Annotated in this window: 51 protein-coding genes (2 of these 51 running past the window's edge); 30 read left to right on the forward strand and 21 right to left on the reverse strand. The window is 37.9% G+C overall.

Features of this window, described 5'->3' with window-relative positions:
* Together ACE01N_RS06605 and ACE01N_RS06610 are read right to left on the reverse strand one after the other, a co-directional pair.
* A protein-coding gene (locus ACE01N_RS06605; RefSeq protein WP_380586052.1) for a DUF4270 family protein crosses the window boundary here: on the reverse strand, positions 1-92 show its beginning. Its footprint begins 1,366 nt before the window's first position; 92 of the gene's 1,458 nt are visible here — the first part of the coding sequence; the start codon lies at positions 90-92; its stop codon lies off the left edge, out of view.
* A 59-nt stretch (positions 93-151) separates the two neighbouring features.
* Entirely contained in the window at positions 152-958 is an 807-nt protein-coding gene (locus ACE01N_RS06610) for a glycogen/starch synthase (protein ID WP_380586054.1), read from the reverse strand.
* 234 nt (positions 959-1,192) lie between these two features.
* Here ACE01N_RS06610 and ACE01N_RS06615 point away from each other — a divergent pair, with 234 nt between their 5' ends.
* From ACE01N_RS06615 to ACE01N_RS06640, 6 genes are all read left to right on the forward strand, one after another.
* Positions 1,193-1,543: a hypothetical protein gene (locus ACE01N_RS06615; RefSeq protein ID WP_375728446.1), complete on the forward strand. Its 351-nt coding sequence runs from the start codon at positions 1,193-1,195 to the stop codon at positions 1,541-1,543.
* A 16-nt stretch (positions 1,544-1,559) separates the two neighbouring features.
* On the forward strand, positions 1,560-2,615 hold the full coding sequence (locus ACE01N_RS06620) for an AMP-binding protein (protein ID WP_380586057.1): 1,056 nt from the start codon (positions 1,560-1,562) through the stop codon (positions 2,613-2,615).
* An 81-nt stretch (positions 2,616-2,696) separates the two neighbouring features.
* Complete coding sequence (locus tag ACE01N_RS06625; RefSeq protein ID WP_380586059.1) at positions 2,697-4,037, forward strand: family 16 glycosylhydrolase; 1,341 nt, start codon at positions 2,697-2,699, stop codon at positions 4,035-4,037.
* A 13-nt stretch (positions 4,038-4,050) separates the two neighbouring features.
* On the forward strand, positions 4,051-4,659 hold the full coding sequence (locus ACE01N_RS06630; RefSeq protein ID WP_380586061.1) for an SIS domain-containing protein: 609 nt from the start codon (positions 4,051-4,053) through the stop codon (positions 4,657-4,659).
* A 1-nt stretch (position 4,660) separates the two neighbouring features.
* Positions 4,661-5,587 carry a PfkB family carbohydrate kinase gene (locus ACE01N_RS06635; RefSeq protein ID WP_380586063.1) on the forward strand — a complete coding sequence of 309 codons (927 nt, stop codon included), beginning with the start codon at positions 4,661-4,663 and terminating at the stop codon, positions 5,585-5,587.
* Positions 5,584-6,483 (forward strand): nucleotidyltransferase family protein, encoded by a 900-nt coding sequence (locus ACE01N_RS06640; protein WP_380586065.1) that lies wholly within the window; start codon positions 5,584-5,586, stop codon positions 6,481-6,483. The genes ACE01N_RS06635 and ACE01N_RS06640 overlap by 4 nt, the downstream gene beginning before the upstream one ends.
* 84 nt (positions 6,484-6,567) lie before the next feature.
* On the opposite strand, the gene hcp is transcribed toward ACE01N_RS06640, so the two are convergent.
* Together hcp and ACE01N_RS06650 are read right to left on the reverse strand one after the other, a co-directional pair.
* Positions 6,568-8,226: a hydroxylamine reductase gene (hcp, locus tag ACE01N_RS06645; protein WP_380586067.1), complete on the reverse strand. Its 1,659-nt coding sequence runs from the start codon at positions 8,224-8,226 to the stop codon at positions 6,568-6,570.
* Positions 8,227-8,278: 52 nt separating this feature from the next.
* Positions 8,279-9,190, reverse strand: coding sequence for an ATP-binding protein (locus tag ACE01N_RS06650; RefSeq protein ID WP_380586069.1), 912 nt, complete (start codon positions 9,188-9,190; stop codon positions 8,279-8,281).
* Between the two features lie 148 nt (positions 9,191-9,338).
* Here ACE01N_RS06650 and ACE01N_RS06655 point away from each other — a divergent pair, with 148 nt between their 5' ends.
* Positions 9,339-10,016: a Crp/Fnr family transcriptional regulator gene (locus ACE01N_RS06655; RefSeq protein ID WP_380586071.1), complete on the forward strand. Its 678-nt coding sequence runs from the start codon at positions 9,339-9,341 to the stop codon at positions 10,014-10,016.
* 4 nt (positions 10,017-10,020) lie between these two features.
* Here the strand turns inward: ACE01N_RS06655 and ablB are convergent, their stop codons facing one another.
* From ablB to xseB, 6 genes are all read right to left on the reverse strand, one after another.
* The gene (gene ablB / locus ACE01N_RS06660; RefSeq protein WP_380586073.1) at positions 10,021-10,884 is read right to left on the reverse strand and encodes a putative beta-lysine N-acetyltransferase; all 864 of its coding nucleotides are present in this window, start codon (positions 10,882-10,884) and stop codon (positions 10,021-10,023) included.
* Positions 10,850-12,166: a lysine 2,3-aminomutase gene (gene kamA / locus ACE01N_RS06665; RefSeq protein ID WP_380586075.1), complete on the reverse strand. Its 1,317-nt coding sequence runs from the start codon at positions 12,164-12,166 to the stop codon at positions 10,850-10,852. The genes ablB and kamA overlap by 35 nt, the downstream gene beginning before the upstream one ends.
* 31 nt (positions 12,167-12,197) lie before the next feature.
* Positions 12,198-12,572, reverse strand: a complete 375-nt coding sequence (locus tag ACE01N_RS06670; RefSeq protein WP_375728435.1) for a hypothetical protein — start codon at positions 12,570-12,572, stop codon at positions 12,198-12,200.
* A 193-nt stretch (positions 12,573-12,765) separates the two neighbouring features.
* A complete protein-coding gene (gene glgP / locus ACE01N_RS06675) occupies positions 12,766-15,336 on the reverse strand; it encodes an alpha-glucan family phosphorylase (RefSeq protein WP_380586078.1) in 2,571 nt (856 codons plus the stop codon).
* Positions 15,337-15,605: 269 nt separating this feature from the next.
* Entirely contained in the window at positions 15,606-17,039 is a 1,434-nt protein-coding gene (dnaA, locus tag ACE01N_RS06680) for a chromosomal replication initiator protein DnaA (protein WP_375728433.1), read from the reverse strand.
* 349 nt (positions 17,040-17,388) lie between these two features.
* On the reverse strand, positions 17,389-17,586 hold the full coding sequence (gene xseB, locus ACE01N_RS06685; protein WP_375728432.1) for an exodeoxyribonuclease VII small subunit: 198 nt from the start codon (positions 17,584-17,586) through the stop codon (positions 17,389-17,391).
* Positions 17,587-17,626: 40 nt separating this feature from the next.
* Between xseB and ACE01N_RS06690 the strand changes: the two genes are divergently transcribed.
* From ACE01N_RS06690 to ACE01N_RS06700, 3 genes are read left to right on the forward strand one after another with little or no spacing between them, the layout of a single operon-like run.
* The gene (locus ACE01N_RS06690; protein WP_380586081.1) at positions 17,627-18,121 is read left to right on the forward strand and encodes an SLOG cluster 4 domain-containing protein; all 495 of its coding nucleotides are present in this window, start codon (positions 17,627-17,629) and stop codon (positions 18,119-18,121) included.
* A 36-nt stretch (positions 18,122-18,157) separates the two neighbouring features.
* The gene (gene lipA, locus ACE01N_RS06695; RefSeq protein WP_380586083.1) at positions 18,158-19,015 is read left to right on the forward strand and encodes a lipoyl synthase; all 858 of its coding nucleotides are present in this window, start codon (positions 18,158-18,160) and stop codon (positions 19,013-19,015) included.
* A complete protein-coding gene (locus tag ACE01N_RS06700; RefSeq protein ID WP_380586085.1) occupies positions 19,012-20,130 on the forward strand; it encodes an Lnb N-terminal periplasmic domain-containing protein in 1,119 nt (372 codons plus the stop codon). The genes lipA and ACE01N_RS06700 overlap by 4 nt, the downstream gene beginning before the upstream one ends.
* Positions 20,131-20,158: 28 nt before the next feature.
* Here the strand turns inward: ACE01N_RS06700 and tnpA are convergent, their stop codons facing one another.
* The 5 genes from tnpA to ACE01N_RS06725 all read right to left on the reverse strand — a co-directional run bounded on the left by tnpA (position 20,159) and on the right by ACE01N_RS06725 (position 28,301).
* Entirely contained in the window at positions 20,159-20,602 is a 444-nt protein-coding gene (tnpA, locus tag ACE01N_RS06705) for an IS200/IS605 family transposase (RefSeq protein ID WP_380586088.1), read from the reverse strand.
* A gap of 126 nt (positions 20,603-20,728) precedes the next feature.
* Positions 20,729-22,252, reverse strand: coding sequence for a DUF5723 family protein (locus ACE01N_RS06710; RefSeq protein WP_380586090.1), 1,524 nt, complete (start codon positions 22,250-22,252; stop codon positions 20,729-20,731).
* Positions 22,249-23,982, reverse strand: a complete 1,734-nt coding sequence (locus ACE01N_RS06715) for a hypothetical protein (protein WP_380586093.1) — start codon at positions 23,980-23,982, stop codon at positions 22,249-22,251. The genes ACE01N_RS06710 and ACE01N_RS06715 overlap by 4 nt, the downstream gene beginning before the upstream one ends.
* A 21-nt stretch (positions 23,983-24,003) precedes the next feature.
* On the reverse strand, positions 24,004-26,520 hold the full coding sequence (locus ACE01N_RS06720) for an OmpA family protein (RefSeq protein WP_380586096.1): 2,517 nt from the start codon (positions 26,518-26,520) through the stop codon (positions 24,004-24,006).
* Positions 26,521-26,576: 56 nt separating this feature from the next.
* Entirely contained in the window at positions 26,577-28,301 is a 1,725-nt protein-coding gene (locus ACE01N_RS06725; RefSeq protein WP_380586099.1) for an alanine/glycine:cation symporter family protein, read from the reverse strand.
* A gap of 374 nt (positions 28,302-28,675) precedes the next feature.
* On the opposite strand from ACE01N_RS06725, the gene ACE01N_RS06730 reads away from it, so the two are divergent.
* The 5 genes from ACE01N_RS06730 to ACE01N_RS06750 all read left to right on the forward strand — a co-directional run bounded on the left by ACE01N_RS06730 (position 28,676) and on the right by ACE01N_RS06750 (position 31,799).
* Positions 28,676-28,900 carry a 4Fe-4S dicluster domain-containing protein gene (locus tag ACE01N_RS06730; protein WP_375728424.1) on the forward strand — a complete coding sequence of 75 codons (225 nt, stop codon included), beginning with the start codon at positions 28,676-28,678 and terminating at the stop codon, positions 28,898-28,900.
* A 13-nt stretch (positions 28,901-28,913) separates the two neighbouring features.
* A complete protein-coding gene (locus ACE01N_RS06735) occupies positions 28,914-29,996 on the forward strand; it encodes a 3-methyl-2-oxobutanoate dehydrogenase subunit VorB (protein WP_380586103.1) in 1,083 nt (360 codons plus the stop codon).
* A gap of 3 nt (positions 29,997-29,999) precedes the next feature.
* A complete protein-coding gene (locus ACE01N_RS06740) occupies positions 30,000-30,767 on the forward strand; it encodes a thiamine pyrophosphate-dependent enzyme (RefSeq protein WP_375728422.1) in 768 nt (255 codons plus the stop codon).
* 11 nt (positions 30,768-30,778) lie between these two features.
* Positions 30,779-31,324 carry a 2-oxoacid:acceptor oxidoreductase family protein gene (locus tag ACE01N_RS06745; protein ID WP_375728421.1) on the forward strand — a complete coding sequence of 182 codons (546 nt, stop codon included), beginning with the start codon at positions 30,779-30,781 and terminating at the stop codon, positions 31,322-31,324.
* A gap of 64 nt (positions 31,325-31,388) precedes the next feature.
* Positions 31,389-31,799, forward strand: coding sequence for an acyl-CoA thioesterase (locus ACE01N_RS06750; protein WP_380586108.1), 411 nt, complete (start codon positions 31,389-31,391; stop codon positions 31,797-31,799).
* On the opposite strand, the gene ACE01N_RS06755 is transcribed toward ACE01N_RS06750, so the two are convergent.
* Entirely contained in the window at positions 31,787-33,286 is a 1,500-nt protein-coding gene (locus ACE01N_RS06755; RefSeq protein ID WP_380586111.1) for a DUF4301 family protein, read from the reverse strand. The genes ACE01N_RS06750 and ACE01N_RS06755 overlap by 13 nt on opposite strands.
* 59 nt (positions 33,287-33,345) lie before the next feature.
* Between ACE01N_RS06755 and mnmL the strand changes: the two genes are divergently transcribed.
* A complete protein-coding gene (gene mnmL / locus ACE01N_RS06760; protein WP_380586114.1) occupies positions 33,346-34,335 on the forward strand; it encodes a tRNA modification radical SAM protein MnmL/YtqA in 990 nt (329 codons plus the stop codon).
* A 1-nt stretch (position 34,336) separates the two neighbouring features.
* On the opposite strand, the gene ACE01N_RS06765 is transcribed toward mnmL, so the two are convergent.
* Entirely contained in the window at positions 34,337-34,990 is a 654-nt protein-coding gene (locus ACE01N_RS06765; protein ID WP_380586117.1) for an HAD family hydrolase, read from the reverse strand.
* 57 nt (positions 34,991-35,047) lie between these two features.
* Here ACE01N_RS06765 and ACE01N_RS06770 point away from each other — a divergent pair, with 57 nt between their 5' ends.
* Complete coding sequence (locus ACE01N_RS06770) at positions 35,048-35,521, forward strand: Spy/CpxP family protein refolding chaperone (RefSeq protein WP_380586120.1); 474 nt, start codon at positions 35,048-35,050, stop codon at positions 35,519-35,521.
* Between the two features lie 52 nt (positions 35,522-35,573).
* Here ACE01N_RS06770 and ACE01N_RS06775 read toward each other — a convergent pair whose 3' ends face one another.
* From ACE01N_RS06775 to ACE01N_RS06785, 3 genes are all read right to left on the reverse strand, one after another.
* Complete coding sequence (locus ACE01N_RS06775) at positions 35,574-37,343, reverse strand: chloride channel protein (protein WP_380586122.1); 1,770 nt, start codon at positions 37,341-37,343, stop codon at positions 35,574-35,576.
* A gap of 112 nt (positions 37,344-37,455) precedes the next feature.
* Complete coding sequence (locus ACE01N_RS06780; RefSeq protein ID WP_380586125.1) at positions 37,456-38,130, reverse strand: tetratricopeptide repeat protein; 675 nt, start codon at positions 38,128-38,130, stop codon at positions 37,456-37,458.
* A 148-nt stretch (positions 38,131-38,278) separates the two neighbouring features.
* Positions 38,279-39,094 carry an aminotransferase class IV gene (locus ACE01N_RS06785; RefSeq protein ID WP_380586128.1) on the reverse strand — a complete coding sequence of 272 codons (816 nt, stop codon included), beginning with the start codon at positions 39,092-39,094 and terminating at the stop codon, positions 38,279-38,281.
* Between the two features lie 141 nt (positions 39,095-39,235).
* On the opposite strand from ACE01N_RS06785, the gene ACE01N_RS06790 reads away from it, so the two are divergent.
* Both ACE01N_RS06790 and ACE01N_RS06795 read left to right on the forward strand, forming a co-directional pair.
* Complete coding sequence (locus ACE01N_RS06790) at positions 39,236-39,802, forward strand: helix-turn-helix domain-containing protein (protein WP_380586131.1); 567 nt, start codon at positions 39,236-39,238, stop codon at positions 39,800-39,802.
* Positions 39,803-39,811: 9 nt separating this feature from the next.
* Positions 39,812-41,464 (forward strand): AMP-binding protein, encoded by a 1,653-nt coding sequence (locus tag ACE01N_RS06795; protein ID WP_380586133.1) that lies wholly within the window; start codon positions 39,812-39,814, stop codon positions 41,462-41,464.
* Between the two features lie 62 nt (positions 41,465-41,526).
* Here ACE01N_RS06795 and ACE01N_RS06800 read toward each other — a convergent pair whose 3' ends face one another.
* Complete coding sequence (locus tag ACE01N_RS06800) at positions 41,527-43,575, reverse strand: TonB-dependent receptor plug domain-containing protein (protein ID WP_380586136.1); 2,049 nt, start codon at positions 43,573-43,575, stop codon at positions 41,527-41,529.
* A gap of 250 nt (positions 43,576-43,825) precedes the next feature.
* Here ACE01N_RS06800 and ACE01N_RS06805 point away from each other — a divergent pair, with 250 nt between their 5' ends.
* The 11 genes from ACE01N_RS06805 to ACE01N_RS06855 all read left to right on the forward strand — a co-directional run.
* Positions 43,826-46,072: a LamG-like jellyroll fold domain-containing protein gene (locus tag ACE01N_RS06805; RefSeq protein ID WP_380586139.1), complete on the forward strand. Its 2,247-nt coding sequence runs from the start codon at positions 43,826-43,828 to the stop codon at positions 46,070-46,072.
* The gene (locus tag ACE01N_RS06810) at positions 46,069-47,097 is read left to right on the forward strand and encodes a hypothetical protein (RefSeq protein ID WP_380586142.1); all 1,029 of its coding nucleotides are present in this window, start codon (positions 46,069-46,071) and stop codon (positions 47,095-47,097) included. The genes ACE01N_RS06805 and ACE01N_RS06810 overlap by 4 nt, the downstream gene beginning before the upstream one ends.
* Before the next feature lie 174 nt (positions 47,098-47,271).
* Complete coding sequence (locus ACE01N_RS06815) at positions 47,272-47,793, forward strand: hypothetical protein (protein ID WP_380586145.1); 522 nt, start codon at positions 47,272-47,274, stop codon at positions 47,791-47,793.
* A gap of 34 nt (positions 47,794-47,827) precedes the next feature.
* Positions 47,828-48,667, forward strand: coding sequence for a hypothetical protein (locus ACE01N_RS06820; protein WP_380586148.1), 840 nt, complete (start codon positions 47,828-47,830; stop codon positions 48,665-48,667).
* Positions 48,668-48,672: 5 nt separating this feature from the next.
* Positions 48,673-49,173, forward strand: a complete 501-nt coding sequence (locus ACE01N_RS06825; protein WP_380586151.1) for a hypothetical protein — start codon at positions 48,673-48,675, stop codon at positions 49,171-49,173.
* A gap of 11 nt (positions 49,174-49,184) precedes the next feature.
* Positions 49,185-49,937 (forward strand): hypothetical protein, encoded by a 753-nt coding sequence (locus tag ACE01N_RS06830; RefSeq protein ID WP_380586154.1) that lies wholly within the window; start codon positions 49,185-49,187, stop codon positions 49,935-49,937.
* A complete protein-coding gene (locus ACE01N_RS06835) occupies positions 49,898-50,131 on the forward strand; it encodes a T9SS type A sorting domain-containing protein (protein ID WP_380586157.1) in 234 nt (77 codons plus the stop codon). The genes ACE01N_RS06830 and ACE01N_RS06835 overlap by 40 nt, the downstream gene beginning before the upstream one ends.
* Before the next feature lie 283 nt (positions 50,132-50,414).
* Positions 50,415-50,765, forward strand: a complete 351-nt coding sequence (locus ACE01N_RS06840; RefSeq protein WP_375728403.1) for a hypothetical protein — start codon at positions 50,415-50,417, stop codon at positions 50,763-50,765.
* 352 nt (positions 50,766-51,117) lie between these two features.
* A complete protein-coding gene (locus ACE01N_RS06845) occupies positions 51,118-51,813 on the forward strand; it encodes a hypothetical protein (RefSeq protein ID WP_380586160.1) in 696 nt (231 codons plus the stop codon).
* 135 nt (positions 51,814-51,948) lie between these two features.
* Entirely contained in the window at positions 51,949-55,929 is a 3,981-nt protein-coding gene (locus tag ACE01N_RS06850; protein WP_380586163.1) for a hybrid sensor histidine kinase/response regulator transcription factor, read from the forward strand.
* A 200-nt stretch (positions 55,930-56,129) separates the two neighbouring features.
* On the forward strand, positions 56,130-57,671 hold the 5' end (the start) of the coding sequence (locus ACE01N_RS06855; protein WP_380586166.1) for a malectin domain-containing carbohydrate-binding protein. The gene runs 1,812 nt beyond the window's last position; only the first 1,542 of its 3,354 coding nucleotides appear in the window; its start codon is at positions 56,130-56,132; the stop codon falls past the right edge of the window.

The raw sequence follows: 57,671 nt of genomic DNA on the forward strand, positions 1-57,671 counted from the left end.
CTTATGGAACCACCAATGATGTTTTGATCCTGAGTACAACCTGTAATAGTAGCAATAACAATTAATACTAACAGAATGGGTTTAAAATTCATATATATTTTTTCGGGAATAACGTTTATATACGGGTTTCTATACACTAAAAGGCGTTAATTTAACTTAAAATTTCATCGTAAAAACTATCGTAGGCCTGAACATAGGACTCAGGTGACTGATAACCAAGGAATTTCTTATTTTCAGTATCAATGAATTTTTTTACATTCTTATTTATGTTTTCACTTCCCTGAATTACAGCATCAGAATAATGAATTGCCAGTTTATTCAGGTTTTCATAGTCAGGTTTTTCAACCAGACTTAAATCCTCCGGAGTTATCCCGGGCATTAAAATCTTTTCTTTAAATAATTCTCTGAAAGTGTTCTCAAATGGATTATCATATATTGAATAAACCATTTTTGAATGCTGAAAAAACGGATCATCATGATAAGACTTCTTAATGTACAAAGGCACTAAAGCCGACATCCAGCCGTGACAATGAATGATATCCGGGGACCATCTTAGTTTTTTTACCGTTTCAAGTACTCCCCGCGCAAAAAATATGGCACGTTCGTCATTATCTTCGAATTCCTTCCCTTCATCATCAGAAACAATAGCTTTGCGCTGAAAAAAATCTTCATTATCAATAAAATACACCTGTAATCTGACAGCCTGAATAGAAGCTACCTTTATAATCAAAGGATGATCGGTATCATCTATTATCAGGTTCATCCCGGATAAACGAATTACTTCATGCAACTGATTTCGTCTTTCATTAATTAATCCATAGCGCGGCATAAATGTCCGGATCTCTTTTCCTGCTTCCTGAATACCTTGCGGTAAATTCCTACCAATTACTGATAATTCTGACTCTGGTACATAGGGAGTAATTTCCTGAAAAATAAATAGAACCTTTTTTGCTTCCATACTTTGTTGTTGAAAAGATCGCACAAAATTACTAAAAATATTCTATTAATTCAATTTAACATTAACATGCCACAGAATCAAATTGCTGATTCTAAAAGGGATTTGAATATAATTAACAATTAATGTAAAATGTTAAACTATGTTGCCATACTATTACTTAATTATTAATTCACATATTTTTGACAATTCCGATTAAGAATAACATTATATTTGGATTCTGCTAAAACAATTAGTATGGATATTTCCGGGAAATGGTTCTTTAAAGAAGAATTCGAAACAGGAGTCTGCAATGGAGAAGCGAAGCTCTTTCAGGAAGACAATAAGCTTTGGGGTGAAATTGAAATGACCGAAAACATTAAAGGTCAGTCTCCCCTGCACCTGATTCAAAAACTCGCCGGCATTGTGCTGGATAGGAAAATAGTTCTGAAAGGAACATCTTATAAGATTTTGAACGGAGGAGATTTCCGGACAGAATACTCACTGGATAACTGGGAAGGAAATATAAACAGTGAAGGGAAGATTATTGGTAGTAGTATTGATCAGGAAGGCACCTGCGGTATTTTTGTTATGGAAAGAAACAAATAACTAATTCTGTTTCGTTATGCCAAACCCTTTAAATCCGATAAAAGTAAACAACAACTGGTATGATCCGACATATTTTGCGGGATCTGCACCTACCGGCATTTTTAAATCGGACGCTTTCAGTACCGAAGTGTATAACTTCTTAAAGGAATGGTATAGTCAGAATGAAGTAATCTATGTTAATACATCCGGATCCACCGGATCACCATCAACCATTGAACTGCATAAATCAATAGTATTTGCTTCGGCTTTAAAAACCTGTTCAATTTTTAAACTTACAGGAAAAAGTACCGCACTCCTTTGTTTACCTGTCAATTATATTGCCGGAAAACTGATGTTAATCCGGGCCATTGCGAGTGGCATGAACCTTATAATTCAGGAACCAAACAGTAATCCTTTAGCAAGGCTGGATGAGAAGATTGATTTTGTAGCCATGACCCCAATGCAATTAAAAAAGTCTATTGCAACACCGGATAATTTAAAGAAAACCGAAGTTATACTTATCGGCGGTGCTCCTCTGGATAATTCCACCCACGATATGCTGAATGAGTTCGATACAAGAATTTACCAGTCATATGGAATGACGGAAACAGCAAGTCACATCGCATTAAGACCACTCAATCATACAGAAATTATTCATCCGTATGCGGCCATCCCGGGCGTTACTTTCAGCATCGACCACAGAAATTGTCTTTTAATCCATGCACCTCACATATCAGATTCCCCTATAGTGACAAACGACATTGTTGACCTTGTTGATGATAATCATTTTTACTGGAAAGGGCGATTTGATTTTGTAATAAACACTGGCGGGGTAAAAGTATTTCCAGAGGATATTGAATCAAAATTAAAAGATTTAATTCCTTTCCCATTCTATATCAGCAGAAAACCAGACAAAAATCTTGGCGAAAAACTGGTAATTATTATTGAAAAAGAAAATTCCGAAACCTACCAACAACTTAAGAAAAAGATTGAATCTACCCTTGATGTGTTTGAAAGACCACGTGAAATCATAAAAGTTGAAAAAATACGTTTCTCTGAAAGTGGGAAAGTAATCAGAGACCACTCACTTTAATTTAAAATTAATTCTACATTATCATTCCTTGCTGTTAATATTTTTAGTATTTTTGGCAAGAGTCTGTAAAAATTTATGAACATGGGCCTTTTTGGAAATAAATTTCCCGACACAGAGAAGATTGAGAAACAGGATGCGGAACACAAGCGTCTTTACCAGGAAGTGCTGGCAACAGCTAATTCAGAAGATTTGAAGGAATATCTTGAATTAAAAGATGAAGTATCTTCTCCCGAATTTGTAAACGAAAAACATCGTGTTACAGGTTTAAAATGGAAATCAACAAAAGAATATTCCAAACTTAAAGAATTTAACAAGTTAACTAAAAATAAAGATTTAAAGGCTTATTTTGAGCTCAAAGATTCAGATGAGTTGAAATCGTACCTGGAATTCAGAAAAACAGATGCCTACAGGGATATAACTGACAAGAAAAAAAGGAAAGCATCTGCTGATCTTGAGCGCTTCTTTAAATTCGAAAATTCAAAAGCTTATAAAAGTTTTAAAAAAATTGAAGGTTCAGGTACTTTAAATCAGTATCTGAAACTAAAAGAAGAGGTAGAATCAGACAAGTTTAAAGATTACAAGGCATTTTGTGAAGATGTACACCGTTGGAACCACACCGAACAGGCAAAAAAGGAACAACGTTTTCATAATCTGGATCAGGATGTAAACATTAAAAATTACGTCAAATTCCATAATTCCGATTTATTTGACCTCTTTAAATTTTATGATATTACGTTTGCAGAAGATTTTGCACCTGAAAAACTTGATACCCATAAATGGAAAACCCAATTTCATTTAGGATCAGAATTTGGACAAGGGAATTACAGCCTCGAAAATCATTTACAGGCCTATTCTAACGGAAGAAATATAGAGATTTCGCGTGATTATATGACCATAGACACACGTGCTGAAAATACGACCGCAAGAGTATGGGACAAAGAACGAGGTTTTATTCAGAGAGAAATGAATTATACCTCAGGCGTGATTTCGACCGGAAAAAGTTTTAAACAGAACGAGGGAATTTTTAAGATAAAACTTAAAACAGACAGCCACGCACCGGTATCACATTCGGTTCAACTTGTTTCACCCAAAGGCAATATCCAGATTAAGCTTTTACAAATTTCACAGAAAGGTAAACCTATGGTCGGTCTGAGTACGTATGACGGGAAACGCCATACAGTCAGAACGTCCAGAATAAAGGGATTAAATACCAATGCAGGTTTTCATATTTTTTCTGTTGAATGGCAAAAGGAAATGTTGATCTGGAAAGTAAACGATAAGGAAGTCTTCAGAACAGAAATAAAATTACCCAAAGAGGAAATGATTCTTGAACTGGCTTCCATGGTTTACAAGACTAAGAAAAAACCGGCTCCGGGTAAACTTATCGTAGATTGGATAAAAGTCTATAAAAAGACCGCTTAAGAATTGATTTATAATGACTGACCGTATTACTGAGCTTTTGAAATTTGAATCGGAAGCCGTTAAAAATATTCCATTACAGACATCGTTTGAAGAAGCTATCAACATTATTTTTGAACAGGTTCAGGTAAAAGGAGGAAAACTTGTGACCAGTGGAATGGGGAAAGCCGGACAAATTGCACATAATATGGCTACCACCTTCAGTTCTACAGGAACGCCAGCTGCATTTATGCACCCAAGTGAGGCACAACATGGTGATCTTGGACTTCTTCAAAAAAATGACGTTCTTCTTTTGATTTCCAACTCCGGAAAGACCCGAGAGATTGTTGAATTGATCGATCTGGCCAGATACCTTATTCCCACCATTCCTATAATTGTTATTACCGGACAAAAAGATAGTTTCCTGGCAAACGAAGCCAACGCAACTATCTGGACCGGCAATCCCGGCGAAATATGTCCGTTAGGACTCTCACCCACCACTTCCACTACTGTTATGAACGTAATCGGGAACATCCTGGTAGTTCTTATGATGGAGAAAATAAAATTCAGCAGCATGGACTATGCTAAACGTCACCATGGAGGCTACCTTGGGGATAAATCACGAACACAGGCAAAAGGTAAATAGTATGCGCAAAGTGATCGCCATCGGCGAAACCGTACTCGATATCATTTTTAAAAACGATCAACCGGTTGCCGCTAAACCAGGCGGCTCTTCTTTTAACGCCCTTATCTCGATTGCAAGAACAGGAATTCCTTCCACATTTATCAGTGAAACCGGACGTGATAAAGTAGGAGATTTAATCATACGGTTTTTAGAGCAGAACAACGTTGAAACAAAATACATTACCCGGTTTGAAAACGGAAAGTCAGCCCTTGCACTGGCTTTTTTGAATGACAAAAGTGACGCAGAATACGAATTTTATAAAAAATATCCGAAAGAACGACTCCAGTCTGAATTTCCGGATGTTCAGCCGGGCGACTTCATTCTGTTTGGTTCATACTTTGCATTAAATCCTGCATTAAGAATACAGGTAAAAAGTGTTCTCACGAAAGCAAAAGAACATAACGGCATTATATATTATGATCCAAACTTCAGAAGTGCGCATTTGCATCAGCTTGAAGCCATAAAGCCAATAATATTTGAAAACTTCTCTGATGCCACCATTATTCGTGGTTCGGATGAAGATTTCTATAACATTTTAAATTCCGAAAACACTGACGAAATCTATCGGCATGTTTGTAAAAACCAACAGCCACTCATTTATACCATGAGTTCAAAAGGCATAAAGGTTGTACTAAAAGACAAAACCTATAAATTTCCGGTTCAGAAACTAAAACCATTAAGTACAATTGGCGCAGGCGATAATTTCAATGCTGGTTTTGCCTATGCTATGTTTAAGTATAACATTACCCGTGATGCAATTAACGGGCTGGATCAGGTTATGTGGAAAAAAATAATTGACATAGCCGTTTCCTTTTCAAGCGAGGTATGTATGAGTTATGATAATTATGTCTCAGTGGAATTTGCGAATAAATTAAAAACTAAAATATGAAGCCAACACTTGTAATTTTAGCTGCCGGAATGGGTAGCAGATACGGAGGTTTAAAGCAGATTGACGGTTTTGGTCCTAATGGAGAAGCCATTATAGAATATTCAGTGTTTGATGCCATCAGAGCCGGATTCGGGAAAGTGGTTTTCGTGGTCCGCGAAAGCATTGAAGAAGCATTTAAAGCACACTTTGGAAGTAAATTCGAAGGAAAAATAGATGTGGAATATGTGTATCAGGAACTGGATAACATACCGGCAGGACTATCCGTTCCGGCAGAACGCACAAAACCCTGGGGAACAGGCCATGCTGTATTGGTTGCAAAAGACGCGGTTAAAACGCCGTTTGCGGTCATTAATGCTGATGATTTTTACGGACGCGACGCCTTTGAAACCGTAGCCACAGAATTATCGGCCACAACCAACGAAGCGAAAACATATTACCTGCTGGGTTATGAGGTTCAGAAAACATTATCTGACTTTGGTTCGGTATCGCGCGGTGTATGTAGCGTAGATAATAACGGAAATCTGGCAGATATAGTTGAGCGGACAAAGATCTATAAGGACGGTGGTAAAATTGTATATGACGAAAACGGAAGCATTCACGAACTTGCACCTGAACAACCAGTATCCATGAACTTTATGGCATTCACACCTTCCGCTTTTACATATTACGAAGCATATTTTAATGAATTCATCAAAACCAATGTGGATAATCCAAAGGCAGAATTCTATATGCCAACCGTACTGAATACACTAATCAGCAAAGGAGAAGCAGAAGTAAAAGTTTTAAGCACAACTGCTCAATGGTTCGGTGTAACCTATAAAGAGGACAAGGAAGATGCCGTGGCTAAATTAAATCAATTGATTGCCGATGGTGAATATCCTTCAAAACTCTGGTGAGAATCACTTATTAAAAAATAAGAGGCTGTCAAAAAACTGACAGCCTCTTTCATTTGTACATACCGGATTCCGTTCATCCAAAAATCAATCCTGCTCCACTGTTAAACCCATGCTCACCAGATCACTCTCCACATCCGATATTGTACCTAACCCAAAATTATCAATCAAAACTTTTGCAACTCCAGGTGAAACAAATGCTGGCAATGTTGGCCCCAAGTGTATCTTTTTAACACCAAGATAAAGTAAGGCCAACAGTACAATTACTGCTTTTTGCTCGTACCACGCAATATTATATGTTATCGGCAGTTCATTTATATCGTTCAATTCAAATACTTCTTTCAGTTTTAACGCAATCACCGCCAGTGAGTAGGAATCGTTACATTGTCCGGCATCAAGAACTCTTGGTATTCCACCAATATCTCCCAAACTCAGTTTATTATACCTGTATTTTGCACAACCTGCGGTCAATATAATATTGTCCTTTGGTAATTCATTGGCAAATTCAGTATAGTAATCCCTGCTCTTCATCCTTCCGTCGCAACCGGCCATAACCACAAACTGTTTTACAGCGCCCGACTTAACAGCATCCACCACTTTATCTGCTAAAGCAAAAACCTGGTTGTGCGCAAAACCGCCAACAATTGAACCCTGTTCAATTTCCAGAGGTGCTTCACAATATCTTGCATGTTCAATTATAGCAGAAAAATCCTTGGGTTGCCCGTCTTTACGCTCAGGTATATGAACACATCCGTCAAATCCTGCTGCTCCTGTTGTATAAACCCTGTTTTTATAGGAATCTTTGGGCGGAACCAAACAGTTTGTAGTCAACAATACCGGACCATTAAAGCTTTCAAATTCTTCTTTCTGCTTCCACCATGCGTTACCGTAGTTTCCAACCAGATGTTTATATTTTTTAAATGCAGGATAGTAATTAGCAGGCAACATTTCGCTATGTGTATATACATCAATGCCTGTTCCTTCAGTCTGCTTCAGCAACTCTTCCATATCTTTCAGGTCGTGTCCACTGATGAGAATACCCGGATTTTTTCTTACGCCTATATTTACTGTTGACAATTCCGGGTGTCCGTAACTTTCCGTATTGGCCTGATCCAAAAGCGCCATCACATCTACACCATGTTTACCGCATTCCAGAACCAATCCGGTTAGTTCATCTGCGGAAATATCTTTTTGTAACGTTGCAGCTAATGCCTTATGCATAAAGTTGAATACAGTATTATTTGTATACCCAAGATTGTAAGCATGTTCAGCATATGCAGCCATACCTTTCAACCCATACGTTAAAAGTTCCTTCAGAGAGCGGATATCTTCATTTTCCTCACTAAGAATACTCACCGCAAATCGCTTCAGTTCAAACTCCCGCTCGGTCTCTGCATACCATGTTACAGCATCGGGATATTGAAAATCAGGTACAAAAAATGATTTCACCGTATTCAGCAACTCTGCTTTTAATATCATGCCTTCGTGAATTTTATCTTCGATTTTGGCATTGTCAAAATTTGCGTTGGTAATCGTAATAAAGAGTGCTTCAAATACAAATTTATCAGCAGCATCACTTTTCTGTCCGGCTTCGTTCAGTGCATCAGCCAAGAATGAAACACCTTTTGCCACATAAATTAAAGTATCCTGACTTGCAGCTATTTCGTCAGTTTTACCACACACTCCTTTTACCGTGCAACCGGTTCCCTTTGCTGCCTCCTGGCATTGAAAACAAAACATACTCATTGTAAATCCTTATTTTTTTTAGTTTATTATTTATTCCTTTGAACACAAATTTTCATACCCATTCCTCTTTCAGCACTTTGCCCTGAACAGATACAGTAACTGCTTTTAACGGAATCTTCCGTGATGCCTGATCGACTGCAAACTGAGCCAGCCTGAGTAATCCTGAACAGCATGGTACTTCCATTATCACCACTGTTATTGTGTTTATATCAGACTCATCAATCAGACGCTTCATTTTATCCAGATAACTCTCTAATCCTGAATCCAGCTTAGGACAGGCGATACACAATTTTTTACCGGTTAAAAACCGCTGATGGAAATTTCCCATGGCAAATGCCACACAATCCGCGGCTACAACCACATCGGCACCATTGAAATAACCTGCAGCAGGATTAATAAGATGCATCTGAACCGGCCACTGCGACAAAGCGGTATAATCATCATTCTCAACAGCAGTGCCTACAGTCATTCCTGTTGGGGCAAAACTCATGCTTTTAGATCCGGGACAGCTACTGCCCGCATGCTGCATTTTAACAGGTGTTTGTTGAACGCCATGATTCACACCACACGAAGCACCACTGTTATGAACTTCAGAGATAATAGCATTCACATTTATATTAAGCGATACTGCATTGGATTTAAGATAGCCAACAGCCTCCTTCAAAAAACCTGTTTCACCATGATCCTTTAAATGTTTCATGTGAGCCACGACAGTATTATGTCCTTTTTCAACCATCAGTTGCATTACCTTAACTTCATCATAAGGTTCTGCTTCCCGTTTTTCAATGGTTAATGCTCCGGTAGGACAATGTCCAAGACAGGCCCCCAGTCCGTCACACAACAGGTCACTGATTAACCTGGCTTTTCCATCTATTATCTGTAACGCTCCTTCATGGCACCCCGGAACACAATCACCACATCCGGTACAAAGGCTTTCATCTATTTTTACTACGTCTCTTAGCATCTCATTTAATTTTACACTACAAAAATGGTATGATTTTATGATCCATACCGGTAACAATTGTTACAACCACATATTTTTAAAAAAAATTTATGTAAAAACATTATTGAACGAAGGCTGTTAAAAAGGTACATTTGATAAAATGTATTTTATGACAGATATTGCCGGTATATTAGTGAAATGCCCGATCTTTTTCGGATTATCAGAAGAGGTGATTAACAATGAACTGGAAAAAATTTCATTTAAGCTTAAAACCTATAATCCCAGAGATACAATAGCTTACAGCGATGAAGAATGCCGTTTTCTTTATATTGTTATTAAAGGAAAAGTTAAGGGTGAGATGATAGATTTTTCGGGAAAAGTTATCAGGATCGAAGAACTGGATCAGGGTAAACCTCTGGCACCGTCATTTATTTTCGGCAAAAACAACCGTTTCCCAGTTGATGTCGTTGCCATTCAGGAGTCTGAAATACTGGCAATCCCGAAAGACTCACTGCTGAAACTTTTTCAGCTTAACCAAACTATATTAAATAATTATCTTGGTTTGGTATCAAACCGGGCTCAGTTCTTAACATCACGTATCAGGTTCCTATCCTTTCAGACCATAAAAGGAAAAATTGCGCATTACCTGATTCAACAATCAAAAAAGAGTGGCAATAACACATTTGAGTTAACAGCATCACATAACGAGCTTTCGGAAATATTTGGAGTGGCAAGGCCATCGCTGACCCGTGCCATGCGCGAGATGGACAAGGACGGATTAATTATTGCGGACGGGAAAAAAATTTCTATATTAAATGAAGCTGGATTAATCCAACTTATCCAGTGATTCCCTACACCAAAAGTTTCTTATAATATACATTCATCGATTCAATATTCCCGCTTATATTGGTGTTATTCACTAATGTTCCTGAAAATGAATAGCCACTGTTTATAAACGTTTTATTCATTGCTGCAGATTTAATCCGGGCAATTGTGAATACTGTTTCAATACCTTCAGCTAACATTTCCTTCTCCATCAGATTTAGCAAATGATATGCCAGCCGTTTCCCGCGACTTTCTGGCAAAACAGCAAAATCAGTCATTTCCGCAGCCCCGGCTACCCTGTCAATTTCTGCAGAAGACAAGCCAATAAGACGGTCATGAAAGAATGCACCGAAAAACCGAACATGGCTCTTCATAACATCTTTTATATAATTGGGATCATGTATAGGAAACGGATACGTTTCGAATACCTTATTATATATATCAACAATTCGGTGAACATCACTTTCATTCAGTTCACGTAACGTCACTTCAGAGTCAACATTATACTTAAGGCTGTTTAACGGAGAATCCAGTACTTTACGAAAGTTTTTTAAATCTACAAAATCAGGGATGCTTCTATCCTTTGATAAATACTTCGCCATAAACCACACATCTTCAGCATTAAGATAATAACGCGGAATTACTGCTTCCTGGACATATCCGTCCCGGATAAACTTATTTCGTGCTGAAAAGGGGACCTTTACAAATATTTTAGAATAGTTGCTTTCAGCAGCAATTGTTCCTATCATATCTGTAATACTCTCGCGGTCATTAGCATGCAGCTTTATAAGGTAAAGGCGATCATTCAGTTTACCATGCTGAACCAAACTGCCATGGCCAATTTTTTCAATTTTATCAAATGTGCTCTTCTCTTCTTTTATAACGTTCATTTTCATTAGGAATTAGTGAAATAGAATCATTTTCATCAGACAGTAATTTCTGAATTCCAAGCATTTGTGACTCTGTAGCCTCATTAAGGTCCAGTTCAAGTGTACAGTTTTCACAATCACGGTTACAAAATTTAGGCTCATACGTATCCGGTTCTTTGTACGTGGTGATCACTCCCTCATAATTTCTGAGAATCACTTTATTGGTAGACCATGATATAATATAATTTGGAGTAAGCGGTATTTTACCCCCTCCACCCGGAGCATCAACAACATACGTTGGAACAGCAAATCCACTGGTATGGCCTATCAGACTTTCCATAATTTCTATCCCTTTACCAACGGGTGTTCTGAAATGTGTTAAGCCTTCTGATAAATCACATTGATAAAGATAATACGGGCGTACCCTGTTCATTACCAGTTTATGCATCAGACTTTTCATAATTTTAGGACAATCGTTAACATCGGCCAGTAAAACAGATTGATTTCCCAACGGGAATCCACCATCTGCGAGTTTTCTTACGGCTTCTTTTGAGGATCGTGAAATTTCTCTTGGATGATTAAAATGTGTATTAATCCAGAGCGGCTGGTGTTTTTTCAACATATTTACAAGGTCATCTGTAATTCTGTACGGCAGTACTACCGGCATTCTGGTTCCGATTCTTATGACTTCTACGTGATCAATGGAACGAAGTTCAGTCAGAATCCAGTCAAGATAATCATCGGGCAACATCAATGGATCACCACCGGAAAGCAGTACATCTCTTACTCCAGGTGTATTTTTTATGTAGTCAATACCCAACTTCAACTGAGCTCTGCTCGGAATAAAATCTGTATCCCCAACTTTACGTTTCCGTGTACAGAATCGGCAATACATTGAACAGATGTTGCTGATATGAAACAATACCCTGTCTGGATAGCGATGTGTAATTCCCGGAACAGGACTATCCTTGTCTTCACTTAACGGGTCCTTCAGATCACTTTTAGCAATTACAAGTTCCCTGTTATCAGCAAAGGACTGCTTAAAAACAGGATCGTTCTCATAATTATCAAAGTCAATTAAAGAAAAATAATAGGGTGTAATTGAAAGCGGGAATTTATCAAGTGTTTTGTCCAGTTTCCTGCGTTGTTCATCAGAGAATTTAATTCCGGAGAGTTTTTCAAACTTTTCAATGGTATTAATGGAATTTTTTAGCTGCCATTTCCAGTCCTGCCAGTTTTTTCCAGTAGTATCAGAACTAATTTTTTCTGCAATATCCCTTTGGACTTTGTTGTAGATTGTCATAAAAAAGTAAATAATTTATATGGTTAAAATTTCAGGCGTCAGTTACAAATTCAACGAGGATATTTTTAAGATTACATTCGTCAATTTTTTCTTTGGCACGGGTAGAAAGCCAGCGTGGTAAAACCAGATGCAGTTTTCCGTTTGAGCGTCTTGCATACATAGAATACAACCGCCATTTATCAATATCAAATTCATCGGTTAATTCGATTTCATAAATGCTCATACCATTCTTCCCGTTTCTCACAATGATATCGGGCATATAATTTTCCTCTTTGTTCTTCCATGCAAGTCTGGCAGGATTTGGAAGATCTCTGGTATGTTTCGCATGGATTTCAGCCCCTCTGTTCTGACGCGTCACCTCCTTCAGAACCACTTTTGTTATGGATTCTTTATCTAAGTTTGCCATTTTCATAATTTCACAATTTAAAATATTACCAGTAAAGTCAAATTTACAATAACAGGCTGAGGCATTCAAGAAATGTTAACAGATTAAAGGATTTCTAAAAAACATTAACATTTAAAAGGTTTATACCGATCATAACCATAAAAAAAGGCCCTCTGGAACAGAAGACCTTTTTCCTATAAAATATACGATTGTTTTAATTGACCCATTTAACCAAACCAAAATCCTGTCTGTGCGGTAGATTTTCATGTTTGGCATACATCCGGATGGCATAATTATACGATCCGGGATCAGAGAACGTAAGATTTAAATGATATGTAATTTCAGAACCATTTGTTTTTGAAACTTCCATCTGATTTAAAGCCTTCACGTACTGATTATGTGTCTCATCATCTTCTGCCATCTGCACCAGTTCTATCCCAATATCTTCAGCTTTTAAACCTTTAATATCTACTGAAACATTTAAATCGAACGATTCACCAATTTTAGGCTGCATGGAACTAAAATCAGGAACATCAACCGATTTGATCTCCACTGCGTCCCATTGTTCTATGACTTTATTTTTCCATTCTGCAAGTTCCCTGGCCAGTTTACTTTCGTCTGCCTTCAGGCTAAGTACGCGCTTGTGCTGCTTGGTATAAAACTTATGAATATAATCATCAAGCATACGTTTAGTGGTATAATGCGGAGCTATCTCACTGACTGATTTTTTAATATATTCAATCCAGTCCTGAGAAATTCCCTCTTTGTCTCTGTTATAATAAGCCGGGATAATGTCGTTTTCAAGCAGACTATAAATTGTTGCTGCATCCAGTTCATCCTGAAAAGCCTGGTTGTCATACGTACGTTTGTCTGTAACTGCCCAACCTGCCTGTTCGCGATAACCTTCGAGCCACCATCCATCTAATACGCTCAGATTAAGTGTTCCATTCATTTCAGCTTTTTGTCCACTCGTACCGGATGCTTCCAATGGTCTGGTTGGCGTATTAAGCCAGATATCCACACCTGACACCAATCTACGTGCGAGTGACATATCGTAATTCTCCAGGAATATGATTTTACCCAGAAACTCAGGTCTCCTTGAAATTTCAACAATATGCTTAATAAGTCCCTGTCCTCCACCATCGGCCGGATGCGCCTTTCCTGCGAAAAGAAATTGTACAGGCTTTTCCGGATTATTAAGAACTTTTGACAACCTGTCAAGATCATTGAAAAGCAGATGAGCACGCTTATAAGTTGCAAATCGACGCGCAAAACCAATCGTTAATACATTTGATTTCATACCGTCAATTAGCTGTACGATCCTTGATGGATCACCCTGTTTTTTCAACCAGTCTTCTTCGAACCGCTGTTTTATATAATCAACCAACTTTTCCTTCAATGCCAGTTTCACCTTCCAAATTTCATCATTCTGCAATGCATAAATCTTCTTCCAGTGAGCAGGATTTGATATATCACTCAGGAAATTTTCACCAAAATTCTTTTCATATAGTTTTCGCCATTCACGGGCTGTCCATGTTCCGTAATGTACACCATTGGTAACATAATCAATATGTAGTTCTTCTGGCATAAATCCCGGCCAAAGATTCTGGAACATTTCCTGACTCACTTTCCCATGCAACCAGCTTACACCATTCATCTCCTGTGATGTTTTAGCGGCAAAAATGCTCATAGAGAATTTGGAATTTTTATCATCAGGATTTGTTCTCCCCAGTGCCATAAAATCGTCCCATCCAAGTGTTAACTGTTCAGGTATATAACCCAGATAATGCTTCAGCATATCTTCATCAAAGCTGTCATGACCGGCTGGTACGGGAGTATGTGTCGTGAAAAGTGACGAAGCTCTTACAAGTTCAAGGGCAACTTCAAAATCCAGATTTTCAAAATTTACATAATGCGACAAACGCGAAGCATTTATAAATGCCGCGTGTCCTTCGTTACAATGGTACAATTCTTTGTTAATACCCAGAGTTTCCAGTGCTTTTATCCCACCAAAACCTAAAAGTATTTCCTGCTTCAGCCTGTTTTCCCAATCTCCTCCGTATAACTGATGTGTTACCGTTCTGTCAGCCGGATTATTTTCTTCAAGATCAGTATCAAGAAGATATAGTGATACCCTTCCCACATTAACCTTCCACATGGCTACATGCAGATCTCGCCCAGGAAATGGTATTGTAAATTTGATGATATTATTATTTTCATCCTTAACCTGCTCAACGGGTAACAGATTGAAATTCTGAGCTTCAAAAATAGCTTGCTGTTCACCGTTAATTGAAAGTGTTTGCGTAAAATATCCGTAATGGTAAAGAAGTCCGATCGCGGTCATATTAACATTACAGTCACTTGCCTCTTTCAGATAGTCTCCGGCGAGAATTCCCAAACCTCCTGAATATATTTTCAGAATATCAGCCAATCCATACTCCATACTGAAATACGCGATGGAAGGAGAATCTGCTGCAGGTTTTTCAGCCATGTAAGCCTTGAACTTATCATAAGCTTTGTGATACTTCTTCATAAAAGACTCATTGCCTAACAATTCTTCGAATCTTTTATAATTGGTACGCTCCAGTAAAAGCACTGCATTATTCTTATAATCTTCCCATAAATCAGGATCAATAGTACTGAAAACATCTGTTGCCTCATAATTCCAGACATACCAGAAATTTCTTGCAATTTCACCCAAACCCTTAAGTTCTTCAGGAAGGCTCGAAGCCACATTAATAGTTTTCCACTGTGGTGGAGTAACATTAAACGATTGTATCTTCATGTGTTGTATTTTCTTATTTTACCGATTTCCAATTCCATTTAATCACTATAATAACAGTTTAAATCAGACAATGTTAAACACTCTGATAATACGCCAACTATCATACTGATATTGAGTTGTTTATTTTTCTTTACAGAAATTGGATAATCCAGAGAATTAATTTATGTGGTGTGACAAAAATACATTTTTTATTTGTTACAAAAAATAAAAAAGTTAATGCCATAAAAAAGAGGAGTAAAGCTACTCCTCTTTCAATTATTTTCATTTTTCTAGAATTTCAATTTGAGCTCAAGCTCCTTCAAACTAGACTTGAAAGACTTATCCGTATCCATCAGGTTGTTAACTGTTTTACACGCGTGCAGAACAGTAGCATGATCCCGTTTACCTATTTGCTGACCTATATTCTGGAGTGAATTTTTCGTATAGTTCTTTGCAAGATACATAGCTATTTGCCTTGCCTGTACAATTTCTCTCTTCCTCGATTTTGAATGTAATACATCAAGTGATAGTTCAAAATAATCACACACCACCCGCTGTATCTTTTCAATGGATATTGTTCGGTTAGAAGTCTTAATAAGCTTACTAACAATATCCTGAGCCATTTCTATATCCACTTCCTTATGTGTGATAAAAGTTGACTGCGCTATTAAAGAGATCAAAGCGCCTTCAAGCTCTCGAATGTTGGCCGTAATATTTTCTGCCAGATAATCAATAACATCATCACCTATCTCCAACCCTTCCTGATACACCTTATGCTTCAGGATTGCTTTACGTGTCAGATAATCAGGGGATTCCAATTCTGTAGACAATCCCCATTTAAATCTGGATAATAAGCGTTGTTCCACTCCCTGTAGCTGAAACGGTGGCTTATCCGATGTTAGAATCAGTTGCTTACCTGACTGATGCAAATGATTGAAAATATGAAAGAATGTATTTTGCGTTCCTTCCTTTCCTGACAACTCATGAATATCATCAATAATCAGAAAATCGATCAGTTTATAAAAATTTACAAAATCGTTTTGAGTATTATTACGAACTGATTCTGTATACTGGGTCTGAAACTGATTCGCACTCAGATAAAGTACTGTTTTATTAGGATTCAGCTCTTTAACCTTTAAGCCAATAGCTTGAGCCAGATGCGTTTTACCTAAACCTGATTCACCGTAAACAAACAGTGGATTAAAAGGTGTTTTTCCGGGCTTGGAGGCAATTGCATTTCCTGCAGAACACGCAACTTTATTGCAATCACCCTCAATGAAGTTGTTAAAGGAATTGTTCGGATTTAACTGTGGATCCAAATCAATTGTTTTTATTCCAGGAATAATGAACGGATTCTTAATTACAGGTGATCCGTTATGACGTGGCATTCCTGAATGTGCATCTCCACCATTTTGTCCCGGAAGCCTTACGGTTCCACTTTCCTTACCCTTTGTTCTGTCTGCATCATTTTTATCAACAACCACCTGATATTCGAGCTTGGCACCAGGGCCCAACTCTTTATACAAGGCCTTCTTGAGCAGATCTATATATTTATCTTCTAAAAATTCATAAAAAAATGGACTGGGAACCTGAATAGTCAGCACATTGTTTGACATTTTCAAAGGCTTAATCGGCTCAAACCACGTTTTATATGTAGCAGGCTGCAAATTATCCCTGAAAAAGTCCATGCATTTAGACCAGACATGTTCACAAGTTTCAACCATTTGAAATTTTAGTATTAAAAGGGTTAGACATTCAGTTTCAATTAAACGTGAAGACAAATTTTGAGAAAAAAAAGTTCAAAAAAAAATTTAATAATACTTGCAATTGTAATTTTTAATACAACGTTTTGTGTTTCAGTTAATTATATAACAATTTAACTATCAGAAACTTACAAACAAAACGAGCTATTTTGCTTTAAAAATAAGGGTTTTAATCAACCTAAAAAAAATCAATTTTTTCTTATTTTTTTTTCTGTTGAAAAAATGGCAATTTTCGGAACTTACGAATTCATTTTTTTTTATCCGGTTTTTTAAAAAATGTTAAGTTAAGTGCATTAATATTTCTTAACATTTATTTTATTTTGGTCAAAATATTCTCCACTTCAGTTTCAATTCCATTCAATTTTGACCGACAAGCCTCAACTAAAACAGCAGCCCTTTTTACCTTACCCAACAAATCATCAATATTAAGTTCGTCACCTTCAATTTGTTCAAGAATTTGTTCGAGTTCGGCAAGGGCGTCCGAATAATTTAGCTCTTCTGATTCCATTTTTCTACATTTGTCTTACCTACAAACTTAATAAATAATAATGAGAACCGCTATGGGTATTATAGGAATAATGGGCTCAGGTGAGGATGCAAGTGTTAAAGATAAACAAATTGCCTTCGAACTGGGATCACAACTGGCCAGGAAGAATTTCATTGTTTTATGTGGTGGCAGGAATTCCGGTGTTATGAAATCCGTAATCGATGGTGTAGCCTCAGAACAAGGCATTTCAGTAGGGATTTTACCCGGTTCTGACAAATCCGAAGCTGCACAAAATATTACTATTCCAATAATAACCGGAATGGGAAACGCAAGAAATAATATCAATATATTATCCAGCGATGTGATTATCGCTATTGGCAACACCCCCGGAACACTTTCAGAAATGGCACTGACCATAAAAAACAAAAAGCCGCTGATTGCGCTGAACCAAAGTATTGAATCTATTGCACTATTGAAAAGCATGAACTATAATAAACTTGTTATTGTGGAAACACTTAGCGATGTTATGATCCAATTAAATGAATGGTTGCAATAATTTTAATAACACAAATAATATCTTTGCACAAAAAAGATGGCAGAAAGCAGACGAAAACCGGACTGGTTAAAAATAAAACTACCTAAGGGAGAATCGTACAAAACCGTTTATGATATTGTACAAAAACATAACCTGCACACCATCTGTACCAGCGGTAAGTGTCCCAATATGGGCGAATGCTGGAATCTGGGAACCGCCACGTTTATGATCCTTGGAGATATATGTACACGATCCTGTAAATTTTGCAATACAAAAACCGGGAGACCTTTACCTGCTGACCCACAGGAACCGGACAATGTTGCGCAATCAATCAGGCTAATGCAACTAAAGCACGCTGTCATAACCTCTGTAGACAGAGATGATATGGAAGATTTGGGCTCCCGGCACTGGGCATTGACTATTTCAAAGATTAAGGAAATCAACCCGGAAACTACAATTGAAGTATTGATCCCCGACTTTCAGGGCAAAACAGAACTGTTGGATAACGTTATATCTTCCCGACCCGAAATTATTTCGCACAATCTTGAAACCGTGGAATCACTTACACCCAAAGTCAGATCTGCAGCAAAATACAAAACAAGTCTGGATGTTCTGAAACATATAGCTTCATCAGGAGTAACCGCAAAATCAGGCATTATGCTTGGCCTTGGCGAAACTGATGATGAAATACTGAATACAATGGAAGACATCCTGGAAACCGGAACATCCATTTTAACTATGGGTCAGTATTTACAGCCTACTAAATTTCATTTGCCTGTAGAACGTTATGTTCACCCCGATGAATTCAGAAAATTTAAGGAAATCGCATTAAGCAAAGGATTCAAAATGGTGGAAAGTGGTCCACTTGTACGTTCATCGTATCATGCAGAAAAGCATATTAAACAGTCATCATGAAAAAAGCTACATTCATCATTTTATTACTTTTACATTCTGTGCTTTTCAAGGGAGCCATTTTAAGCACAAATTCAGAATTCAGTCTTCTAACCTGTTCTGAAGGTACCGATGTATATTCACTGTTCGGTCACACCGCAATTCGGGTAAACAATGCAGAAACAAAAGAGGATTATGTGTTTAACTACGGACTTTTTAATTTCAGCAGCAAACATTTTATCTGGAAATTTGTAAAAGGTGAAACGTATTATATGCTGGGAGTTCAATCCTATGAATCATTTATGTTTTCGTACCAGGTAGAAGAACGAAGTGTTTGGGAGCAAAAACTGAACCTGACTCCTGATGAAAAACATAAACTGATAAAAATACTGGCTACAGACTATAAACCTGAGAACAGAACATATCTCTACAATTTTTTATATAACAACTGTGCCACCAAGGTCCGTGATGACCTTGAAAAAACTTTTGAAATTCACACCTATAAAGATACTGCTGCCCCCCTCACTTTCAGAGATATATTACAACCTTATTTAAAACACGCAACGTGGACACGATTTGGGATTAATCTTGCACTCGGACAACCCCTGGAAAACATAATTACTCAAAGAGAAAAGTTGTTTCTCCCCCTGGAATTAATGGATGCATACAAAGAGAAGGGATATGCAATAACTACATTATACCAAGCAGAACCTCAGAATTCAAAAACCTCGTTCCTAACCCCTGCACAGGTTTTTATTGCTCTGCTGATCATTCTTTTAATCCGCTTTTTCAAAGCAAAAGAACTTAAAAACTGGCCTCTGATTATTGCACTGTTCATTACCGGAACTGGTGGGTTAATCCTGAGTTTTATCAGTTTCTTCTCTATTCATCCGGCTGTATTTCCTAATTATAATATTCTGATTTTGCAGCCACTGAATATTCTGGGTGCTTTTTACCTGATCTTTTTTAAAAAAGCACGCATATTTTCTGATCTGTACTTCATTTATTATCTGATAGCATTACTGATAATACTTATTGTTAAACAGGCTACTACCTTACCAATTATTTTACTCACATTGAATGTAATAACCTTGCTTGCGACGTATATAAAAATCAACAGAGTAAACAACCACCACTAAAAGTGGTGGCTTTGTTTTAAAATTAACTCTAAAAGAGTTTATAGTCCATGCCATCTTGCTCTTTCTGCCTCTCTTCTTTTTCCTGATATCTTACATAACGTTTGATCAAATCCTCATCTATACCTACTGTACTCACAAAATAGCCTCTTGCCCAAAAATGATTTCCCCAATATGGCTTCTCTTTTAATGAGCGTTTCTTTGCAAATATTTGAACTGCTGTTTTCCCCTTTAGTATCCCCATAAATTTGAATACTGACATTTTGGGTGGTATCGAACAAACTATATGAACATGATCTGGCATTATGCTCATCTCATCTATTTCAACATCATACCATTCACATACTTGAGAGATCCTTGATTCAATTATCTCCTTTACTTTTCCTTCCAAAATGCGAAACCTGTACTTGGGTGTCCATACTATATGATAGCTACAACTATATATGCAATGTGTTAATTTCCTGTATTTTGGCATAAGCCAAAATTACTAAAAATGGTAAAACCATCGGGGCGCACTTCCGTCAAAGACGGAAGTTTTTTTAATTTACAATAAAAAAAGCCGCCTGAAATACAGACGGCTTAGTGTAATTCACTTAACTGATTACAATTCCCTCCATCCGGGAATTTCTTTATCATATTTATCTTTATAAATAGGTTCGTTATAACGTTTTCTGCAACCAAATTTAAAGTTGAGTCCTACCTGCAGGCTCAATGCATTTAAGTTTACCGGTATCGGTGCATAATCCCATTTGGCAAATCCAAGATCTATTTGATTATTACCTTCGGTGACATCAACTTTTTGATACCTCAACGGTAAATAATCAGCTGCTAAATAAATCTGTATCGGGAAAATATTTATTCCCAAAGTAAAACCAGCGGTATTGGCATATCCCCAGTTCCAGCCATAGTGAGCCCCTGCTGTCAGGAAATGATACAGATTCGCATTGGCAGAGAACATTATGGACTCCATGGTCTTATCTTTATAAAACGTAGTATTTGAAAGCAAACCAAAGCTGATCTGTTCATTTAAAAGATATTCCGCACCCACATACAATTTTGGAGCAAGGCCTGATGAAAAATTATTATGGCTGACCCCATAAGATAATTCATTCAGAAGACTGTCTCCCAGATTCTGAAAATAATCATCTACCTTTTCCTGATCAGTATATAGCAAAGGTTCTTCACTTACGCCTTCAAAATTTACGTTTCCTCCGGCAGTAATATTGGAAACATTGTTGTTCCACCAGATTTTTCCCAAATCCACCAAACTGGCAGACAGGTATAACTGAGGCATTACTTTATATTCCACACCCAAATCTACAGCTGCTCCAAAATTAGTAGCCGGAGAAGAATATTTCTTAAGATATCCGAAATCAATATTTTGCAAAACAGAATCGTTGGCAACCAGATCACCATTTTCATCAATATCAAAACGAACAGGAACGGAAACATCGCCAATGGCATCGGCTGTAAAATTCCACTGCTCAACAGATGTATATAATTCAGCCCTATTCACATTAACTGTAGCCGCAGCTAGTCCCTTTAACAGCTTAAACTTCATACCAACATTTAAGTTAGGTGTAATTTCCCGTGCATAACCGAGCCCTGCCTGCATAAATGCTGTTGAATTTATACTTAATGTGCTAAAGTCCTTTGTTACATCGTTTCCAAGATCATTCATTGTTAGGATATCCTTTGCCAAATGAATGTTCATGATATTACGTTCTGTAAGGTCGAAATGGAAATACCCTCTTCCTGCCCTGAAACCAAATCCCATTCCGGCTTCGGTTTCCAGATTTAACGATATCGGATCATGCAGCTTATCCAGAAATTCATTCCACAATGTCTCATTATAATATGGCATTCTAAGCGTATCATTTATTACATTATCCTGCGTAAGAACATGCTGCGGACCCAATTCCGTAAACATACTGGTTCCCACATTCATCACGTTGATGTAGAAATTACAGTTTGGCATTCTCGCAGGGTTAAGTCTGGACGCCTGGGGAAGATTATCCATATAATACAATGAATTAACGAGCTGACCGTTTGCGTTTAAACCCCAAAAGACGGCTATAAACAGAGCTATTACTTTTATCTTTTGCATCATTCTACTGTTTTTCATTGATTTTGACTGGCATCTATTAACTCGTTATTCACGCGACCACTTGCTTCAAATCCAACATAAAATTCCAAACCAAGGTAATCGTATACTTTAACAAACTGTTTTGACGATGACTGGGCCCGGGCTTTAAATAAAATATACTTTCCGGGTTTCCAAACATTTCTTTTATCAGGGCTGACCACTAATTCTATAACACTCTCAACAGCAGAAGATACTTCTCCTGCCCCATCAACTTCAGCACCATGAATCACAATATCTTCGGGCTGAGTAAACACGCTGTCGAGAATATTGTAGTTTTGGTCGGCAAGATAAATCTGCCCCATAAAATCGATCGGAATTGAGTTCTTCAGTCCAAGAATAACGCGTACGGAATCGATATTATCAATAGCAGTTGTGTCCAGATCTGCACTATCAAGCACTTCGGCTTCAAAATCAAAGGCAACAGTATCTTCATACGACAAATTTTCTGCTTTGACCCACAATGGAAGTATGGCTGTAGATGTAACCATAACATTTGCACTGTCAAATAACAGCACATTATCATTTTCAGGATCTTTCCCTGCCGGATTTGAAACCACATTATAGTTCAAAAGTACTTTATCAAATGCACGCCCCAGGTTTCCTACAAATTCTTCTACATTTGAATTCAGAGTATCAAACGTATAAGTAAATTCTGATGGCGTTATATTCACCTGATAATCCCCCGGGAAATGGGGTACTCCACCATCAACACTGAATGTTGATTCATCAGTTTCCAGAAGTGTTGTGTCCTTTTTATTACGGTTAATCAATCCAATCTGTTTAATGTTTACATCAAACGGCATGGCAATAGGATTAATCAGGTCAATCACTACGCTCGGATTCTTAAAGAATATTGTTGAATCCTCAACATACTTAGTATCAATAATTGGAATATCAACAATAGAATTACCACTGTAAATTTCTCGTGTACCAAAGAAACCTCTTACGTATCTTGGATCAATATTACGCATTGCAAACTCAAAATACAACGATTTAGGTGCAGCAACATTTATTGTTGATAGAGTTGTGTTGGTCAATGTATAGGTATATTCAATGGTAATATATTCATCGCTTCCCGAAACAGAAGGAACCAATACATAATTTGCCATATCAAATGAATGAGTTTTACCAAAGTCATCGTTGGTAAATGTCTGATTGAAATACGCGCCGTCCAGCGTTAATTCCTTAATTGTCACTTCCAGCTTTTGCTCAATTCCAGGATAATTACCACCTAAAACATCATCAGCATAAACCTCAAATGTACCGCCGTTAACTACTGCCTCATAAATCTCTGCCCCTTCCACCTGTACGGTAAATTTTGATTCTGATGAAATTGGGTAACTCAGCCCGCCAAAAACAGGAATGAAATCCGGAATTGGTGTTCCATCTTGTATCAACTGCTCCTGATGTGTCTGATCCGGCACATCAACTTTTACAAATTCTGAAATATCAAATGTAGTTGTATAGTCAAAATAAATCAGTCCGTCATCAAATGTTTTAAGTTCAAAATCCTTAATATCCAGACGTTCCACTACATCACGTATTGAAACATTTCCTTTAGCCAATGGTATTGCTATCCTTGCAGGCACATCGAACGTTTCAAAATCCGCGTTATTAAGATCCAGAACTTCCTTTTCAACACATGCTGCCACCAACAGGACCAGTGTCATCAGAATTCCGGATATTTTCAACATTCGTATATTTTTCATGATCTTTATGTTATCCATTTATTAGTCAATAATTTTCATTTCAACCCTTCGGTTCTGAGCTCTGCCCTCTCTGGTAGTATTGGTTGCTATAGGCTGATCCGGTCCGTATCCGGCATATTTTAACCGTGACGCTTCAATGCCACTTGAAATCAAATAATCCACTACAGCTTTAGCTCTTGCAAGAGACAGTTTTTTATTCAGATCATAACCACCTGTATTATCGGTATGCCCTGAAATCTCAACATTAACCTTACTGTTCAGCATCACCTTAACCAGTTTGTCAAGTTCAGCATAAGAATCTTTTGTCAAAACAGCTTTACCGGTCTCAAATAAAATGTTATTCAAAACAATCTTTTCACCTTTCTTTATCGGTTTAAGCTGGAAATCCTTGCGTACCAGCTTCTCTTCCTTGTTTTGCGGAGCAGGTACCATTTCAAAGGTAAAGAAGTAACCATCCTTACGCAGTTCAACCACCATGCTATGATGCGCCTGCAACATATAATTGTAACGTCCGGTTACTGAATCAGGATAGATAATACTTTCCTGTTGCGATACCGGATCAATAAATTTCATTTCTGCAACAATTGGTTCACCGGTGTTTGAATCTGTCACAGTTCCTGCAAACATAAGCGATTCCTGCTTGGGCTGTGGCATAAGAGTAAAGTTCTGAACCGCTGTTCTAACACTGTCTGCGGCATTAAACACATGCAATTCATCTTCAGAAATATAATCGTTTGCAGATACTTTAAAATAGTACGATCTCCTTATATCACTGAGTTCAGTTTTATATCTACCATAGGTTTCATCCGTTGTAACCTTATCAATCAGTGAATCTGCATCATTATAGATTTCTATTATGGCAATCAACGGCTTATTGGTTTGTTTATCTTTAACCTGCCCTAATAAGGTAAAGTCGTAGGTTATAACTTTTTCAACCTCTTCCGGTACCATTTCCACAGATGCAAAGTACAAGGTATCTGATCCAATTTCTTCTTTAAATACTTCCATATATGGTTTGTAACCGTCAGCATCTACCTTAAACCCTACATTTTCCTTATCAGGGAACCATTTATAGAAAAACCCTTCCTTGTCTGTTGTGAGTTCGGCAAGAACAGAATCGTTAAACACATTATAAATAATAACATGTGCACTGTCCACCGGTTCATTGTTTTCGGAGTCGGTTACTTTACCCTTAATGCTGAAATGATCGTCATCCAGAGTCACAGGATACTTGTAAGTCAGCTGAAACATATCCAAACCACCTACTCCTTCGGGGCGGGTACCAACAACTATTACTTTATTGGTATCAATTTCGAGATACCCGACATCATTATCAGGTGTATTGATCGGATAGCCAAGATTTTCGGGTGTGGTCCACACTCCTTCCCGTGTCAGTGTTGTGCTGAAAATATCATTTCCTCCCATGGAATTATGTCCCTGAGTCGTAAAATATAATGTTCGTCCATCAATACTTACACCACTAACTTCTTCATCGTAAGGTGTATTTATATAAGGCCCCAGATTTTGCGGCACACTCCATTTACTATCCTCATTTAGATGTGTAATGTACAAATCCATTCCACCTTCTCCACCTTTTCTGTTACTTGATAATACCAGAGTTTTCAGATCCAGAAACATGGCTGTTCCTTCCTGATATTTTGTATTAATTTCTCCTTTCAGTGGTTTAGGCTGTTTGAATTTCCCTTTCTTATTTTTCTCCATGTAAAACAAGTCTCCCTTTCCTGCCTTTCCATTGTAGGTTAAAAGAATATCCATTGACGGATTATAGCACAACGCAGCATTATTGACTTTGCTATTCACCCCATGACCCGGTTCACCCAACACTAAAACCGTATCTTCACCGAGCTTTAATGCACTTCTGTCTACATAAAAGAAATCTTCATTTATTTTATTCTTGCTGTTACGATTACTACTGAAAAAGAAAACAGAGTCAGTATAAGCAAAAAACGGTTGAAACTCATCCCGTTTACTGTTTAACGCATAAAACGGATGCACATCAACCCATGCACTGTCTGCGATTAATGCTTTACCGTTTTTACATTCTGAGGTTAGTTTGGCTATTTTCTTCGAAAGTTCCTGTTGCTTTTTGGGTTTCAGTCCATCGTAATATGAATAATAACACTGCTGGGCTTTGTCAAACATCAGGTTAAAATGGTATGCCCTTCCCAAAACAAAATAATATTCCGGCGAAATATCCGGCTCACATTTTAAAAGATAGGATAAAGCAGGTCTTTTATTATTGGTGTATAAATAACAAACACCTATCTTATAATTCAAAGGCGCGTAATTACTATTGGCAACTAAAGCACCTTTAAAAAACTCTAATGCTTCTCCGTAGTGTTCTACGCCTTTTTTATACAGCCTGTCACCGGCTTTAACCAGCTCCCTGGTTCCCAGGGTATCTGCGTCCTTGGATATAAAATCATTCAACACAATTTTAACATCCTCCCCGGCATATACAAAACCTGAAAAAAACAGAGTAAATAACAGCAGGGATAAGTAGTGTTTAGATCGCATATGTAATCAGTTTATTCTGTTGTATTTTAAATTACGGTAAAATTAAAACAAATTTTTTAATTTTTTAACACACCGCGCGGAATTTTGCTCTCAGGATGTTCTTTTATAAAATCTGTCCAGTAATCTTTCACGGTCGTCTTCATTTCACCATGCAACAAAAATATTCCTATCAGGTTAGGAATTGTCATAAATGCAATTGTAATTCCTGACAAAATCCAGACTAGTGTTGTATCCACAAAAGCGGCCACAAAAAATCCCAGAACATAAATAATTCTATACCAGACAACCCATTTGCTTCCAACCAAATATGTAACAGCCCTGTCACCATAATACGACCAGGATATCGCCGTACTGAATGCGAACAACAGGAGTCCGATGGAAACTATATATTGTCCGAATGAACCAAAGAGACCTTTGGTAAATGCAGCAGCAGTCAATGGAGCACTATGCATCAGGGACTTTCCATAAAAATCAAGATTGGCATCTGCCGGCATATTACCATCTGTAACGTGAACCTTTCCTGTATATAGTTGATCTCCTTGCTTAACAACAATATGATCTGCGATAGATCTTGCATGCAGAAATGTTATAGCATTGGTAATTTTTCCATTGATAATATCCAGATCACCTGTGAATTCCTCCAGTTTTTTCTGATCCTGCAGATGATGATAAACAGCTTCTTTTTCCCCAGGATTATTTTCACGGTAAACACCGTTAAGAATTTCCATATCGGAATACTGAAATTTTTGTTCCAGCTTTTCATTCCAGACACCCGAAGATAATATAACCATTCCCGTCAGGAAACATATAATTATCGTATCAATAAACGGCTCAAGAATAGCCACAAAACCTTCAGAAACAGGTTCATGAGCTCTGGCCGCAGAGTGTGCAATTGGCGCCGATCCCTGACCTGCCTCGTTGGAAAACAATCCCCGGTTCACACCCCTGTTAAATGCAAATATAAAACTCGCTCCAAGAAATCCTCCGGTAGCAGCAGTTCCCGTAAATACATCTGTAAAAATTGATGCAAACGAAGGTAATATGTTACTGTAATTTGTAATCAGTACACCTAGTGCTCCAATAAAATAAAAAATTGCCATTGCCGGTACCAGGCGCGAAGTAACCTTCGCAATTCGCTTGATACCGCCTATAATAACCAGCCCAAGCAAAACGGCAAGAATCAGTCCGGTTAATACCTTATTAATACCAAACGTTGAAAACAGCGAATTCGAAATACCGTTTATCTGTGGTAAATTACCGGTTCCGAACGAAGATATTACCGTTGCAACAGCAAAAAAACCTCCCATCCAGTAACCTGTTTTTATCATTTTGCCTGATCCGGTTTTTATATTCAGACGTTTTTTCATGTAATACATAGGACCACCACTAACGGTTCCGTCTTCGCCAAATTCACGGTATTTATGCGATAATGTAACTTCAACAAACTTGGTACACATTCCAAGTACTGCAGTAACCAGCATCCAGAAAAGTGCACCCGGACCACCGAGATGTATTGCCAGTGCTACTCCTGCTATATTGCCTGTTCCAACCGTCCCTGAAAGAGCAGTGGTTAAAGCCTGAAAATGCGAAGTATCACCTTTGTCACTCTTTTTATCGTATTTACCCAGCACACAGCGTATGGCATGATTAAAGTATCTGATCTGGGGAAATCCAAGGTAAAAAGTAAAGAAAATTCCTACACCAAGTAACATAAATACAAACCATCCGCTCCCTCCTATTGCGCCATCTACAGCCTGAAGAATTTCCTGTAATTTTACCATAATCATGCTTTTCAGCTAAAATACACTAATTGTTAACAAATCAAAAATATCTTCTTCCAAAAAGTAATATTTAACTTACAAAACATCACATTTTTTCAATGAAGTACGTTAATCATAAACGAATTGAATATTTATTATTCTAATTTGATAATAAATCAAACATAATTCCATCACATCGTCCCTTATTTCTAACGGTTTTATATAGCGGCAACCTGACAAAAGTTTGTTTGTTGTTCGGTTAATTTTATATAGCTTTGTTCCGATACGTTCATTTTTAAAAGTGAATATTTATTCAAATTGTAGAATTTTTTATTCACAGAACAGATCTGAATATTTAAGGATCGAACCTCAAAATAACTCATAATTTTAGTGGCATGGCTAAAGTTAAAGGCGCAATTAAAGTAGACATCGAAATCTGTAAAGGATGTGATTTATGTGTGGTCTCTTGTCCACAGGATGTATTGGCATTGGGAGCCAAGGTAAACAAGAAAGGTTATAACTATTCGTATATGGCCAACCCTGATAACTGTACAGGTTGCAACAATTGCGCATTGGTTTGTCCTGACAGCTGTATTACCGTTTACAGGGTAAAAATATAAAAGAACAAATCTTATGGAAGAAGTAAGACTACTCAAGGGAAATGAGGCAATAGCCCTGGCAGCCATCCGTTGTGGTTGTGATGGTTATTTCGGATATCCCATTACTCCACAATCCGAAGTTATGGAAACACTTATGGCTGAGAAACCATGGGAATCCACCGGCATGGTTGTTTTACAGGCCGAAAGTGAAGTGGCTTCAATTAATATGTTATACGGTGGAGCCGGATGTGGTAAAAAAGTGATGACATCATCATCCAGTCCGGGAATCAGCTTAATGCAGGAAGGAATTTCCTACATTGCCGGCGCAGAACTGCCATGTCTTGTAGTTAATGTAATGCGTGGTGGTCCGGGACTCGGAACCATACAGCCCAGTCAGGCCGATTATCTGCAAACCGTTAAAGGCGGTGGACATGGTGACTATAAGCTGATTACACTGGCACCAAGTTCAGTTCAGGAAATGGCTGACTTCGTTGATATTGCTTTTAAACTTGCTTTTAAATACCGAAATCCGGCCATGATCCTGTCAGACGGAATTATCGGACAGATGATGGAAAAAGTTGTTCTTCCTGCCCAAAAAGACAGGATGGAAGAATCATATATCCGAAGCAATTATCCATGGGCGACCTTAGGCAAAGACAGTTCCCGTGATTATAATATCATCACCTCCCTTGAGATGGATTCCGAGATGATGGAACAAAATAACCTGAGGATGCAGGCTAAGTATAAGGATCTTGAAGAGAATGATGTGATGTTCGAAGAGATCATGTGCGAAGATGCCGAATACCTGCTTGTAGCTTTTGGTTCTGCTGCAAGAATTTGTCAGAAGGCAGCTGAAATTGCCCGCGAAGAAGGCATAAAAGTGGGACTGTTCAGACCCATAACACTGTTCCCCTTCCCATCAAAAAGGCTTGACACATATTCTACAAAAGTTAATGGCATGCTAACTGTGGAAATGAATGCCGGACAGATGATTGAAGATGTGCGTTTAAGCACCAACGGAAAAATTAAAGTTGAACATTTTGGCCGTATGGGTGGTATTGTTCCTTCGCCGGATGAGATTGTAGACGCATTGAAAAATAAAATAATCGGAGGGTAAAATATGGAACTGACTCTTGAACAAATAATGCAACCCGAAAATATCGTTTACGAAAAAACGAAAATTCTCACCGATAAGCCAATGCACTATTGCCCTGGTTGCAGCCATGGTGTGGTACATAAATTAATTGCAGAAGTGATAGAAGAGATGGGGATACAGGAAAAAACCATTGGTGTGGCTCCTGTTGGCTGTTCGGTTTTCATGTATAATTATCTCAATATTGACTGGACGGAAGCTGCACACGGTAGAGCACCTGCCGTAGCAACCGGCATCAAACGTTTACTTCCTGACCGTTATGTATTTACATATCAGGGTGACGGCGACCTTGCCGCCATCGGTACTGCAGAAACCATTCATGCCTGCAACCGTGGAGAAAACATCGTGATCGTTTTCATCAATAACGGTATTTACGGCATGACGGGTGGACAGATGGCTCCAACAACCATAAAAGGGATGAAGACTTCCACCTGTCCTTTCGGAAGAGAAAGCTCGCAGGATGGAAATCCAATAAAGATGACCGAACTTGTGGCTCATCTTGAAGGAACCAGATATGTTACCCGCCAGAGTGTGCATACTGCAGCGAGTGTTAGAAGGACAAAAAAAGCATTACTAAAAGCTTTTAAAAACCAGGAAGAAAATAAAGGTACTTCATTTATTGAAGTTGTTTCCACCTGTAACTCCGGATGGAAAATGACACCTGTAAAAGCCAACGAATGGATGGAAGAAAATATGTTCCCGTTCTATCCACTCGGTGATATTAAAGACATTTAAAAAGAAACCCCATGAAAGAAGAAATAATAATCGCAGGATTTGGTGGCCAGGGTGTTTTATCTATGGGTAAAATTCTGGCTTATTCGGCCCTTATGCAGGGACAGGAAGTTTCATGGCTGCCATCTTACGGACCTGAAATGCGAGGCGGAACGGCAAATGTTACGGTAATACTGAGTGATGAACGCATATCGTCTCCGGTTCTTACCAAATTTGATACTGCTATTGTGCTGAATCAACCATCGCTCGATAAGTTCGAAGATAAGGTTAAACCCGGAGGAACACTGATATACGACGGGAATGGTATTACCCGTCATCCTGAACGTAAGGACATTAATATTTTCAGGGTTGATGCAACCGAAAAAGCAGCAAAACTAAAGATGCTGAAAACGTTCAACATGATTGTTCTGGGCGGTTTTCTAAAAGTTAAGCCCATCGTGGAAACTGATAATGTTATTGCGGGATTGAAGAAATCCCTCCCTTCCCGGCATCATCATCTGATACCGAAAAATGAAGAAGCATTGAAAATCGGATTTGATTTGATAGAAGCTCAAAATTAAATAATATGATCCGGCTCATTCAGCCGGATTTTTTATATTCCACTACGAATTAATTTTAACATCCATGAAACAGGGTTATCAGTTTGAACTGGAATTAGCTGTACGCGATTACGAATGTGATTTTCAGGGAATAGTTAACAACTCCATTTATCTGAATTATCTGGAACACACACGGCATGAGTTTATTAAAACCGTTGGACTTGACATCATGAAATTGCATGAGGAAGGTATCGATATGGTTGTGGCCCGTTTGGAAATGGCATTTCAAGCACCCCTGAAAAGTGGTGATAAATTTTTGTCGTGCCTAAATTTCAGAAAGGATGGATTAAAGTATCTGTTTCAGCAGGAAATATTCAGATTGCCTGATATGAAACGTGCTATAAAAGCCACAGTAACCGGAGTAGCTATGGTCAATGGAAAATTATCGAATGTTGATAAAATTGAGAAGATACTGCAAGGGCATCAGGCCGGCTGATGCTCCTTACGTAATAAATCGTTCACTTCCTTCACCGGATTAAACGTTGCCACCGGAACTTCCACAAAAATGGTACTCCAGTATGCCATAGCTCCGTTCCATAAACCCGGTAATTCCAGCGCTTTCAAATCTTTTCCGTCTTTTGACTTATACGAAATAAATCCGGTTTCAGGATCTTTGTATTTCCTGAGATCATATTTTGAACCGTCTGCTTTTTTCACGCTGCAAATCAAATCAACCGGATTAAAATGAGTTGCTCCGGCAATCATTTTCTTAACATCTTCATCATCCGCATCCAGCTGACTCATTTCAGCAATCTGCAACGACTGGTTTCCTTCGGCATCAACCACCCAATATGGTCCACCTCCGGGTTCTCCTTCATTTTTAACCATGCCGCAAACCCTTATCGGTCTGTCAAGTTTTTGTTTCAACAGGTCAACTTTTGCATTGAAATCCAGTTGATCAAATCCGTCGCTAAATCTGAAAAAGAGTTCTGATTCAATAAAGTGTTTAACCTCTGTAATCAGTTCTTCATTAGGCTGATTTAATTGTTCAAGGTAATCGAACACCTTATTCCTGACATCCATTAAAATTCCGGCAAGCGCTTTTTTATATGTAATGGTTGGTTCTTTAAAGTGATCCGGAACCACATTGTCAATATTTTTAATAAAGATGATATCTGCATCCAGTTCGTTCAGGTTTTCGAGCAGTGCCCCATGTCCCCCCGGACGGAATAACAGTGTACCATCCTCGTTCCGGAATAAGGTATTGTCCATATTTACAGCAACAGTATCTGTGGAAGGTTTCTGAAGTGAATACGAAATATCAAACTTCACTCCCAGTTCCTTTTCGTACTGAAGCTGAATCTTTTTCTGCAGCTTATTAAAAGCCACCATGTGCTCCTCAGACACTGTAAAATGCAGATTTACAATCTTATTGGTCTGTTTTGAATACATGGCACCTTCAACCAGATGTTCCTCAAAAGCTGTGCGGGCTCCATTCTCATATTTATGGAATTTAAGTAGTCCTTTGGGCAACACGCCATATCCCATGCCACTTTTATCCAGAAGACGGGATACCATCTTTTTAAAATAATTCCCATCGTCAATATCCATATCTTCCAGGTAATCCGACAGATCTTCAAAGAATGCAAAATCCTCCACTTTCTTAAAGAAATTCTTCACGGATTCTCTTTCGGGGTATTGCTCCTGTTTATTCAGAAAATAAAACAAATCTTTAAACATTCTGGAAGCTGCTCCTGAAGCAGGAACAAATTTAACTACAGAAATACCTTTCTTAAGTGCCTTTTCCCAATCCTCAATTTTTTCTGAGGTACTTTTCAAAAACAAAATGCCATTATCTATGGTCGCAGGTTCCTTAATATTTAAAAATGGAATACCACGTTTAAACGTTTCTACCTGATCTTCTACAACAGCTGGTTCAATCCCCTTATTTCCTAGCTGCTCCAAATCTTTTTCTGTCAACATCTCGTTCTTCAATTTTGCGTAAAGATACTTAAATACGATACATTTTGAAAAATGTAGCCATGTTTATTTATACTCCCGGCAGCATGACAAATACATTTTTTGTATCATTGCAGCGCATGAATAATTTGACGCAAAGAAATAGAAGATATAATGATTATCCGTCATTTTCGAGGAAGTATTTTGGAGAACGGGTACAAAAAGTCTCGATCAATGCTGGCTTTACCTGTCCTAACAGGGATGGAAAGACTGGTTACGGTGGATGTACATATTGTAATAATCAGAGTTTTAATCCTGAATACTGTTCTGAAGAACGATCAATTACCGAACAAATAGAACAGGGTATCCGTTTTTTCGATCACAAGTATAAAACCCAAAAGTACCTTGCCTATTTTCAGGCTTACACCAACACGTATGAGCCTATTGAAAAACTCGTTGCCAAATATGAAGAAGCGTTGCATCACCCGAAAGTTATCGGACTGGTTATCGGTACCCGGCCCGATTGCATCTCAAATGAGCTGCTGACTTATTTCAATGCACTTCAAAACACATATTATGTAACTGTTGAATATGGCATTGAGTCAACACTGGATTCAACCCTTGAATTCATAAACCGGGGGCATAATTACCAGACCGCAGTTGATGCAATACATATGACTTCAAAAGCAGGCATTCATACCGGTGCACACCTCATACTGGGATTACCCAAAGAATCACGGGAAGATATTCTGGGTCATGCCAAACGAATATCACAATTACCACTGCACACGATAAAGCTACACCAACTTCAGTTGATAAAAGGAACAAAGATGGCTCATCAGTATAAAGAACATCCCGAGTGGTTCAGATTTTATTCTGCCGATGAATATATTGATCTGGCCATTGATTTTTTGGAGTATCTGAATCCTGAGTTCATCGTTGAACGTTTTATCAGCCAGTCGCCAACAGAATTGCTGGTAAACAAAATATGGGGATTAAAAAACTTTGAGTTCGTGCATAAACTTGAGAAAAGACTGAAAGACAGAGATACCTGGCAGGGAAAATATTTTTAAGTTACGCTAATTTTATATCCGATAACGTCTCGAATACCGCACATCCTGACTGCAATAAAATCTCCCTGTTTTGATGCCCGCAGGCCACAAACACTGTTTTAATGCCTATAGAATCTGCTACTTCATAATCGTGATAAGTATCGCCAATCCAGACCACTTCGCCGGGACTGAATCCACTTTGCTCAAGAATAAGATTTCCTAAATGAGCTTTGCCTCCTCCGTAATGATCATCTATACCCAGAACGACATCAAAATACTGCTCAAGGTTATAATCCATGATCATGCTGTTCAATTTGCCATGTTCCATTGCCGAAACAATAAACTGTTTCAGATTCTGTTCCCGCATTTTATTCAATACAGAGACCGCGTCACTAAATAGCTTAAGCCTGTGCATATTCCGCCAGTAAGTCTCCATATATTCCATCGCAACAAGTTCCCACTTTTCAGATGTAAAATCAAAACCAATTGTCTCGTAATAATTCTTAACAGGAAAAGTAAACACCTTTTTATAGTGCTCCTCTGTAAGTGGATCCAGGTCCCGTTTTACCAGAAGTTCATTAATGCAACCTATAGAATATGCCACATCATTCAATAAGGTGCCATTCCAGTCCCATATGATGCCTTTTATTTTTTCAGAACTATTTTTGAATATCATGGAATAAAATTGAAAGCCCGGATGTCTAAACGTTGTAAAATTAATAAATTTAAAAAAATGAAGAAGCTAACATTATTTTTAAGTGCTGTGATCATGTTATCTCTTTCTGCAACAACAGCTATGGCTCAATATGGTGGCGGACAACGTAATGGTGGTCAACAAGGTCAGCAAGGCCAACAGGGACAAAGACAGAGGATGTCGTATGCAGAACGTCAGGAGCAACGTCTTACACAGTTAACAAAAGATCTCTCCCTGACTGAAGATCAGGTTACAAAAGCAAAAGAACTGAACAAAAAGTACGACAAGAAAATGACGGACATGCGCAACCAGGCAACAACGCCTGAAGAACGTCAGGCACAACGTGGAAAATTCCGTGAAGTTATGGATGAATATAACAAGGAATTCAAAGCGCTTTTAACGGACGAACAAAAAGTGAAGTACGATAAAATAATTGAGGAAAGAAGGCAAAGATTTAACAGACAGGGACCTCCAAACGGAGAAAGACCTCAAAGAGGCAACAGAACGAATTAATTAAGGGTTTTTTTCATATTTCAAAAAGGCTGCATCGCAAGGTGCAGCTTTTTTATTCATCGGAAAAGTGAACCAAAACTTTTCGGTAAGCATTAAAAATTTTTGATTTCGACACAAATCCCAGATAAACACCATTATCGTCCACTACCGGCAGATTCCATGCACCCGTTTTTTCAAATGTATTCATTACCTCCTCCATTGTCTGGTTTATGCTAATAACAGCAGGTGGTACAATCATAAGTTTTTTTACTTTGAACACATCATATTTCTCGGGCCGAAACATGATATTGCGGATATCATCAAGCAGAACGATTCCAACCAGTTTCTGTTCGCGATCAACCACCGGATAAATATTACGTTTGGATGAAGAAATAACCTTAATAATGTCCCCAAGTGTCCAGTCCGGGTATGCCTTCTCAAAGTCTGTCTCAATAACACTATTCAGTTTCATCAACGTAAGAACAGTTTTATCCTTATGGTGTGTCAGTAATTGTCCACGTTGCGCGAGCCGCTTATGGTATATACTATGCGACTCAAAAGATTTAATGGTGATATACGAAAACAGAGACGTAATCATTAAAGGGATAAACAATTCATACCCATCCGTTATCTCCGCAATCAGGAAGATCGCTGTTAATGGAGCATGCATTACACCGGTCATCATTCCGGCCATGCCAACAAGCGTAAAATTGCTCTCAGGAAGCATAACTCCGAAATGTCCGAAAATAAAAGCAAAGGTGAACCCAGCTACACCACCTAAAAATAAAGAAGGTGCAAATATACCACCTACTCCTCCGGCACCTGTTGTTACACTGGTTGCCACAACTTTAAATGTCACAATCAATAAAAGGTAAACTGCAAACAAATAAAAGTTTCCCTGAATTCCCGTGAAAATACTGCCATTCAGCACAGCACCGCTTTCTCCATGAAGCAAAGCACGAATTGTTGTATATCCTTCTCCGTATAAGGAAGGGAAGAAGAAAATAAGCACACTCAGAATAACCCCTCCAATCAACAGTCGATGCATTTGCGTCTTAAATTTATCCAGCCATGATTCAATAAACATTACCCCCCTTGAAAAGTATAGCGAGATGAATCCTGAGAAAACGCCCAGAAAGATAAAAAAAGGAATGGTCCAGAGTTCAAAACTGTCGATGAGTTCAAAATTAAATAGTACTTCGTCTCCCATCAAAAAGTTTGCGAACGAAGCTGCTGTTACAGCAGAGATTAGCAATGGTATAAGCGAAGCCATAGTAAGGTCCAGCATTAACACCTCCAGCGTGAATACCATACCAGCCATCGGCGCCTTAAAGATACCGGCAATAGCTCCGGCCGAACCACAACCAATCAAAACAATCAGTGATTTGTGATCAAGATTAAAAAACCTACCAATATTTGATCCCAGGGAAGCTCCGGTTAAAACGATCGGGGCCTCTGCTCCTACGGATCCTCCAAATCCAATGGTAAACGTACTTGCAATTATAGAAGACCATGAATTATGCGGCTTTATACGCCCTTTTTTATTGGAAATAGCAAATAGAATTTTAGATACACCATGCCCGATATTGTCCTTCACAAAATACTTAATAAACAGCACCGTTAATATAATGCCGAGTATTGGGAAAAGTAACAACATATAATTCCCCTTATCAGAGGAAAAATTTTCAATAAGTAAATGATGGGTGTAATGAACTGTTGTCTTTAAAACAAATGCAGCTAATCCACTTAGTAGCCCTACAATAAAACTGATGATGTATAATTTCTTTTCAGTCGATAAGCTGCGAAAATTCTGAAGCGATCTGATGATGTACGCTTTAGCCATTTTAATTTATTATTTGGGCTGCGAAGTTACAATAATCAATATGATTAAGAAAACGATTTAAACAAAAAAAGAGGTACATTTCTGCACCTCTTTTTAATCTCTTCCGGCAAGCTTATTTTTTAGGAATACTTGCTTTATAAGTTTCGTAAGCCTTGATCTGATCATTCATATTGGAGATCGCACTCTTGGCAATGGTATTATTAGGATCAATTTCCAGTGTCTTCTCAAAACCGGTTTTCGCTTTATCCCATAAAGCCAAGGCATCTTTCATTTTAGAAAGGTATATTCCGGCATCACCACTACCGGCAGCTGTTACAGCAATTTCATTGGCTTCGTTATAAGGATCCTGAGCCTGAATATTGTAGTATTTCGCTACATAATCGCGAAATTTTGAATAATACTTACTGTTTGGATAATCCGATAAAATCCTTTTAAGAGTTTCAATCTCCTTTTCTTTATCACCTTTTTCACTATATATTTTTGAAATATAATACAACGAAAGATCAGGCTTATAATTTTTTGTGATGCATTCGTTGAAATACTTTTCAGCTTTATCATATTGTTTAGCCTTAGAAGCACTGTTGGCCAGATTATATAAGGTTGTATTATCGTCAGCTACTCCATCCTCGTTGGTTGCAAAATATGCCTCGTATTTTGTAACTGCATCCGCATAGTGCTTTGTCCTTAAAGCCTCGTTTCCTGCATTTTTTAGTTCAGCTGCACTCTCCTGAGCAAACATGCCAATTGAAAAGACCAGAAATGTCAATATTACCCCAATTTTTTTCATTTTCAACTATATTTATTTGTTATACACTTAGTTATTTCAATTTACAAGCCGCTAAAATAATCTTTTTTGTTAAAACGACAATGTCATCATTTAAAATTAGATTGTTTTAAACATTTATGTCAGAAATAATTCAACAACCATGCCAAAATCATTCCACCTTATATAACGATCTATTGATCAAAAGGTTGTATGCATTCATTATTTTTAATAAAATACTACTATGTACCTTAAACCCAACTCCATCTATAAAACTTATTGGCAACACACCAGGTGATGTACCGGTAAGAAAACATGCGTCGTATCTGTTAATTTCATTATAACTAATATTACCCTCCTTTACAGAAATGTTTTCTCTCCTGCATAGTTCAATCACTTTATTCCGGGTCACGCCAGATAATACATCTTTGGTTTCAGGTGTAAACACTGCATCACCTTTTATAAAAAACAGGTTGGTTCTGCTCCCTTCTGTAAGATTACCCAGTTCATTTATCAAAATCACCTCAAACACATCCTGGTTTTTCAAGATATGATCCACTTTCAATTTTAAATCGTGATGAACCACTTTCACTGCAGGATCCTCTCTTATTGATTCCAAAGTAACAGTTTTTACCCCGGTATTATAAATCACAGGCTCAGGATAAAACGATGGAATAAATCCAATTATCACATTAATGGATTCCGAAATAAACACGTCAATCCTGATATTCATGTACCGGAACATATTCTGACGGATCAGTATGGAAATTAGCTCAGGAAAGTTGATTTCCGAAAGCGGAACATCAACCTGCTTTGCACGAAGAGAATTCACTAAGCGGTTAAAATGATCTTCCCAAAAGAGTATTTTTCCATCTATGATCCGGACAACCTCATAAATATTTTGTCCTTCCATGCATTCTTCCAGACCGAAAGAGATATCAGTAAGTTTTCCGTTTAGGAAAATTTTATGCCCTGTATACCTTAACATATGTTTTGATTAATATCCAAAGATATATAAATTGATTCTGAATTACCTGTTTTCAGTTGATTTGAAGGACAGCAAAACAGGACGAATATGATTTTTATTTACATTTGGTGTCCCCATTAAAAACACAAAAAGAGATTTAACATGATGAACAACGTTGGAGAAAAAATTAATGAGATAAGAAAAATAAAAGGACTTAGCATAGAAGACCTTGCAGAAAGGGCAGGCTTGTCGGTTGAGCAGATAAAACATATTGAGGCAGATGAAATTTTACCGTCTTTAAGCCCGCTTATTAAAATTGCCCGTGTTTTAGGTGTTCGTTTAGGTACTTTTCTTGACGATGAAGACCGTATTGGTCCTGTTATTTCGCGCAAGGAAGACCATATAAGATCTATTAGCTTTTCAAATGACAATGTCAGTGCAAGAAAAGAAATGGATTTTTTCTCCTTGGCAGGAAATAAATCAGGCCGGCATATGGAACCTTTCCTTATCAACGTAACAGCCAGTGAATCGAAAGAATTTATTTCTTCATCACACGAAGGCGAAGAATTTTTATATGTCCTGAGTGGAAGTGTATCTGTAAATTATGGCAAAGAAACTTTTGTTCTGAACCAGGGCGATTCAATTTATTACGATTCAATTGTGAAGCACCATGTGAGTGCAGGGAATGAAGATGCCATTTTGCTGGCTGTAGTTTATGCACCTTTTTAAGTTACTGTTATGTATTTGCTAGAACATACGCTGGGAACAGCACTTGAAAATATTGTTAAAAAAACACCCGATAAGGATTTTATCATCTATCCTGACCGTAATCTCCGGTTCACTTACAAAACATTTGACGACAGGGTAAATAAGCTGGCCAAGGGCTTGCTGACCATCGGGATTAAAAAAGGTGATCATGTAGGTATCTGGGCAACCAATGTCCCTGACTGGCTTACATTTTTATTTGCCACGGCTAAAATCGGCTCCGTATTGGTAACCATTAACACAAGCTACAAAGTACATGAACTGGAATACCTTATAAAAAATGCGGACTTAAAAGCACTTTGTCTCATTGACGGTTGGCGCGACAGTGATTACGTTGGCATGGTGAATGAACTGATTCCGGAATTAAAGATTATGGAACGTGGCCAGCTCAAATCCCAAAAATTTCCAGTACTCGAACATGTGGTATTCATAGGTCAGGAGAAACACAGGGGAATGTACAATACACCCGAACTTTTATTGCTTGGCGAACATGTAAATGACGATGAACTGAATGCTATAAAAAACTCGCTGAATTGTCATGAAGTCATTAATATGCAATACACCTCAGGGACAACAGGTTTTCCGAAAGGTGTCATGCTGACGCACCATAACATTCTGAATAACGGTTATTACATCGGAGAATGTCAAAAATTTACTTCTGACGAGATCCTCTGTCTGCCGGTTCCGCTGTTCCATTGTTTCGGCATTGTACTGGGCGTGTTAGCGTTGCTGTCACACGGAGGTACGCTGGCAATTATTGAAAGTTTTGATCCATTAATGGTTCTGGCATCGGTTCAAAAAGAAAAATGCACAGCACTTTACGGAGTTCCAACCATGTTTATTGCAGAACTTAACCACCCCATGTTTGATATGTTTGATCTTTCGTCATTACGAACCGGAATTATGGCGGGATCGCCCTGCCCAATGGATGTGATGAAGAAAGTAGTGGAGAAAATGCACATGAATGAAGTAACGATTGCATATGGCTTAACCGAAGGGTCCCCTGTTATGACCCAGACCCGGACGGATGATCCGTTGGATGCAAGAGTATCCACTGTAGGCAAAGAGCTCCCTGCTATAGAAGTTAAAGTGGTTAATCCTGAAACCGGAGAGGAATGTGCTCCGGATGAACAGGGAGAAGTCTGCTGTAGAGGCTATAATATCATGAAAGGGTATTATAACAACGAAGCAGCAACTAAAGAAGCTATTGACAATGAAGGCTGGTTGCATTCAGGGGATTTAGGACTGAAAACCAACGAAGGATATTTTAAAATTACAGGTCGTATTAAAGATATGATCATCCGGGGTGGTGAAAATATTTATCCCCGCGAAATAGAAGAGTTTCTCTATGGCATGCCAGGAATTCGTGATGTACAGGTTGCCGGTGTCCCATCACCCAAATATGGCGAGCAGGTTGGGGCGTTCGTTATATTGGATGAAAACAGCAGCCTGACTGAAAGTGATGTGATGGATTATTGCCGTGGAAAAATTGCACGGTTTAAAATCCCAAAATATGTATTTTTTGTATCAGGTTATCCCATGACTGCCAGCGGAAAAATTCAGAAATACAAGCTTGGTGAACAGGGACTTGAAATGCTTAAAGAAAAAGGAATAGAGATCATTTAACCAACAACTGATAAGGCTATTTGGCGGGGGCACGATTAGTATCGTACTCCCGCTTTTTACTTTTAATAGTTAATACTAAAAACAGCACCTGCCTTTACCCATCTTCCGGGCTGAATAACATTAGCCACGTCCATGTATTGTGCATCAAAAATATTGGAAGCCTCCACAAACAGTTTTAACCATTCATGTTGCCAGTAAACCTTGGCACTGACCAGCCAAAACGGATCGTAAGAAGTTGTCTGATACATCACATTACCCTCTGCGTCCTTACCCAGGTATTTCTGATACGTCCCAGCCCTGTCCTGCCACGATGCATTCCATTCGGCAAATATCTTACTTACGATTGAATGATTTAGCGTTAGCGTAAATTTATGTTTTAAATAATCCAACACATATTTGGAATCGTAATTCTGTTCTACCTTGTCAGAGTTCAGGTATGAATAGCTCACTCCCATCCTTTTAACGAACCAATTTGAACCGGTCATCTGCGCAATATTAAAACGGGTAGCCATTTCAATACCAAATGTATTGACCTGAGTGTAATTGGTGGTCGTATATTTTTCATTCCCTGGCAACTGAACCCAGTCAATCAGATTGGTTCCCTGACGATAAAATGCAGTTATGTGCGAAGCAATGCCGTTTTTATGGTATTTAAAACCACCTTCATAACTCCAGGCAGTTTCCGGTTTCAGATCAGGATTACCCAAATTTGTTGGTCCGTTATAAAACAGGTCTGTAAATGTAGGCATGCGCAAAGAACGATTTACAGAACCTTTAATCCTGAAACCATTCAGCAGCTCATAGCTAATGTCAAGCCCCGGATAAAACGAAAACTTGTTATTCCAGGCATCTGAACCAAACGCCATAACCGCTGCCGTAACAAACAGTGGTCCTGTACGGAACTGGTGTTCGGCAAAAACACTGTAATTCGTGCGTTGATACGATTTATAATAAAATGCATCATATCCGGGCACCTTAACTGTATCGGGGGTATTGCCAAGTGTATTGCTCAGTGAATTTTCATTCCGGATCTCAGCACCAAGAGAAGTTTTTCCAACATTGGAATAATAGGTCGTGTTGACACGGGCACCATACACATCGCTTTTATGAAAATTATAAGGATACACATCCGGCTTGTCTCTGAACAATTCAAAACGATCACGCGAGTTTCTGTAGTAGACTACCGATGAAAGCTTCAGTTTGGTTCCGGTGGTAAATTTCAGACTTGCCACGCTTGTTTTCACTTCTTCATACTGATCCGGATAAACCGGTGTATAAAAACTGTTAGCTCCAAAGCCATTATCCGTGCAACCAGCCTGCCATTCGAATGAACCAAAATCCAGATCAAGGCCACCATGATAATAAATATTCTTCTTTTTGAAATCGGTGTTACTAATATAGCCATCACTGCCTTTCTCTCCAGCTGCAATCTGATGATGTGTTGCCGAATTATGAAACGCTATGCTCAGGTTTCCTTCGTTGAATCCGTATTCCCCGGCTGAACCATAAAGTTGAATCTTATTCATATTGGCTGAACCGGTAATAATATTGATAGCACCACTAAAGGCATTGGCCCCCAGGTGTCGTGCCCCGGCTCCCTGCAATACTTCAATCCGGTCAACCTGATTCAGGTCAATGGGAAGATTCATCATATTGTGCCCTGTCTGGGGATCAGAGATATTTACACCGTTCAGCAGTACCATTACCTGATCGTAAGATCCACCACGAATGCTTACATCAGACTGAACACCATTTACTCCACGTTGCCGTACGTCTACATTAAGTGCAAATTCAAGCAGGTCGGCAATGCTATTGACCGGCGACGCCTGAATCTCGTCTTTTGTAATTACGGTAACAACCCTGGCAACTTCAGATTGAAGTTCAGGTGTGGCATCGGCACTCACAACCACTTCTTCCAGATCCACCTTATCGTTGGTGCGAATGGTATCGGTTTGAGCCGAAGTTTGCTGCGTGCCTAAAGTTACAAAGGCACTCACGCTTAAAACGCCAATTTTTATCTCTTTATGCAGTGTATTGTAAACTGCAAATGCTTTGCGGCTCCATTTCTTAAACAGCAGCGCGCGTTTAGTTGGTAAATGTTTTAAATGCATAATTAACCTGTTTGAATTTGCGCAGCAAAGATACAAAAAGGCTTAAATGTTGGAATTCTAAATAAAAGAATGATAAAAACACTGAACATAAATAACTGCTTCCACAATCATACAGGATTAAAGTAAAAATGTTTGAAATTCGTTTGACAGATCGAAAAATCAGTAATTTATGACGATTTTCTGCCATTTCTGATCTTCTTAAATTAGTATTTTCGTGGCGTTTTAATATGGAATCCAACATACAAGAGGAATGAGATATAAACCTTTAAATTATTTATTCATAAGCCGCTTGTCGGTTATTACTTTACTTCTGTTGATACAACACCTGGCGAAAGCTCAGGATCTAAATGAAGGACTGATACTAAACTATACGTTTGAGAACATATCCGGATCAACAATAACAGATGACTCAGGCAATGGAAATGATGGTACAATGCAGGGCGGTGCAACTGTTTTTACAGGCAAAACCGGGAAAGGGGTTATCTGTAATAAAAATGGTGATTACATCGAGGCTCCGGATAATATCAATGCAGGGATGACCTCCTTCACCTTTGCCTCCTGGGTAAGACTGCTCTCAAGACAGGATGCCACCCGTTTTTTTGACTGGGGAACAGGAACAGACGGGACTAATAATTTTATTGCATTTATTCCAAGTTATGGTTCTGACGATGGATATATGAACCTTAGATTCAGACCGGCTTCCGGTACCGCATTAAACATTATGTCGACCGAAAAATGCCCAACTCTGACATGGGCACACGTAGCCGTAACCTACAACTGGGATGGATCGAAAGGCTCTGTCAAAATGTATCTGAACGGAAATACTGTAGCACAGATATCAAATCTATCCTATAACATTGCGTCATGGTTGGGAACAACCACAGATAATTATTTTGGCTATTCTCGCTGGGCGCAGGACTTAAATGGATTCAGAGGCATATTTGACGATATCAGAGTTTACAACAGGGCTCTCAGTGATGAGGAGATATTGATGCTGACAGGACTGGACGAACTTTATGCTCAATACGATCAACTTGACCTGGGAGACCTTTCAGGCGTAACCGGGTACCTTACCTTACCAACAACACTTGGTGAGAAAGGTGTAACCGTTACCTGGACATCATCGCAGCCAACGGTCATTGCCGTTGACGGAACTGTTATCCGCCCGGATTATTTCAATTCCAATGTTGTGTTGACAGCAACCGTAAAACTCGGCTCCATCTCCAAAACCAAAACATTCAATGCAACCGTTCTGGCGAATACGGGAACTGAATTTAAAAGTGATCTTCTTATCCGTTACGATTTCTCCAATCTTGATGGTGCCACTGTGAAGGATGTTGCTGAAAAAGGCTTTTCCGGAACCCTTAAAAATACTGCCAAAGTGGTCACCATGGGGACGGAATCCACAGGCATTTTTAATGTGCTTAATCTTGGAAATTCAACCGGTTATTTTGATATGGGAAGTGATATGGGGCAAGTAGTGAGCCGATTAAATGAATATACCATTTCAGCCTATTTCAGGATTGATGATTCATATTCCGGACTTGATAATAACGGTAATTTTCTATGGAACCTGTCCAATACATCAGATGCTATGTCCAATGCAAACGGATATATCATATGTAGCCTTAAGGATCAGAGTTTGAGTATTTCTCCCGGCAACTATACCGAAGCATCCGGCAATCAGGATGTGGGTTACAGCAAAAATGCGCTGAAAGGTAACTGGCACAATCTTACCTTCACACAACAGGGAACTGCGGGAACCATTTATATTGACGGTATTGCAGTGGCAAAGGACAAGATCACAAATCTGCCTTCAGCAACGCTAATAAAATCCGGTATTACAGGAACTCTGTATAACTGGTTAGGTCGTTCCTGTTATACTTCAGATGTGTATCTGAGAAATACCCTGATTTATGATTTTCGTATCTACAGCAGGGCCCTGGATCAGGATGAAATAGCAAAAACAGAAATAAATGTCAGCGAACACCTTGCCATGCTGGAAAAGGCTTATGCTTCCAATATTGATGATAGCAAAACGGCAGAAACAACCGTTACTGACGTGATCCGGTTACCCAAAGCAGGCTATCTTGAAATTGTAAAAAATGATAACTCAGTGGTCAGCCTGAAATTGGATGCCATCAGTCATTTTACTGCAAACGATAATTCTACAATATTTGATTTTACCTCCGGATCAAATAACACCTTTGCAAATTCAGACATTCGCAAAATAACATTCGCACAGTGGGCTACTGCTTTGAATAAACCCGAATTAAGCAGTAATCTGGTTGTTTATCCAATCCCGGCAACCGACAGGCTGCATGTAATAGCTACAAATTCCGAATCAGACATTGTAAGTATATTTTCCCTTACCGGCCAGCAGATTCTGAGCCGGAATACAAAAGAAGCACAGGCAGGAATTGATATAAGCGGGCTGCCTGAAGGGGTATATATTTTAAAATGTGGTAGAAACGTTGCAAAATTTACAAAACAATGAAGAAAGGACTTTTAATTATATTGACAATATTTCTTTTTCTTGGCTCTGTTGCGGCACAGAACCTTACACTGAACATTTATAAAATCAACAAAACGGTGCAGCGTTATGCTTTGTCAAACCTCGACAGTGTTCAGGTTGATGAAGCCAACAACAATATTCTGGTTCATCTGAAAGACGGAAATATAACAGCCCTAAGTATTTCGGAAATTGACAGCTTGACGTATTCTGAAGGAACATACAGTGTTCCAACCGTAGAACTCGTATCGGCAGATTATGAATACAAACTGGATAAAATTATCTGCGAACTTAATGTTACAGATGGCGGCTGTGCAATTCTTGAACGAGGCCTGTGCTGGTCAAAAACAAACCCAAGTCCAACTGTGGAAGATAATAAATTCAGCAGCGGGATCAATGCAGGAAAACTGTACGCATCTACCACGGGTTTAACTCTGGGATCAACCTATTATGTAAGACCCTATGTGACAAACTGTATGGGAACAACTTATGGAGATGCTAAAAAGATACAGACACTCATGGGGAATGTGACATATACAATTGATATTGACAAAAACCAGTTCCCTGAATATTATGCACTTATAAAAGAAGCACTGGACAGCGCCTGTTATTACTACAACCGGTATACCGAATTCAAAGCGAATATACATGTGTACTACAGTTCGGGCATTCCCACCGCACAGGCCAACTATCATGGAAGCATAGGCTATGGCCCTAATACAACCTATATGTGGGTTGGTACCACTATGCATGAAATGGCACACTATTTTGGATCCGGAACATCCAATGCCTACTGGAACAATATGGTTAACGGTGTATGGCAGGGACCGGTTGCAAAGGCTTTGTGCCAACAAATGACAGGACAGGAATTACATGGGGACAACACGCATTTCTGGCCTTTGGGTATCAACTACAGATCTGAAGTGAGTTCTGCAACAGATCTGATTAATCACGCTAAACTGGTTCAGGCTATGCTGGTTGTGGACGGTGGTGTTCCAACGAGTTGGTAGTTATTAGAAGTTATAATATTTAAATCCCGGCATAACCGGGATTTTTTTGTATTACATAACCTTTACCAACATACCTGCTCACGGACGGGATATATTACTGCTCTTGTATAGCTAATTTTCTTTAATGGATGTGTTAATTTTTTTTGTAACTTGTCCACCATTAAATTACCTGATATGAAAAAAATTGATGTTATAGATTTAGTCCTGAAACTGTTTGGAATAAAGATTTTTGTAGGTGCACTATTGCTGATAAAAGATATCATTAATTTCTCACAGATTTTTAATAACAGTAACAACTACATGACCGCTATAGGAGGAATTATTGGATATTTTATGGCATTTATTGTGTTAGTATTTATTAGTTATGTGCTCGTGTTCAAAACAAGTTTCTTCACAAAACTGATCATCAACAACGATACAGAAATTAATTTAACTCCTGGTACAAATTATGTGGAATTGTTGCATCTGTCCCTTATCATTATGGGACTTGTCATTGTAGTATTCCGCTTACCTGCCTTTATTGCAGCTGTTGCAGAAATAATAAAGTATGTATTGGGCAATATGAGCCAGCCTTCACACTTATTGTTCCAGCAGATTGGGACATTGATACTATACATTTTTGGATATATTTTAATAACCAGTTCCAGATCATTGGCGGAAAGGATATTACGGATCAGCCGAAAAGAAAACATGTAATAATAACCGAAGCAGAATCCTAAAACATAATAGTATGAAGAAAATCTTTACACTGATTGCAGTTTCTATTCTGTTTATGACTAGTTGCATCCATTTCTCCTACAAAAAAAATACTTCAATGAAGCAGAAGGATGGACATCTGATCTCCGAAACCTTGACCATAAAGGAGGCCAGCTTTTATAACCAGGTCATTATATCACGTGACACAGTAGTGAGTATCATGGAAAAAATAAGTGATGATTCTAAGTCTAAATCAACGTTTAACAATCATTTGTTTTTTCAGCAATCTCTGAAAAACCGTATTATAGCTACCCAGAAAACACATGATAATAGCACCTTAAAACTTATTGCCACATCGGACAGAGACACAATTGTCAGAATTATTGCGGTACAGAATATCACTGACCAATCTGTTTTGAAGGATGTGATGATGGTTGAACAGTGTGAAACTGTTAAAAAACTGGCATTGTCTAAAGTCAACAGTTCCCAAACTCTTAATAAAATAGCATTATTCAATCCTGATCCGGACAACCGCTTAGCCGCAGTAAAACAGGTGAACAACAGCACGTACCTGAAGCACATTGCCTACTTTGAGAAAAACCCGGCAATTCGAAAACTGGCTGTGGAAAAACTGAATAATGAAGAATACTTAAAACATGTAGCATATTTTGAAAAGGATCCGGAAATACGGAAAATTGCAGTGCAAAAAATCAACAATGATTATTATTTAAAGCATGTGGCCTATTTTGACAAAATGGAGGATATCAGATACCTGGCCACAGAGAAAATTAATGATCCGGCAACTTTGTTTCATATTTCGGTGTACGATAAATCGGCACGAATCCGTCAACTGGCAACTAAAAAAATAAACTGACATATATGATTTCAGAATTTGAACCGGTAGTAAATGGCATAAAGGCACTACTTGAAAAGTGGGAAACAAGACTTTTGTCTCTGCAGGATGATGTAATTTACAACAGAAGGAACGGTCAGAACCGAAATATCAAACAGATACTTGGCCATATGGTCGATTCAGCATCTAATAATACACACCGCATTATACACCTGCAATACCGCGAAAATCCACTGGAGTTTCCGAATTATGCCACACACGGCAATAACGACCGCTGGATTGCGATACAAAATTATGAAGAAGAAGATTGGTTCGACCTGGTTCAGTTGTGGAAATATACCCATCTCCACCTGGCTCATATAATAGAAAGCGTTAACCCTGAAAAGTTGGAAAATGTTTGGATTGCAGGCAAAGCTGATGAAATGGTTTCATTAAAAGAAATGATTACTGACTTTCTGCGCCATATGCATCTGCATATGGATGAGATTACAGAACTTTTAGAAAAAAAACAGACTACTAACCTATAATTCACCTGAATATGTCGAAACAAACTAAAATATTACTGCTTATATGCTCTGTATTGTTAAGTACTGCAATATATGCACAGGAATGGGCTCCCGTAGGTGCCACATGGCATTACTCCGAAGATTACTTTGATTCATTTCCACTACTGGAAGGCTTTATTAAATTTGAGGTTGAAAAGGACACTGTTTTTATGGGGATAATGTGCAAAAAAATAACAAAGTACCATAAGATTCATTGCAACGACAGACCTGACATTGAATATATGTTTGAACGAAATGATTCAATTTTTTTCTGGGATCCCAATTTTAATGAATTCCAGTTGTTATATGATTTTAGTGCAACGCAGAATGATTCATGGCAATTTAAGGTTTTACATGATTCCGGAGATGATGTAGATACTGTAAGAATTCACGTAGATTCAATTAAAACTTTAACCATAAACGATAATGTTCTTAAAGAATTACACGTGACTTACAAAAGAATCTCTTATAATGGCGAGGATGAATCTTACCCTTATCAATCTAAAATAATAGAACGTCTTGGGGATATTCATTATATGTTTAACTACATTCCATTCGGGGCAGAAGCTTGTGATGCAAATATGAGCAAAGGTCTCCGGTGTTATTCCGATGGTGTGATTGGTGCCTATGAAACAGGTATAGCAGATTCGTGCGAAGCTACAATAGTATGGAAAGACAATAAAATTATGTCCCCAAGCCTGAAGATATGCCGGATGTTGTCCTCAATCCATCAGAAAGAATACTAACACTGAAAAACCTGAATAACACCAAAGCGCACTTCAGTATTTATAATCTTTCAGGTAAAGTTGTTCAAACCGGAAGTACAGCGTCCAGTGTGATAGATATATGTAATCTACACCATGGGTTATACCTGGTCATCCTGTATGACACAGATAATTCTGTGGTGTTAAGACGAAAATTTGTGATAACAGATTTTTAGTATCTGAAGCAATTTAATATATTCTTTAATTGTAGTTTTCTAATTTCAGGGGTAACTCAAACCTCGAATATATTTAGGAGTGAGCCCCTTTTTTACCAATGAGAAACTGCCTTTTTCTTTCTCGTTTTAATTTTTATATCACATAACCTCCAATTATAAATACTGTCTATCAAATACTTACACAAGTATCGTAATTTTTATTTAGATTTTATACAAAAAGTACACTTTCGACTAAGGGATTTTTTGAAAAGGATGTCATAATAGAAACTGTAAATCACTAATTATGATAACCCGAGTAACCCGTAGATTAATAACCGTGCTATTTGTGTTGGTAGTGTTGTTGGGCGCGTTTCTGCTCTACTCCACGGTTATAAGCTGGAATTTGTTTTCTGTGATTGTGTTTTGGTTCTTTATAGTTCCTGCATTATCACACTTTTCGGCTAAGATAATGACCCGTAAAAGAGGCAACCTGGCCACGGCCATTAATGGATGCCTGCTCTTCTACACAACAGTTGGTGTACTTATTTATTTCAATTATGAGACATCGTTCTTACGATTGATTTTAATGAGTCTGATACCGGCAATGGTAATTATTTACTTACTTAATGAAAAAGAAGTTAATTTAAACTCATAACCTTTCTACATTCAAACAGGCGTTAATTCTCTATGTAATTACCCAAAATCTGATCCCTCTCAGCCCCAATGAGAGGGATCTTTTTTTATATATTTCCATTAAGAATCCCCAGTTCAAAATTTATTTTATACTTTTAATTCCTGAAATGACCTGTTCCTGTTTTATGCAATGAATCTGAAAAAAAATAAAGTATATGTAAAGCTGCTTTTTACAGACAGAACCGTAAATCGTTACAGACAATCAAGGTAAAGTATTGGAAATTAATAACACTTTTTATATATGAGAATGATTCGTTCACATTTTTAAAGTAACCGCTAAAAACATTATTTTTATTTATTGCAGACACATATATATGAAACAATTACTAAGTGGAATTCTACTTTTTATAAGTATATATTGCTTTTCACAGGAAAATCAGGTAAAAATAACGCTGGAATCGGATAGCATTATAACAACAAACTGGATCAAGCTGAATGAATTTCCAACATTATTCAAGCCATATGTAAGGATTGATAATCCATCCGGTTTAAAGATTAAATTGCAGGATATCAGAAGCTATAAAGGCTACGATCAGGAAGGGAACTTCAGACAGCTATCCAAAATAAATTTGAATAAAAAAGGTAAATTCAGGTATACAGAACTGACATTTAAAACCGATTCAACCGATAAGGTGAAAATTTATTATAACAATTTTACATTCGGGTTAGAACACAGAACCAGTAATGAACGATTGACACAATATCAGTTCAACGATGATGAAATTAAAAAACTGAGCTATAATAACATAATGCATGATTTTTCCGAATCAGGATATTCAAGCAAAAATTTAACACAGGCAAAAAACATAAAAATACTTCAGTACGCATCGCTTTCCATTGCAACAGGATTGTTAGGTTATTACATATTCAATAATCAGGAAGCGAATAAAAACGGATTTATGGATAATGACATGATTCTTTTTACTGCAGGAATTCTCTATGTTGTACCATTTACACTGGAAAAACCTAAAAAGAAAAAACTGATTGAATCGTTGAAAAACTATAACTAAATGCGAGAATTTATCAAGATAAACGATAAACTTGTACCATAATCTTCGACCTGTCCCTTTCCAATTTCTTTACAAAAAGATGAAATAGTTCTCATAATTTTTAATTTTACCTTTTTAAAAAATCTGGAAATTAGCATGAGGAATTATTTTATTGCTTCCTTTTTATTTATACTACAGTTTTCATTCTCGTTAAATACTAAATTGTATTTCGACAATATTACAACAGAGAATGGCCTGACTGATAATTATGTAAACTGTATTCTTCAGGACAATGAAGGCTGGATTTGGATTGGCACAGCATTAGGCATTCAAAAATTTGACGGCGTTAAGTTCAAAGAGTACGGGATTTACACAGATGATTCAACTTATGTAAAAAATTTTTTAATCCGGAATTTTTTTGAAAGCAGAAATCATACACTTTACGGATGTATTGAGGATTATGGGTTGGTAAAATACAACAAACAAAAGGATATTTTTGAAAGACTTATATTAAATAATAAAACCGTACTTTCTGATGGTTCTGTTAAAGATTTAGTTGAGGATAAGGACGGCAACTTATGGGCAGCAACAAAAACGGGAATCTGGAAAATTGATTTTACAGAATCAGTATTACAAAATTATTCTCAGGGAAAAATATCTGCAGGAAATTCAATTTCGGACAATTATGTCAGAACTTTGTCCCTTGAGAACGATACGATCTTATGGATCGGAACACGATCCGGCCTGGATCAGCTTAATTTAAAGTCTCAAATCATTACAAACTATTCAACTATCAACCCAGATTTACATGATGAAATTTTTGAGATTACGGTTGATGCACGGCAGAGAAAATGGATCGGGACCGGAGAAAAAGGTCTTATTATAATTGATAATAAAAATCCAGGAGGCATAAGATTTCAATTCAATGATAAACAGGAAAGAAATAACACGGTAAGATCAATTCTACAAACAAAGGATGGAAATTTTTGGATTGGAACCAGAGGTGGATTATATTATTTTGACGATACAACCCACAAACTTCAGTTGTATCAAAACGATCTTTTAGAAGAAAAATCACTGGTTCATAATTCCATTGTAAACATCTTCATGGATCAGAAAGGTGACATATGGATTGGAACCAGAGGTGGTCTCAGTTACTTGTCAATGGGGAAACAGGTATTTAAAACCTATAAAGCGCTACCGGATAATAATAAATATTTAAACAACAGCGAAATCTATTGTTTTTGGGTAGATCCTTCCGGGAAAATTTGGTCTGGTACCGAAAATGGCGGGGTTAATATCCTTAATGTTAAAACAGGCACCTTTTCTTATTTAACAACGGAAAATAATAAGATAAGCAATAATTGTGTTAAAGCCATCCAACCTTTTAAGAACAGTATCTTAATAGGAACATTTAATGGTGGTTTAAACATTTATGACCCAAATAAGGGTAGATCAAAAGTCCTGATGCACAGTGCCAGCGATCCTAACAGCATTTCGAATAATATCGTTTGGGACATCGAAATCGATCATAAAAACAACATATGGGTTGCCACGGCAAGCGGCCTGGACCGGTTTGATCCGGTAACAGAAACCTTTAAACATTTTCCGCAGTTCGATGATATGGTCAACGGTGTTTCCTGGATCGGCATTGACAAAGACAATGACTTATGGTTGGGATCTGAAGTTATTAAAATATACAGACCTGGCTTTGGGATCATAAATACATTTAAAGAAAATGCCAGGGGATTCTATGAAGACAGTAACGGTCGTATTTGGATTATGACCATAAACAGAGGAGTTGTAGCCTATGATAAGATTAATGGAGAAATTAAAAATTACACTGAAAATGATGGCTTATCCAGTAACCTGACGTATTGTATGCTTGAAGACAACACCAATAATTTATGGATAAGTACGGTTAATGGTCTTTCATGTTTTGATACCAAGAATAAAATATTTCATAACTATTACCGGATCGATGGATTACAGGGTGATCAGTTTCATTATGGCGCATCATATAAAACCAATGAAGGAAACTTAATATTTGGTGGAATTAACGGGTTCAATATTTTTAACCCCTCAGATATTAAAGAAAATACATTTAAACCACCTGTTTATATAACCGACTTCAAAATATACAATAAGTCATTTGAGAACAAGGAAATCTTATCAGATTCAACAGCAGACATAAATATTCCCTTTGACTCCAGGTTTCTGACATTTGATTTTGTCGCACTAAATTATACAAACAGTTCAAAAAACCGATACAGATATCAGCTCGAAGGATTTGATAATGAGTGGTCGGAAATAACAGAAAACAGAAGTGCCACATATACCAATCTGGATCCCGGTGACTATACATTCAGAGTTATTGCCAGTAACAACAAAAATACATGGAATACAACAGGAGCATCTCTTAAACTAACAATAAAACCACCCTATTACAAAACCACGTGGTTTTATATTACAGCAACACTTGTGCTGGCCCTAATCATTTTCTTGAGTTTCAGGTATATTTTAAAAGTACTTGAATTACGTAAAAGCCTGGAATATGAAAAGAAAGAGGCACAACGATTACATGAACTTGATGCCCTTAAACTTCAGTTTTTTACGAATATTTCGCATGAAATAAAAACACCATTAACCTTAATTATAAGTCCTTTGGAAAGGATTATGCATCTTGATTTTAAAGACTCCGTAATACGAGAGAATCTGCTGTTGATGCATAAAAATGCCCGCCATTTAATGAATCTGATAACACAACTGCTGGATTACAGAAAACTTGAATCAGGCATGCTAATGGTGAATTACAAAAAAGGTGACATCATTCAATTCTCACGCGATTTGTTTAATTCATTCAGGAACCTGATGGATGAATCGGAGCTTACATATCGGTTTATAAGCGTAAAAGACACATTGATAACAGATTTTGATCCCGATAAGCTAAAAAAGATCCTGGACAATGTACTGTCTAATGCAATTAAATATAACAGACGAGGAGGAAGTATTAGCTTCATCATTTCCGTTATTCTTAATAATGATCCTAATGAGGATATATATGATCAGTATCTTCAATTTGTGATTAAAGATACAGGGATAGGCATTCCTGAAAAAAACCTGGGAAATATTTTTAACCGCTTCTTTTCTGGTCAACATGAAAACTCTACCAGTTCAGGCATAGGGCTCGCTTTCACAAAAGAACTAATTAAATTATTGAATGGCCAGATTACGGTAGAAAGCGAAGAAGAAAAAGGTACAACCTTTACTATATTAATACCGTTAAAAGAGGAACCATTAATAATTGAAGAAAACATACCGGAAGAAAATGTTAAGGGATCTTCCCCGCTTTCCTTTGAGGAAAATAAATCAGATGACCGGAAAATTATCCTGATAGTTGAAGATAATAATGATGTCAGATCATTCTTAAAATCACATTTCGAAAAAATGTACAGGGTCTACCAGGCAGCCAATGGGAAGGACGGTCTGGATATCGCCATTCAAACCATTCCCGATATAATCATTTCAGATGTTATGATGCCCGGACTCAAAGGGAATGAGTTGTGTAATATTCTGAAGAAAGATGAAAGGACATCTCATATCCCCATCATTCTTTTGACTGCCTTATCCTCCAAGGAGAGTGTTTTAGAGGGATTAATGAAAGGTGCAGATGATTATATTCCTAAGCCGTTTGATATATCTATTCTACAGACGAAAATTGAAAATTTGTTGGCATTACGTGAATCCCTCAGAGAAAAGTATTCCAAAGAGATGGTATTAAAGCCTACCACCGTTAAGATTGAATCGCCGGATGAGAAATTTATTCAAAAAGCCCTTAAAATAGTCGAAGACAATATAGATAATCCGGATCTGGACATAGAGTTATTTATGAATGAAATGTCAATAAGCAGGATGCAACTTTACAGAAAACTGTCTGCCCTTACAAACATGACGGTTAAAGAATTCATTAATGATATTCGACTTAAAAGAGCTCACCAGCTTTTGACTGAAAGTAATCTTTCGGTGTCAGAAATTGCATATGCATGCGGGTTCAGCGACGCTTCATATTTTGGAAAATGTATCCGGAAAAAATACAACATGAGCGCCAGTGAAATAAAAAAAAGGAACAGTAAATAACGCTAAAAATAAATATTCGATTTACTCCATTCCTTTTAAAAGTATATGGTGGAATATTTGTTTAGCCAGACTTTAAACCGCAAATAACAGCAAAGTAATTGATCCGGTATATTTTTCCCATAAAATGATATTTTAGTAACATAACCATTCAGCTAAATGAATTATCATTGCTAAGTTGTGCAATCAATAAATAATTCGTTATGCGACTTACATCTATCATTCTTGCAGTATTCTTAATTATAAGCATCAATTTGTCCGGAAAAACAGATGGAACAACCGGTATTCCTTTGGGAGGTATTGGTACGGGAGCCATTAAATTTAGGGCAAGTAACGGAACATTCTCTTATAACTTTACATCACCAACCAGAAACGGTAATTACAAGACGCTGAACGGAGCAAAGTTTAAAATCTTTACGGAAAGAGGAACATCCATAGAAACAGATGATTTGTTATCAGCTGTTATTACCGATGGCCGGGCCGATGATGACGCCATATTTCCACTTCATAGGGTGAATTTCGGTAAAACCAATAATGTATCTGTAAACATGACCCTTTACATGGCTTACGATCAGTATTCGGTTGACAACATGTGCCACCCGGCTATGATGTGTGAAATGACATTAGAAAACCTTGAAGCATCAGAGGTCACCGTATCTCCTGCATTTCAGCTGGCTACAGCATCAAATCCTCTGGGCATTACTAATTCCGGCTTTATTGCTTCGGGAGTCAGTCCGGAACTTTGCCTATTAGCTTCTACGCCCGATCATTCCGGTGTTATTAGTTACGGAAATGATGCGAACTATGCTACAACCGGAGTATATAACAATACCATCTCCGGATCGACCAACAGTGTCGCAGCAAAAGTGACACTGGCTGCCAATGAAACAAAAACCATCCGATTTGTAATTGCATGGTACCGAGCAGATGATACTTCCCACTATTACTACACAAATCTCTGGAACAGTGCGAAAGAGGTAGCTGTTTCCGCGCTTGATAAATTCGATACCTTCAAAGCGAATTCTGAAGAGTTGGTAAACCGTATGCGTGCATCCAACCTGCCGGAATGGCTGATCGATCAAACGCTGAATTCAACTGCAACACTTGTTAACAATAGTGTATATTTCAAAGATGGCCGTTACTGTCATACCGAAGGGCAATGGGAACCTGAAGGAACCATGGATCAGATGTGGCATGCCCGCCAGATCTTTACCATGATTAATCCGGAACTGGCCTGGAAGGAGTTGGAATGGTGGGCACGAACACAACATGTAACAAGCTACGCGGGTCAGATTCATCACGATTTTGGAACCTATTTCAATTATGTAGGCTGGGATGATACCGAACATGAAGATTATAGAGACATTGATAAGTGGGTGGATTTAAACTGTGGTTTTATTTTATCTGTTTATGAAACGTTTAATGCCACTGCAGAACAGGAAAAGCTGGATTACTTCTGGCCTTATGTAAAAAAAGCAGGGCAGCGAATTCTGGATCAGGTTAAATTGTATGGAAGTTCTCAGTATCCTTATACATTTGCAAGTTCAGAGAGCACATATGATGCGGGAGGAAACTCACAGGCCTACAACACAGGTTTATCTATTGTTGCATACAAGATGATGACTGAACTGGCAACCATAAAAGGTGAGACTGAACTGGTAACAACCTACAGCACAGCATTGGAATCTGCAGTTACTGGTTTTGAGGCCCGTTGGTTGGACAAGAGTTATCCCCTGGGCAATTAT

It is taken from the genome of Quyinboa ferrireducens, assembly GCF_042436675.1.
Lineage (GTDB): Bacteria > Bacteroidota > Bacteroidia > Bacteroidales > UBA5342 > JBHJHP01.

Excerpts from the sequence above, each read along its gene's own strand:
- ACE01N_RS06610 (WP_380586054.1), bottom strand. The coding sequence starts at position 958 with ATGGAAGCAAAAAAGGTTCTATTTATTTTTCAGGAAATTACTCCCTAT.
- ACE01N_RS06615 (WP_375728446.1), top strand. The coding sequence starts at position 1,193 with ATGGATATTTCCGGGAAATGGTTCTTTAAAGAAGAATTCGAAACAGGA.
- ACE01N_RS06620 (WP_380586057.1), top strand. The coding sequence starts at position 1,560 with ATGCCAAACCCTTTAAATCCGATAAAAGTAAACAACAACTGGTATGAT.
- ACE01N_RS06625 (WP_380586059.1), top strand. The coding sequence starts at position 2,697 with ATGGGCCTTTTTGGAAATAAATTTCCCGACACAGAGAAGATTGAGAAA.
- ACE01N_RS06630 (WP_380586061.1), top strand. The coding sequence starts at position 4,051 with ATGACTGACCGTATTACTGAGCTTTTGAAATTTGAATCGGAAGCCGTT.
- ACE01N_RS06635 (WP_380586063.1), top strand. The coding sequence starts at position 4,661 with ATGCGCAAAGTGATCGCCATCGGCGAAACCGTACTCGATATCATTTTT.
- ACE01N_RS06640 (WP_380586065.1), top strand. The coding sequence starts at position 5,584 with ATGAAGCCAACACTTGTAATTTTAGCTGCCGGAATGGGTAGCAGATAC.
- hcp (WP_380586067.1), bottom strand. The coding sequence starts at position 8,226 with ATGAGTATGTTTTGTTTTCAATGCCAGGAGGCAGCAAAGGGAACCGGT.
- ACE01N_RS06650 (WP_380586069.1), bottom strand. The coding sequence starts at position 9,190 with ATGCTAAGAGACGTAGTAAAAATAGATGAAAGCCTTTGTACCGGATGT.
- ACE01N_RS06655 (WP_380586071.1), top strand. The coding sequence starts at position 9,339 with ATGACAGATATTGCCGGTATATTAGTGAAATGCCCGATCTTTTTCGGA.
- ablB (WP_380586073.1), bottom strand. The coding sequence starts at position 10,884 with ATGAACGTTATAAAAGAAGAGAAGAGCACATTTGATAAAATTGAAAAA.
- kamA (WP_380586075.1), bottom strand. The coding sequence starts at position 12,166 with ATGACAATCTACAACAAAGTCCAAAGGGATATTGCAGAAAAAATTAGT.
- ACE01N_RS06670 (WP_375728435.1), bottom strand. The coding sequence starts at position 12,572 with ATGGCAAACTTAGATAAAGAATCCATAACAAAAGTGGTTCTGAAGGAG.
- glgP (WP_380586078.1), bottom strand. The coding sequence starts at position 15,336 with ATGAAGATACAATCGTTTAATGTTACTCCACCACAGTGGAAAACTATT.
- dnaA (WP_375728433.1), bottom strand. The coding sequence starts at position 17,039 with ATGGTTGAAACTTGTGAACATGTCTGGTCTAAATGCATGGACTTTTTC.
- xseB (WP_375728432.1), bottom strand. The coding sequence starts at position 17,586 with ATGGAATCAGAAGAGCTAAATTATTCGGACGCCCTTGCCGAACTCGAA.
- ACE01N_RS06690 (WP_380586081.1), top strand. The coding sequence starts at position 17,627 with ATGAGAACCGCTATGGGTATTATAGGAATAATGGGCTCAGGTGAGGAT.
- lipA (WP_380586083.1), top strand. The coding sequence starts at position 18,158 with ATGGCAGAAAGCAGACGAAAACCGGACTGGTTAAAAATAAAACTACCT.
- ACE01N_RS06700 (WP_380586085.1), top strand. The coding sequence starts at position 19,012 with ATGAAAAAAGCTACATTCATCATTTTATTACTTTTACATTCTGTGCTT.
- tnpA (WP_380586088.1), bottom strand. The coding sequence starts at position 20,602 with ATGCCAAAATACAGGAAATTAACACATTGCATATATAGTTGTAGCTAT.
- ACE01N_RS06710 (WP_380586090.1), bottom strand. The coding sequence starts at position 22,252 with ATGAAAAACAGTAGAATGATGCAAAAGATAAAAGTAATAGCTCTGTTT.
- ACE01N_RS06715 (WP_380586093.1), bottom strand. The coding sequence starts at position 23,982 with ATGAAAAATATACGAATGTTGAAAATATCCGGAATTCTGATGACACTG.
- ACE01N_RS06720 (WP_380586096.1), bottom strand. The coding sequence starts at position 26,520 with ATGCGATCTAAACACTACTTATCCCTGCTGTTATTTACTCTGTTTTTT.
- ACE01N_RS06725 (WP_380586099.1), bottom strand. The coding sequence starts at position 28,301 with ATGGTAAAATTACAGGAAATTCTTCAGGCTGTAGATGGCGCAATAGGA.
- ACE01N_RS06730 (WP_375728424.1), top strand. The coding sequence starts at position 28,676 with ATGGCTAAAGTTAAAGGCGCAATTAAAGTAGACATCGAAATCTGTAAA.
- ACE01N_RS06735 (WP_380586103.1), top strand. The coding sequence starts at position 28,914 with ATGGAAGAAGTAAGACTACTCAAGGGAAATGAGGCAATAGCCCTGGCA.
- ACE01N_RS06740 (WP_375728422.1), top strand. The coding sequence starts at position 30,000 with ATGGAACTGACTCTTGAACAAATAATGCAACCCGAAAATATCGTTTAC.
- ACE01N_RS06745 (WP_375728421.1), top strand. The coding sequence starts at position 30,779 with ATGAAAGAAGAAATAATAATCGCAGGATTTGGTGGCCAGGGTGTTTTA.
- ACE01N_RS06750 (WP_380586108.1), top strand. The coding sequence starts at position 31,389 with ATGAAACAGGGTTATCAGTTTGAACTGGAATTAGCTGTACGCGATTAC.
- ACE01N_RS06755 (WP_380586111.1), bottom strand. The coding sequence starts at position 33,286 with ATGTTGACAGAAAAAGATTTGGAGCAGCTAGGAAATAAGGGGATTGAA.
- mnmL (WP_380586114.1), top strand. The coding sequence starts at position 33,346 with ATGTTTATTTATACTCCCGGCAGCATGACAAATACATTTTTTGTATCA.
- ACE01N_RS06765 (WP_380586117.1), bottom strand. The coding sequence starts at position 34,990 with ATGATATTCAAAAATAGTTCTGAAAAAATAAAAGGCATCATATGGGAC.
- ACE01N_RS06770 (WP_380586120.1), top strand. The coding sequence starts at position 35,048 with ATGAAGAAGCTAACATTATTTTTAAGTGCTGTGATCATGTTATCTCTT.
- ACE01N_RS06775 (WP_380586122.1), bottom strand. The coding sequence starts at position 37,343 with ATGGCTAAAGCGTACATCATCAGATCGCTTCAGAATTTTCGCAGCTTA.
- ACE01N_RS06780 (WP_380586125.1), bottom strand. The coding sequence starts at position 38,130 with ATGAAAAAAATTGGGGTAATATTGACATTTCTGGTCTTTTCAATTGGC.
- ACE01N_RS06785 (WP_380586128.1), bottom strand. The coding sequence starts at position 39,094 with ATGTTAAGGTATACAGGGCATAAAATTTTCCTAAACGGAAAACTTACT.
- ACE01N_RS06790 (WP_380586131.1), top strand. The coding sequence starts at position 39,236 with ATGATGAACAACGTTGGAGAAAAAATTAATGAGATAAGAAAAATAAAA.
- ACE01N_RS06795 (WP_380586133.1), top strand. The coding sequence starts at position 39,812 with ATGTATTTGCTAGAACATACGCTGGGAACAGCACTTGAAAATATTGTT.
- ACE01N_RS06800 (WP_380586136.1), bottom strand. The coding sequence starts at position 43,575 with ATGCATTTAAAACATTTACCAACTAAACGCGCGCTGCTGTTTAAGAAA.
- ACE01N_RS06805 (WP_380586139.1), top strand. The coding sequence starts at position 43,826 with ATGAGATATAAACCTTTAAATTATTTATTCATAAGCCGCTTGTCGGTT.
- ACE01N_RS06810 (WP_380586142.1), top strand. The coding sequence starts at position 46,069 with ATGAAGAAAGGACTTTTAATTATATTGACAATATTTCTTTTTCTTGGC.
- ACE01N_RS06815 (WP_380586145.1), top strand. The coding sequence starts at position 47,272 with ATGAAAAAAATTGATGTTATAGATTTAGTCCTGAAACTGTTTGGAATA.
- ACE01N_RS06820 (WP_380586148.1), top strand. The coding sequence starts at position 47,828 with ATGAAGAAAATCTTTACACTGATTGCAGTTTCTATTCTGTTTATGACT.
- ACE01N_RS06825 (WP_380586151.1), top strand. The coding sequence starts at position 48,673 with ATGATTTCAGAATTTGAACCGGTAGTAAATGGCATAAAGGCACTACTT.
- ACE01N_RS06830 (WP_380586154.1), top strand. The coding sequence starts at position 49,185 with ATGTCGAAACAAACTAAAATATTACTGCTTATATGCTCTGTATTGTTA.
- ACE01N_RS06835 (WP_380586157.1), top strand. The coding sequence starts at position 49,898 with ATGCCGGATGTTGTCCTCAATCCATCAGAAAGAATACTAACACTGAAA.
- ACE01N_RS06840 (WP_375728403.1), top strand. The coding sequence starts at position 50,415 with ATGATAACCCGAGTAACCCGTAGATTAATAACCGTGCTATTTGTGTTG.
- ACE01N_RS06845 (WP_380586160.1), top strand. The coding sequence starts at position 51,118 with ATGAAACAATTACTAAGTGGAATTCTACTTTTTATAAGTATATATTGC.
- ACE01N_RS06850 (WP_380586163.1), top strand. The coding sequence starts at position 51,949 with ATGAGGAATTATTTTATTGCTTCCTTTTTATTTATACTACAGTTTTCA.